Source organism: Clostridium sp. UBA7791 (assembly GCF_002480755.1).
Classification (GTDB): Bacteria; Bacillota; Clostridia; order Clostridiales; family Clostridiaceae; genus Clostridium_J; species Clostridium_J sulfidigenes.
The window spans coordinates 130,819-188,489 of record NZ_DLCT01000001.1 but is presented as its reverse complement, the minus strand read 5'-3'; the positions used below and the strand labels follow the sequence as shown (position 1 = coordinate 188,489).

The following is a 57,671-nucleotide window of genomic DNA, read 5'->3' as shown; positions in this document are numbered from 1 at the left end:
TTATTTAAAACTTATATATTTTATACTACTATTTTAATTTGAATCTAATCTGAATTGTAAAGACTTCATCCTCTAAACTAGCAGAAACCTCATGTCCCATACTTTCTGTAAGTTTCTTTACAATAGTTAATCCAAGACCTGTATTTTGTCCTGTCCTCATTCTGTCTGTAGTAAAAAATCTATCAAAAACATGTTCTAAGTCTTCCTGTGTAAAGTTTTCTACCCTATTACTAAAAGTAGAAATAATTACTCCATCTACTTGCCTTTGACATATAGACATAGTTTTACTCCCATGCTTTAAGGCATTTTGAAATATATTTGTAAAAATTCTAATTACAGCATTTTCATCAGCAATTATAGCTGGTAATTTTTCTTGTAGATCAACTTCTACTTCAAAGCCTTTATCAACAAAATCATTATAAAAAGCTGCTACAATTTCACGTAATAAACTTTCAACATTAACCTTTTTAAATTCTAGGTCATATTCATTGGCTTCTAATCTAGATAAATCATAAAAGCTAGTAATAAGATTTTGCAACACCTTAGAGCGTTTTTCTATAATATCTAAGTACTCCTGTTTTTCTTCTTCACTAGTAGATTCATCCCTAATTAGCTGTACATAGCCTAGAATAGATGTAAGAGGAGTTCTTAAATCATGAGATATATTAGCAATTTGCTTTCTTAATTCACTTTCACTCTTTTCATGGGCAATTCTATCATTTTGACTTTTTTCTAATATAAAATTAATTTCACCTATCATCTCTTCAATATTTTTATTAGGGGCTGCTAATTTTAATTGTTCATTGGTTTTTATATTTTTAAGCTTCTTCAATTCCTTATTTATATTGTTTATATTATAGCGATTTAGTAGAAAGAGCACTATAAATAATGCTGCTATACCACCAAATAAAATAGTTATATATATCATTTAATGCTCCTCCCAAGACTTACGCCCTAAATATATTTCTTCAAATAACGAAACCCTCTTAACCCCCATAAACAGAACAAATAGTTAACTATTTTAATATTTAACTATATTCCTATTTTACTATTTAACTAGGTTTATATTTATATAGTTTCATATTTAAATAGGTATGAATTTATATATGTGTGAATTTAAATAATTAATTCTATTTTATCTCTCTTCTTCTAAAGGAAATAATTCCTATAACCGTTATTAAAGTGATGTATACTATACCTAGTACATAAAATTTTGTAATATCCTCAGAAAGAACCCTGTCTTGACCTACTATAAATTTAATGTTGTAAGAAACTAAATATAATTGTATTTTTGCAAATATAGGTTTATAGTAACCTAGGAGCTTAATTATTCCTGGAAATATAGCTACTACCCCTAGATAAGCAAAGGCAAATATATTATTATTCTTAATATTAAAAGCAAGTAAGTTTGCAATAGCAATTCCTGTTAACCAAAGTGGGAATACAGCAATGAGTTTATTCCCAAAATTACCAAGTGTTTCTGCCATAGTTGCTCCACCTAAACCAAGACATATATAAGAACTTAATATTAACACAGTGGCAACTATAATTAAAGATACTGTGGCTACAATCACTTCTACAATAAATTTCCCTAAATATATTTTTGTTCTATTAATCCCAAAGGATACTGTATTTTTTAAAGTTTGATGCTTATGTTCATCTGAAAATACAATATCTACAATCATAATTACAGAATAATAAATCAATGTAAAAAGACCTGTTGAAATCATTAGCATATCTGGCATTGTTATTCTGTTAATTGCTTCTTGGTCTTTCATAAACCATAATGCTAATACATTAACTAGAATACATATCAATGAAGAAGTTCCAACTAAAACATAAGGATATTTACGATGAGTAGTTCTATATAATTCACTTTTTATATAATTAAGCATTGATAACACCTCCAACTAATGAAACAAAGTATTCTTCTAAATTGGTTCCCTTTATATTCATAGAATTTAACTCTACCCCATTTTTAACAATTGTACTGCTTACCATGGAAGGTGTATCTTTAAATTTATAAATTCGAATTATGTTATTAGGTAATACCTCATATTCATGACAATTTAGTTTATCCTCTAACAGTACTGCTGCCTTCTCAGCATTATCTACTGATATCTCTAAACATTCCTTACACTTCTCCTTAAGTTCTTCTGCAGAAATCTGTTCTACCATCTGTCCTCTCTCAATAAAGCCATATTCCGTTGCTATACTAGCTAATTCACTTAGTATATGACTAGAAATTATTATGGTAATATTCTTCTCTTCATTTAGTTTTAAAAGAAGATTACGAATTTCAACAATCCCCATTGGATCAAGTCCATTTATTGGTTCATCTAAAACTAAAAAGTCCGGATTATTCATCATTGCAAGAGCTAACCCTAATCTCTGTTTCATACCTAAAGAAAAACTCTTAAATTTTTTCTTTTTAGTATCTTCAAGTCCTACATCTTTAAGTAATTGTTTTATGCATTCTGAACCAGCTATTCCTCTTTGAACTCTATAATACTCAAGATTTTCCTCCGCCGTTAAATATGGAAAAAAACTTGGAGTTTCAATCATTGCGCCTATTCTTTTTCTTGAAATCTCTAAACCTTTTTCTGTAGTTTCTGAGAATAATTGTATCTCACCACTAGTTATCATAGTTTGGCCTGCAATCATCCTTAATAAAGTAGTTTTACCAGCACCATTTTTTCCTACCAATCCATATATTGAGCCTTTTTTTATATTTATATTAGTATCCTTTACTGCCTCAAATTTTCCGTAGGATTTACTTAAATTTCGCGTAATTAATATACTTTCTTCCATAAATCTCACCCTTCCCTTTTCTTATTGTCTTTATTATAAAATTCAAAACTCAATAAACACTTAAGAAAAGTTAAAGAAATCATAAAGTTTATTCAGCCATAGTAAACCCTATACCCCAAATAGTTTTTATATACTCTGTATCCTTATCTAATTTTGATATCTTAGATCTAATATTACTAATATGCACATTTACAGTATTATCTTCTCCATAGAACTCTTCATTCCATATATTCTTATACAAGTTTTCTCTAGTAAATACTTTTTTAGGATGAGTTAGTAAAAGCTCTAGTATAGAAAACTCTCTTACCGTTAGTGTAAGGTCATTTCCATTCACTGTGACCTTCATAGCTTCCTTATCCAGCTCTAAATTCTTATAAGCTAAGACCTGCCCCTTATCCTCTGAAGTACTAAATCTTTTATATCTTCTCAGTTGGGCTTCTACTCTTGCAGCAACTTCACTTATCTCAAAGGGTTTAGTAATATAGTCATCTGCACCTAATTTCAGCAGCTTTACCTTATCTGAAATCTCAGTTTTCGCAGAGATAATAATAATTGGCATAGTTTTTGATTTTCTGATTTCTCCTATCAACTCTTCTCCAGTTAATCCTGGTAACATTAAATCTAAAAGAATCAAATCATAATTATACATGTTAATGCACATTCTAGCTTCACTACCTGAATATGCACTACTCACCTCATAATTTTGCTTTTTAAGAATTTTGCATAGTAATCCATTTATATCTACATCATCTTCTACTACTAAAATAGATATTCTTTCTTCCATATATAACACCCCTCTTTATTAGTATCGTAATGGAACTTACATATATATTCTCTATATACTTTATATCACATAATTAACTATAGATAAACAAAGTAAAAAAGAACCTATCCTGTTACAGATAGATTCTTTCTATTTATTCACATTCATATACAAGAATGCTTTCATTACCCTCAATTTTAAATATCTTTTCAATATCTTCAGTTATCATATTGTTTATATCTCTGTCTGTAATAAATTTAACCCCAATTCCACAGTTAGAGCTAAGTCTTCTTGGAACTGGCATAGTTTCATTAGCAATTTCAATACTATCTAAATATCTGTGATATTTTATAGCCCCTGAATGGGTGAAAAAAACTCCAATATACTGCATTTTATTTAACTGCCTTTATTAGAAAATCTTCTTCTACTTCTGTAACTACAGCATTTAAACCTGCATTTTTAATAAACCTTGAAACATTTTCCTTAGCCACATTATTATCAACTAATATTTCAAATCCATCTTTGTTTGCACTTAATGCTTTTTTAGCCATTAAAACTGGTTGAGGACAGCTCATTCCCCTTGCATCTACCTTAACCAATAGAAACACCACCTTTGCTATCAGCCTTACTCTTACTTATGTTAAATGATTTATTCATACAGAAATAAGAAATCCCTAATAATATTGCTATTCCTATAAATATTGCAATCTTTCCATTGCCAGTAGGACCTTCTCCTGAAGATGCTAATTTGAAGTTATGTGCAAAAGCTGCTCCAACAATCATCCCCATTACTGTGATTGCAGAATCTGCATTTCCTTCCCCAGCAAGTATTAATTGTCTTAATGGGCATCCTCCTAAAAGTACTGAACCCCAACCTGCAACTAACATACCCATAAAGTTCCATAGTGCATCATTATGAGCTATAGGTTGTTCAACAAAGCCTAGTTTGAAATCTCCTAGAACTAAGTTTCCTATTAATGTTACTACAAATATTGATATAAATCCCCACATTAAATAACTATCTTTAAACATGATTAAATCCCTAATTCCACCTACCATGCAAAGTCTTGTTCTTTGTGCTACAATTCCTATAATAAGTCCTGCTGCTAAAGCAAACCATATAGGTGCATGCATAGAACCTGGACCCTTTGCACTAAAGAATATAAATGCTGGAGCAGATATTAATAATACTAATAACATTATTGCTATTACTGGCATTGCATATCCTTCAGCTGTAGTTAAATTATAATTTCTCTTTAAAGTAAAGCCTCTGTTTAAAAATTGAATTCCAACAAATATCCCTGCTGCAAATCCAAGTAAGCCTACTACAGCATTTAAGTCTCCACCAGCAATTCTAAGAACCATTCTAAGTGGACATCCTAAGAATACTAGAGCACCAATCATCACTATAGCACCAAGAATAAATCTTAAGAATGGTGAAGAACCACCCTTTACTTTGAATTCCTTTGTAAATAGTGCAATTATAAATGCCCCTAAAACTATACCAATTACTTCTGGTCTTATATACTGTACAACTTCAGCTCTATGTAGTCCTACCGCACCTGCTATGTCTCTTAAGAAACATGCTATACAAGCACCCATGTTTTTAGGATTTCCTAAATACACCAAAGCTACAGATAATAGACCAATGATTCCACCAGCAAAAATTATGCCTCTTTTTTCTTTCATGGTTTACTCCCCCCATATATTTGATAAATATAATAAATTTTGATAATAACTCATCCAAAGTAAATTTTAACATATATTTATATTTTTATTAAATTTTTATTACGAATAGACGAAGAACAATCTATTTGTTTTTTTAATACTTATGTAACCCTAATATATAAAACCTTTATATTTAATTCTCTATGATATAATAATGTAGGAAAAAATGTTTATTTTTAAAGCTTTAATTAGATATAGGATATATAGATTTCAGGAGGTAATTATGAGAAAAGTATATTTAGATAATGGTGCTACATCCTTTCCTAAGCCTAATTCTGTAGCTGAAGCTATGACAAATTATATTGTTAATGTAGGTGGAAATGTAAATAGGGGTAGTTATGATAGTTCCTTTAATGCAGAAAACATAGTCTATGAAACTAGAGAACTACTCTGTGAACTATTTAATTTTTCAAAACCTGAAAATGTAATTTTTACTAGCAATATAACTCATAGTCTTAATGTTATTTTAAAAGGATTTTTAAAGGCTGGTGACCATGTGATTACTTCTTCTATGGAACATAATGCAGTACTTCGCCCTTTAAACGCCTTACAAAGCAAAGGTATAGAGCACTCTGTAGTACCTTGTAATTCCCTAGGACAGTTAAATCCATCTGATTTACATAAATACCTTAAGCCTAATACTAAAGCTGTAGTAATGACCCATAGCTCTAATGTATGTGGAACTATTATGCCCTTTGAGGAAATAGGACAGTTCTGCAAGGCAAATAATATTTACTTCATTGCAGACACAGCACAAACAGCTGGATCAATTCCAATAGATATGGAGAAAATGAATATAGATGTTTTATGTTTTACTGGTCATAAGGGACTTCTTGGACCTCAAGGTATAGGTGGGTTTTTGATAAAAGATGAATTAGCTAAAATAACTACTCCTCTTATAGAAGGTGGTACTGGTAGCTTCTCTGAATATGAAATTCAACCTGATTACATGCCTGATAAATTTGAAGGTGGTACTCCAAATATACCTGGAATATTTGGCTTAAATGCAGCCTTAAAATATCTAAAGGAAAAAGGATTTAGTAGTATAAAAGATCATGAAATGAAATTAACTAAACTATTTTTAGATAACATTAAGGATATAAAAGAAATTAAAGTTCTGGGACTACCTTCTGCTGAAAATAGGATTTCTGTAGTATCCATTGATTTTCCTAAGGGTGATAATGGTCAAATATCCCATATGCTATCCAAAAACCACGGCATATCTGTGAGATGTGGGCTTCATTGTGCACCATCAGCTCATAAGACCCTAGGCTCTTTCCCTAACGGAACAGTAAGATTCGCCTTTGGCTCCTTTAACACTGAAGATGATGTATTATATGCTGTTAATGCTATTAAAGAAGTAATTGCTTCATCAGATAATAACACTCTATGGTTTTAGCAATATAATAATTAAAGGCTCAAAGATGCAATATCTTCAAACCTTTAATTATTATATATAAATTTTTTATAGGGCAATAATTACTAGGGATTTAAAGTTATATATTTACTCAACAACAAAACCCCTTAACTCTTCAGTTAAGGGGTATAAAAATCACAGAAAATTACATTAAAGTATATGCTATGCTTTAATATATCCATTCTTTTATAACACCCCTCCATCTACCGTAGAGTATCTAGTGTATTAATATAGGCAGGTCTTCTGACTTTGGTTCACAGTTGCTTCAGCCTTCCCAACATTCGTCAGTGGCGCTTTAAGAAGCTTCTCCCCATTACAGCGGCGGGACCGTATAAGATTTTCACTTACTTCCCTTTTAAACAAAGTATTAAACTTTGTACCTCTATTATTTTTATATTAAATTTTCTCTTTATTAATCAGCTTATGTAAGCTAATGCTATATATTGTTTTTTAATATAATATAGTGTATCAACTACAATATCATTATACTACTTTTACCCATGTAATTCAAGGATTTTCCTTGATTTTCATTTAGTATCTTATACAATACACTTATTATTCTTATTAATTTCCTTCAATATAAAAGTATAAGTAATCTATACATAAAAGTTATATCCTTAAGCCTTTAATAATATATTACAATATATTGTATTTAACATAAACTTAACTTAATTAAACTTTAAGTTTATACACTTTAAGTTTATAATACACTTGTTTAAATATATCTTAAAATATAAATTTGAGGTGCTTATATGAATTTTGTAAATGATTTTTTAAATACAATAATAACTACTATACAAGGATTTGGATATCCTGGTGTATTCTTAGCGGTATTTTTAGAATATTCCTGTTTTCCATTGCCTAGTGAAGTACTGTTACCTTTTATAGGTCTTTTAGCTTCTTATGGTAACTTTAGCTTTATTGGAGTTATTCTTCTTAGTACTGGAGCAGGATTAATTGGTTCAACTCTTTGCTATACCATTGGATACTTTGGAGGCTCTCCTATAATAAATTGGCTTTGTAGTAAATCATCTGGTGCAAAAAAAAGTTTCAATAAGTTAGATTTATTTCTTGATAAGTATGGAAAACCTGCTGTGTTTCTAAGTAGATTATTCCCTTTAACTAGAACTTACATATCACTAGCTGTAGGGGCTGTAAAAATGAGTTATTCTCAATTTATATTATACTCCCTTGGGGGTATAACTATTTGGAACATAATTCTTATATCTTTAGGATATTTTTTAGGTGAAAATACTGACCTAATTCAAAGGATTTTGAAAGATTATTCTATTGTAGCTATAGCTATTCTAGTAATTTGTTTTGGATTCATAGCTTATAAATTCATGAAAAAAAGAAAGAATTCCTTGGAGTAATTAAAAAATAAGAAAGTACCTTCAGTGATAATAGGTACTTTCTTATTTTATATATTTAACTAATGTTGGCATTGATAAAAATTAATTATTAACTCCATCCTCCCAATATTTCCATATCACAGTATCACCTTTATTATAAATCCAACTTCCGGTTCCCACATTAGGTTTAACAAATCCATTACTCCCACTTTTCTTTACATAGTAGCACCATCCACTTAAAGGACCAGCAGCTTTCTCTCTAATCCCTGCAATAGATGCAAAGTATGTTGTATCGTTAAAGCCTGTAGTTCTATATTTTATCCCTAACTCATCTAAAACCTTGAATGTTAATTGAGCAACAGTAATATTATCATAATCTACATATTTAGAAGCTAGTGTTTTATTACTTATTGTATCAATTACTATAAAGTTTGGAGTTTCATCTTTTACCGCTGGAGTTGGCTCCTCCTTTTTAGGTTCTACAGTTGCTTTAGAACTATTGGATGAATTTGATGATTCTTCCTTTTTACTTGCAGTTTTTTTCTTTTCAGTAGATGAATTTTTCGAATTATAGCTATTAGCATTAGATTTCTTTTCAGTGTTAGAATCAGAATTATCTTTAACTTTAGATAAATCATTAACTACAACATTTTCTTTATCATCAGTCTCTTTATTGCTTTCATTAACCTTACTATCTTCTTTATTATCAGTCTTATCCGTACTAGTTTCCTTATCACTTACTTCCTTATTAATTTTATCATTTTTGCTGTCTTCTTTATTTTCTTGCTCAGCTGTGATTGTAGCTTTTTCAGCAATTGTATTATTGAATGACTTTTGAAGTTTTTGTGCAAAAACAAACATTCCCGCAAAAATAATAAGAGCGGAAATTATAAGTAATATCTTATTTTTCCCCTTCAACATAGCACCTTCTCTCTAAATTCTAATAAATACACAAGGAAGCCTACAGCTTCCTTATGTATTTACTATTTTAGTTATTACTAATTCTTTTTCTTTTTATTAAAACAATCCCTGATACTATACAAATCAATGATCCAACTACTAATAAATTCAAATTCATAGGTTTTCCTGTTTTAGGAAGATCGTCTGCTTTATTACCATTAACGGTATTGGACTCACTCTTACCACCATTGTTTGTTTTGTTATTTGTATCATTATTTGTTTTATTATTTGTATCATTATTTGTATCATTATTTATTTCATTATCTGTTTTATTATTTGATTCCTCATCTGTTTTATCACTATTATCCTTAGATTCATCATCTTTAACCATCAAGCTATAAATACTAAAATGTGTAGTTTCAAAGGTAAATGTTAAATTATTATTATCAAATTTACCACCATCTATTTTTTCCCACTTAGTACCATTGTAATAATATGCTGCTAATTTTGAAACATCTATTCCCTTTATATCATCTTTTGATAATTTTATTACGACCTTTACTTTATTGCTACCAAAATCTTTTATTTCAGTTATCTTTCCTTTATTATCTTTTACTGACATAGTATAATCAAAAACCTTACCTATGATCTTAGTTCCATTTTCTATATTTAATATATTAGAATTTTTATCTAAAACTTCTCTTTTTAAGATAACCTGATAATCTTCTAAAATTCCTGTATATGAATCAAAAATCTTAGATGGTATATTCAAAGATGTATCATTCCAATTTACTACTACTTCATTTGACTCTGGACTCTTAATTATACCTATAGGTATTTTGATATCATCTGTATCTTCTGGAACATTAACTACAGGAGTATTATTACCTTCAACATATACAGGTAATAATTTTGCATCAATATTACTCTTATAATAATTGTATTTACCATTTCCTCTAAATTGCTCTAAGGCAATTAAAGCTCTTAATGCCTGCTCACTTGACATGTAATTATTATTAGTATCTGTTGTATGCTTAAATTGACCATCAGTGCCCTTAAATGTAAGCAGGGCAGAAACTAAATTATTTAGGTCTTCTCCATTTGATTTAGTGAATAACTCACCAGCTGGGTCAACACCTATTGATGTAAGTCCTAAAATTGTAAAACTAATACTTTCACTAGCTTCACTTCCCCAAGCTTCATAACATCCATTTTCTTTTTGCATTAATGCTAATGTTTTAACTGCTTTATCAATAGTATCTTTAATTTCTTTATTATTATCATAATAGCTTGATAACGCATTTATTGCAGCAGCAGTTGTATCAACATCTACATCAGCACCCCATATATTCCATCCACAATATTCATCTCCATCTACATCATAAACTACTTTACTATTAACTAACTCCTTAGCTAGTATATCTTTTGTAATTTTATATTCTCCACTTACATTACAGTAATCGTAAACCATCAGTCCAAATATCTGTGCATATCTATTAAATTCTTTTACATCTCTGTTAAATAACTCCTTAACCAAGTCATGACCTAAGAAATTATAAGGATTATAACCTTGGCTAGTAACATATATTATCATTTTTTCAAGATCTGTATCTTTATAAAAATACTCAGATAACCCATCTTCCTCTACTCCACTCTTAAATTGCTTAACTATATTGTTAAAGCTTTCTTTATTACCTTTGATTCCAAATTTACTTAAACTTAAAGCTGCCCACTCATCACCATTATTAGCAATCATATAGTTTTTAGTTTTTTCTAATTCACTCTTAACATCATATGAATCAATAGATGATAATTCTTTATAGTTAACTACTATAGTCTTCTTTCCTTCATTTCCAGCCTTATCTACTGCTTTAACAGATATTCTATTTTCGCCCTTAGAAAGATTAACAACATATTGTCCATCTTCATTAGGTTCAATAACATTTTCCCCTAATTTAACTTCACTATTAACCTTACCATCAACATCATCAATGGCAGATACTATAAATGTAAACTCACTTTTTGTCACTGTTGTTTTACTTATATTTGTTGTTATTTGTGGAGCAACTTTATCCTTTTGTTCAACAACAATTTTACAGTATGGTCTTGCTAGCATTCTATTGTCAAGAACTTTATCTTTAAAGGGCCTGCCAGTTTTACTGTAGTCAAAGGGATCACAATCCTTTACCCTTTTATCTGCAGTAACAATGTAGGTTCCTGGTTTATCGAAGTTTAGTTTTACTTGTCCATTTTCATCAGTAATATATTGGGTTTCTTTATCATTAATAATTATTTTTGCCTTATCTACTAAAGCCACATCATTTGGTATTCCACCCGGGAAAAAATATTTACCAGTTAAATCTAGTGAAATATCTTCCCCAGTTTTTGCGCTAACTGCTTTCTTATTAAAGTAACCATAACGTGCGTACACATAATTTTCCATGTGGAATAGTACTATACTGTCCCCATCTACTAAATCATGACCACCAACTAACTTATCTGTATAATTATCATTAACATAATATCCCCAACCATCAAATGACCCAAATGATCCCTGAGATACTCCATCAATATTGGATATATAGCTTCCACGTCCAAAGTTAAATTTGCTTTGATCTTTTGGATTAAGACCATTGGCTTCTAAAGCTTTGATTATAGCATGTATTGCCTTAGGCTCACCGCTAACTTCATTACAGTTATAAGGTTCTAACTCAAAATTTGTTACATCCACTTCTGTTTCTGGAACGATAGTATGGTCACTAGCTTCAATCCTAACCTTCACCTTTACAGATTTATCAGCAGCTTCAACTTTTTGTGTAAAAATTGTAGAAAACTGAGTAAATCCAATTAGTAATGCAACTAATAAACATAATAGATTCTTTTTAAATGTCTTCTTCATAAAATCCCCTCCATTAATTTTTTATATAAGTTATATCAAGCCTTCTTTTGTATCTTAAAAGTACATCAATAAAGCTATCATAGAATATAATTGAAAAAATAAAGCTACCTCCTCCATGTAAAATATCAAATGTTAATCCTGACAGATAAGCCATGATAACACTTTGTATTGTAATTGGTTTTACAAAACCCAAAACATACCAAAAATTCATGATCCAATCAAACATAAATCCATAGATAAAACATATAATTGAAAATTTTAGAGCCCTTACTCTTTTTCCCTTTCTACCCCAAATACCAGATATAATTCCCACAAGTCCCCAGGAAAACATCTGCCACGGTGTCCATGGTCCCTGACCAAAAAATATATTAGATAAAAATGCTGATGTACTCCCAATAAGAAATCCTTCATAGGGCCCAAATACAAAACCTGATAATGCCACAAGGAATGTTACAGGCTTCACATTTGGTATAGGAGCAAAGGCAATTCTCGATAGTGCAGTAAATGCACTTAAAGTTGCAATTACTGCAATCTCCTTTGTACCCAGCATACTTTTCTCAAAGTAAAAATAACTTAAAAACAGTATTCCCAAAACCCCCAATGTAGAAAGTAGGGCAAAACTATTTTGGATATCCTTTTGCAGTGTAAGTATCATAAGAACTAAAATAATAAGGGAGGTTATTATTAAACTAATTTTTTTCATTTGCTTGTCCCTCTTTTAGTAAATATTTTTTTCCTTCATCAAGTGTAAAAATCTTCTCATTTACATTCTTAAAAAGTTTATTTATGGAAGTTGTATAGTAAATTCCATGGCTTAGTACCTCATCTCTACTTCCCTTTGATACTATTTCTCCATTAAACATAAGAGCAAAACTTTTGCAAAAATCACAGGCAAAATCCACATCATGGGTGACCATAACTATTGTAGTTCCATTATTATTTAAATTTTTAAGAACCCTACCTAATTTATTTTTAACTTCAAGGTCAAGGCCTCTTGTTGGCTCATCAATGAGAAGTATTTTAGGCTTCATCACTAATATAGAACCTATGGCTACCCTCTGTTTTTGACCTCCACTTAAATCCCTTGGATTTTTATCCTTAAGTTCATAAATATCTAAATCTTTTAAAACCTTTTCTAATTCTTCCTTATCAAAGGAATTATAATTATCCATTGTAAACTTTAGTTCTTCATACACCGTTGATTTTGATATGTAATCATTCGGATTCTGTGATACATATCCAATGATACTTGCCATCTTATTAACAGTTAGTTTTTTCACTTCATTACCAAATACCTTAATACTACCCTTATACTCTTTAAGCCCAATAAGAGAATTTAAAAGTGTACTCTTACCAGCCCCATTTGCTCCCATAATACCTATGAAATCTCCATTTTCAATATTTAATGAAAGATCTTTTATGGCATGAATTGAATTGAAGTAACAATTTAATTTCTCTGTTTTTATTGCATTACTACCATATTCGCAAACTTGTTTCTTAACATGATTTTTATCTATTTTAAAATCTAAACAATCTATGCTAATATCAGAATATTTATCATCAATTCTACATCTAGTTTCTTTGAAATTATTAGGCATATTACCCCATGAAAGGTTTTTGCTAAGCTTCAAATAATCAGGTAAAAAATTAATAACTTCTTCTTTAGATTCTTTATAAAAATCATACCTACTATTATAAAAATTAACTTTACCCTCATTCATAAAGGCAATTTTATCAGCTATATCAAACCATTTATTTACTCGCTGCTCTATAATGATTATTGTTATTCCTAATTCTTCATTTATTTTTCTAATTAGATTCACAATGCTTTCTGCCGCAGAAACATCAAGCTGAGAGGAAGGTTCATCAAAAATAATACATTTTGGCAAATATGCCACTGCAGAGGCTATTGCAACTTTTTGCTTTTGACCACCTGATAAAGTTGTTATATCTCTTTCTGCCAGGTCAGTTATTCCTATAAACTCCATGACCTCCCATACACGTCTCTTAATAGTTGATTCACTTACCCCTATATTTTCAAGTCCAAAAGCAATCTCTCTATGAACCTTATTCATCATTAATTGTTTCTCTGGATCCTGAAAAACCATTGTAACTGTCTTTGCCCTTTCGCTATGGTTCATCCCTTCTAACGGTACTCCATCAATGATAATTCCTCCTGATATTGTGCCCCCATAAAAATGAGGAACAGCCCCAGTAATTGATTTAGCTAAAGTTGATTTCCCTGAACCCGATTTCCCAACTACTAATAAAACCTCTCCTCTACCTAATCCTAAATTTATGTTATTTAAAGATTTCTTTCCTTCTAGAGGATATGAATAACTTAAATTTTCAATCTCTATATATTCCATAGTCTTTCTCCCTACTATATTTTAAAATTAATAATGTAATAGCTAGAATAATCACAAATATTGATGTTGTTCCATAGTTAAATATATTTACTAGACTTACCCCATCATATATTTTGAAATCAACAGCTCCTTTATATTGAGCAAATATATATACTATTAATAAAACTCCGCTTAAAACCATAATAGAAATATCTTTTTTTCTAAACTTCTGTCTGTCATAGGTACTTCTTTCATTACTTAAAAATCCTCTAACAAAAGCTGCTTCCCCTATATCAAAAGAACTTTCCATAGAATTTTCAAGTAATATTGACAATACTGGAACATAGCTTTTAGTCTTTTCTCTTGAACTCTTTTTATTAAAATCAACTCCTCTAATTGTATAAATTTCTTTAAGTTTATTTAATCTATCTCTAAGACCAGGAACTAACTTAAAAGCAATAACCAGAGTTAAAGTTGATTTTGGCATCTTGCTTGAAAAATATGAAATTGCCCTATCTGAATCAATAATAAATTCAAAGGATATAAAGAGACTGGCCACTGCAAATAACTTAAGTGCCATTGTTAATGCATATATTAAAGCCTCCAAGGTAAATCTTTTACTTCCAATTTTAAATAAAATCATACTACCTTGTGTAACAAATATCATATTTAGAAGAATTATAAATATGGCAAAGGGTATAAAATAGACTAAAACTTTTTTTAATTTATATGTGTTTCCGCTATATATGAATAATGAAAATATATAAAAATATAGAGAGAAAACCACTGCCGGATTATCATTAGAAAAAATTATTATTATTAATGATAAAAATAGAATAATATATGTTAGAACATGAAAATCAAACTTTCTTTTGTTAAAACTCAATTTTTCGCCCCCTTTTAAAAATATTAATTTATTACTTATTTCAAATAAATTTGAACGTAAAAGAAGTCCATTTAACTCTAAGTTAAATGGACTTAAATAACATCATATTTACCAACCATATACATCATAAAAATATATAAATACAAAAAATATATTAAAAATATATTTATGTATACATATGTATATAAATATCTTGTGTTACACCACTCCATTCTCCGCAGAGTTTACGTGTTAAAACACAGGCAGGTCTTCTGACTCAGGTTTCATGGTTTTTGTACACCTTCCCAGTTTCCCAGTGGTATAAGTACAAAACTCCACCTTTACAGCGGCGGGACCGTGTAGGATTTACACCTACTTCCCTTTTAATTGATAAAATCAAACCTATATTTCATTATTTAGTTTTATTTATTTTTTCAAATTTTACAAATATGATTATACTACAACAAATATTTACATTCAAGGGTAAAAAGTCAATTGTGACTAAAATATATTATTTTTAATACTTAATCCCATCCCAATACATGGTTTCTTGAACAACAGTTTTATCAGAAAGCTTAACTCCCTCCATGGCCCACTTTTTAAATTCTGGGAAGCCTGTTCTATCTACAATATATCCTATATGCTCCTTACCACCTGGTGCATCCTTATCTATATATTCCTTAACATAGCTGTAGGTGTTACAGATTATTTTTATTATACTCTCTTCGTCTACCCAAGCTATAAAATCCTTAGCTAAACGTGGATTTTTCTTTCCTGTTCTACCTAAAAGAACAAGCTTGTAATATTTTTCTCTGCTTCTAGTCCATGCATCTGTTGGACATGCTATTACACACTCTCCACACCCTATACACTTCTTATGATCACGTTGAATTTTATAGTTATTCATAGTTAATGCTCCAGTGGACTTCTTTGTACATGCTCTTACACAAGCTCCACAGGATACACATTTATTCATATCATATTGAGGTTCTGTCATCCCTATTATTCCAAAATCATTTAGTCTAACTTTTCCACAATCATTAGAACATCCTGTTAAAGCTACTTTGAAGTGTAAATCATTGGGGAAGATGGCCTTTTCTATCTTCTTTGCAAATTCCGTTGTATTGTAATTAGCATATGGACAGATATTGTTTCCTACACAGGCAGATATATTTCTAGTTCCAGCTGCAGAGTAACCCTTTCCTTCATCTGTTTGATTAATTTCTAATCCTTCAATGATTGGTTGCAATAATTCATTTACTTTATCCATATGTTCAAAGCTAATACCTGGTACTTCAAAGCCTTGCCTCATAGTAATGTTTACAGTTCCATCACCGTATTTTTCTGCAATCTCTTGAATCATGGCTAAATATTTAGCATCCATCTTTCCCCCTGGAACACGAATTCTTGATGCTGTATATCCTCTTCTTTTTGTAACCCTAAATGCATTCTTTTTTAGGTTTTTAGTGTTTATATCCATGTAATTCACCTCCAATTAATCTATTAACTCTTTGCCCTTTGTATAGTTAAACACAGGTCCATCTAGGCATATATACGTATCATCTATCTTGCAATGTCCACATTTTCCAATACCACAGCACATTTTTCTCTCTTGAGAAATCCAAATATTTTTTTCTGGAATTCCTCTTTTTAAGAATTCAGCCACAGTAAACTTCATCATAATTGGTGGTCCTACTACAACTACTTGTACATCATTAATATCATCTATCTTCATATCTGGAATGTACTTAGTCACCATTCCAACATTTCCTCCATAGCTCTCCTCTGCCTTATCTACAGTAAGAATTAATTCCATGGTGTTATTCCATCTCTTAATATCTTCTTTAAATAAAACATCTTCAGGAGATTTAAATCCACAAATTAGAGAAAACTTTTTAGCATCCTGTGGATTATTACCAAAATAATCCACAATTCCCCTTACTGGAGAAAGTCCTGTACCTCCAGCTACTACTATAACTTCATGATCTTTATAATTATCTATATCGAAACCATTTCCATAGGGTCCTCTTAAAAATAATTTGTCACCTACATAGTTACTAAATATTTCATCAGTAACCTTTCCTACCTTACGTATTGTTAAATCAACAGTTCCTTCTCCAATACCACTTACTGATATAGGTGCTTCTCCATATTTAGGTATTGATACTTCAAAGAACTGCCCTGGTTTCACATCACCAATATAGCTCATTCTAAAGGTATACTCAATTTCTGTATGCTTTATTACTTCCTTTATTTCTGAAATAAAAGGTATATATTCATTCTTATTCACCTATCTCACCTCATCACATGCTGATTGCAATTTATTAATACAGTTACTAAATGAAATGTATTCCGGGCATATATCATCACATCTACCACAGCCTACACACATATGGTAACCCCATTTTTTCTTGTAATCATATACTTTGTGTAGCACCTTAAAACGCATTCTTTGACCCTTATTTTGTCTAAAACTATGTCCTCCAGCCATATCAGTAAATCCATCCACTTGACAGGAAGACCATACTCTTCTACGCTCTCCTACATTTTTATTATCTTGATAGAAAATATCTTGCATAGTGAAGCAAGTACATGTAGGACAGACAAAATTACAACGACCACAAGCAATGCATCTTTGATTATATTCCTCCCACATGGTAGATTTCATAACATCTAGACTAAGTTCTTCTGGAATGTTAACGGTAACATTGTTTTCAGAAATAAATTTAGGTTCTACCTCTATAGTATCAACCTCTTTTTTCTCTAATAAAATGTCAAAAGTTTCACATTTACTATCAAAGTAAACTTCATGATTTTCTACCCTAATGTATCCATCATAATTATTTGATTTATTAGTTCCCATATCTACACAGAAACAATTTTCAAAGGTTCTTTCACACCCCATCAATATGAATTTTGTATTCTCTCTAAGTCTTTTGTAATAGTAATCTTCAAAGCCATTTCTTAAGTATATATCATCCATTCTTTTTACAGCATGTAAGTCGCAACTTCTTAAAAATACTATTGACCCTTTAGATTTAGGGGCTGCTTCCTTTACTTCATCTTCAGTAAAATAAAGTAGAGTTTCAGATTGTGGTAATAACACTTCCTTAAAGGAAAAATGAGATTTTTCATCAAATACTATATCTTCAACCTTTGATATTTGCCCATATCTAACCCTGTCTGTATCGGAAAAGTTTGCACCACCTTTAATTAATATAGGAGCATATATTATATACTCTGATGAAAGCTCTTTTAAAATTTCATTGAATTTTTCTAAATATAATTTGTAACCCATAATTCACCTCTAATTTACTTTTTTTCTTGATATAATGTAGTATGGAAGAGCTACGAAGAAAATACCTCCAACCATATTACCAAGTGTTACAACTAAAATATTATATATATATCCACCTATGGTGACATAAGCATCAAAAGGTGATAATAAACCTATTGTTAATACTGTCATATTAGCGATACTGTGCTCAAATCCTACTGTAATAAAAATAAATAAGCACCAAAATATCATAATTAATTTTGCTACTTCTTCTTTGCATTTAAATCCACACCAAACTGCTAAACACACTAATATATTGCAAAATACTCCACGGAAAAATAGTGGTATAAGTGGTATTGTCATTTTTATTTCTGATGCCTTTGCAATGTATTCACCGACACTACCTGTAGCTAAACCTGATAATTTAAACATTACTCCTGCTATAATTGAACCTAGTAGATTTCCTAAAAAACATACTACCCATAACTTCATAGTACCTTCCCATGGTACATCCTTATTTAGGGATGCTGATGCTAGTACAAAGTTATTTCCTGTAAATAATTCCCCCCCTGCCATTATAACTAGACTCAATGCTCCACCAAAAGCTAATCCCATAACAATCTTTACAGCACCTGAACCTGCTGATGTCAGTTGACCTCCTATGGTAAAGATAAGAATAGAACCTAATCCTATAAATAATCCCGCCAACATAGAAGAAATAAAATATCCTATAGGGTTTTCATTTAACAATTGCATCTTTGTTTTACCAGCTGCACATACTTTGTTAAAATCTCCACAAACCATAATAAATCCCTTCCCTCTTTTATAATTATAGCTTCATTATAGGCTTATAAAATTTAAAGCACCGTGATAAAAATCACGGTGCTTTAAAATATTCTAAAAGTTTTTCTTTATTTTTTATTATAAATTTTTTATTATTGTATTCAATTAATCCCAATTCATTAAGTTCTTTACATGCCCTTGATATGGTCTCCCTTTGTGCTCCAAATAAGTCTGCTAGATAGGTTATACTAATCTCCATATCTATTAATATACCATTGTCATCAGCTACCCCATAATCCCTACCTAGTTTCCAAAGCTTTGATGCAACTCTCTTTCCCATATTTAAAACTCCAGTAGTATTTTTAAATTGTCTATACATTCTTCTTACTTTTAAAGATAAAGATGACAGTACCATTTTTGTAAACTCAAAGTCTGATTCCATGACTTGTAAAAGCTCCATAGTGTTACAATACATTATTTGAGAGTCCTCTATGGTTTCACAATTTATAGATGCAGTAGAACTTTGTAATATAACTTCATTTATAAGATCACCTAGCCCCAATATAAATATAACCTTTTTTTGACCCTTTTCATTGAACTTATATAGTGATACTTTTCCCTTTAATACTATGTAGATATTATCTACAATATCCTTATCTCTAAATAGTACCTTCCCCTTTTCATACCTAGTGACTCTAGTAATATTAGATAACTTTCTTAAAGTATTTTCATCTATGTTATTAAAACCTGGGAGCTCTTTCAATTCTTCTAAATTAACATATCTCATTTTCTAAATTACCCCAATCATTTTTTAATTAATTTATTATCCATATCCCACATGTTTTTCAAGATTTATTTATGTAAATGTATTACAAGTCTCCACTTAATTATATATTAACAAATATGTTTACTAAATACATTAACTTTTAATTGAAAATTATTTTCAATTATATTGACACATGTAAAATATTATAGTAATATGAATTTATTGATAATAGTTATCAATTATTATTAAATCCTTAATCTTTTATATTTATCTTATATAGGAAATTTCCTTCTATTTACTTTAGGAGGATTTTCCCTATTTTTTGTCCTTTTAAGTTCTATACTTTAATTTATATTTTTAACAGTCTGTATTATATAGTATATATCTTTAACCATATACACTACAAAATTCTATATTAAATTAAGAGAGTTATCTAAAAAAATAAAAAGTATACCCAGCTTCTAAAACCACTTAGGTATACTCACCAAAATAATAAGAAATGTAATATATCCTACTATTATAGCTACTCTTTTATATGACAAATGGAACTCTTCAAAGCCATAATAAATATTTCCTCTATAGCCTCTACTATTAATTCCATCCTTAATTTCTTTCCAACGTTTTAAAGTATTAATAAAAAGTAAAGCAGCAAGACTTCCTGAATCCTTAACTTTATTCTTAAAACCACCAAAGGCACCTCTACATAACATACTCTTTCGTAATGTTTGAAATTCATCATCTATAAGTATTAAAAATCTCTCCATAGATTTTCCTATATCACAAATATCTCTAAGCCAACTTATCTTAGAGAATATATAAAATACATGATCTGTAGGTGTAGTTAAAGTTAAAAAACTAACGGATATCCCCCCAGACACCGCCTTTAATATAAGTATTAAAGTACTATACCATCCATAATCAAATACAAAGGTTATAGAAGAAACTAAAGCAAATAAAAAAGTTGCCTCTATAAAGTGTTTTACTATATGCATAGGGTTCTTATAAACAATATGAAGTACAAGAAAAAAAATTATATTTATAACCAAAGGATAGCACCTAGTACTAAAACTAAGTGCTATTATTGGTAATATACATAAAATTATTTTCTCTATAGGATGAATATTTGCTAATTTACTTAGCTTTGAATATGAAAGTACTGTCCTTAACATTCTTTCACTTTTCCACCTACATTAGTCTTAGCTCCTTTGTTCTTTGAAGCTCCTTTTTTAACACCAATGTAGTATCCTATGAATCCAGCCCCAATTGCTGCTTGTAAACAGAAAAGGAAGCTTTCAATTTCTCCTGATGGTGGCTCCCACATAGGAGCTGCCCAAGGTTCATAATCTCCATTTAATTCTTGGATTTTAACTTCAATTTCTCCATCGGCACCATTAAATTCACCATTTCTACCTAAGAATAAAGATCCTACCACAATTGCTATACATAATAAAATTAATCCTATATTTTTTTTCATATTATCTTACACCTCCAACTTCTAATAACTCCTCAGAGGCATGTTTTTCTATAAAGTCAAATATCATAACAGTTATTATTCCTTCTACTACAGCAAGTGGAACTTGAGTTATAGCAAATATTGATACAAACTTTATAAATGCCGCTGCAAATCCACCTGTAGTAGCTGGGAATGCAAGTCCAAGTTGAATGGATGTAACTAGGTATGTTGCTAAGTCCCCTAAAGTTGCTCCAAGGAATATTGCTAATTTTCTATTTTTATTTTTAAATACCTTATAAATTGCAAAGGCTACTATTGGTCCTGCAATACCCATTGATAAAACGTTAGCTCCTAAAGTTGTTAATCCTCCATGAGCTAAGAAAAGTGCTTGGAATAAAAGAACTACTATGGAAACCACAGACATAGCAAATGGTCCAAATATCATTGCTCCAAGACCTGTACCTGTTGGATGTGATGAACTTCCTGTAACAGACGGTAGTTTCATTGCTGATAATACAAAAGCAAAAGCTCCAATCAATGCTAAAAGCATTTTTAAATCCTTGCTACTCATTGTTTTTTTTCTTATATCTCTAATTCCTAATGCTACAAATGGAATGCATGCTACAAAATAAAAAGCACACCAAGCCATTGGTAAAAACCCTTCTGCAATATGCATACCATAAGCTAATTTAGGCACTGTAAAGAATAGTGCTAATGCCCATATAAATACAAATGATTTTTTAGTAATACTTGATTTATTCATAATTTTTCCCCCTTATATTTAGTAAAATTGATTTAATTTAAATATAATACCGCTAGCATTGCTTATATTTAAATTTCTATATACTTAACTGTAGCTAATTAATGTGATTATAAGTAATATACTTAACGTGCACTTTAAATATATTAGTATACAATCTATAACATAACTTTTTGTTTTGTATAATAAAAGTTACTCCCACCGTCACCCGAGTCTTTCATTATACTTTGAAATGTTATTAATAGTTTTCTTTGTTGCTACAGATATAGTGACTTAATTTTTCTTCATCATTAAAGACAATGCCGTAATCCATGGTCTTTCTTTCTACTACAAAAACTTTAATTCCCATGTCTATGGCAGCCTTTATTTTTTCATAAGTTCCACCTTGTGGACCACTGTCCTTTGTTATTAAAGCCTTACCATCATATTCTTTTATAAAGGCTTTATTTAGTTCATAGCCTATAGGTCCTTTTATGAATATCAAATCCTCTACTCTAACACCTAACGCAAATACTTCCTCCATAACTTTTAAAGAAGGTAGCACTCTATGAACTATTCTATTCTTAAGTTTTAACTCTAGTATCTTATCTATATTTCTACTTCCTGTAGTATTTAAAATACATCCATCTATATCTTTTAGGGCTTCTCCTAATTCCTCATAGGTTGGCACCTCTATTATCAAATCATTTTTAGGTAACGTATCTAAAGTACTTTGTCTTTCATACCTTACATACTCAATTCCCATATCCTTTGCTATCTTCATAGCTGTTCCACTTATTAGAACTGCATAGGGATGAGATGCATCTACAATTACCCTTACACCACTTTTCATAAATAATGCTTTTAACTCTTCATAAACTAAAGGTTTATCATTTAATATTTTATATTTATAATCCACTAAAAGCTCTCCACCATAGGTTGTAGCTGTGGATACTAAAATGTTATCGGTATATTTATTTAGATGGGAAAGAATTACCTTTCCCTCTGATGTACCTACTATTAAAGCTATCATTGTAATTCTCCCCCTTAATGTCTACTTGTTTTCTAATTTATATCCTCTTGGAGTTATAAATAATCCATCTTTTATATAACTCTTAGTATTTCCTATAATAACCATAGTCATCATATCTACTATAGAATCATCAAAGGTTCCTATAGTGCAAACTGTAGCTTCTTGACCTTCTCTTAATGCATGCTTAACAATAGCAACTGGTGTATCTTCATTTCTATATTCCTTTATTATATCTATAGCTTCTCTTAAGTAATGAGGTCTTCCCTTACTCTTTGGATTATAAAGAGATATTATAAAATCTCCTTCTGCTGCAAGCTTAACTCTCTTCTTTATATCTTCATATGGAGTCATTAAATCACTTAAGCTTATGTTGCAGTTATCATGCATAAGTGGAGCTCCAACTATTGATCCTGCTGAAGATGATGCTGTAACCCCTGGGATTACCTCTACTTCTTCATCCTTTTTCATTTCAAGAATTAACCCAGCCATACCATAGATTCCAGCATCTCCTGTACTTACTACAGCTACCGTTCCTTCACTAGTTAATCTTAAAGCTTCCTGGCATCTTGCCTCTTCACCCATCATTCCTGTAGAATAAACTTTCTTACCATCTAAAAGTGGCTTTATCATTTCTATATACTTTGTGTATCCTACTACTATATCACTTTCTTCTATAGCCTTTACAGCTTTAATTGTCATGTAATCAAGTCCTCCTGGACCGATTCCTACTACATATAATTTTCCCATTATTTTTCCTCCATTATCAGTAGACTAACTTTCCAATACAAAGGGTTATACCTTCAAAACTAATTTTATCTGTAAGTAACTCTCCCCCTGCTAATTCAACACAAGGCTCACATACCGCTCTCACACCTATAGATTTCTTAACAAAATCACTACCATTATATTTATGTTCTATGCTTTCTATTTCTTTTAAAGAATGAATCTCCATGTGACAGTTTAAAAATTCACTTAAAGCAATTAATGCTCCTTCATTCTTTTTAACTTCCACTGTAGAAATAGTTTTTATGGCTCTTAAATCTATATTATATTTCTTTAAAGTATCCACAACAAAGTTTTTAACTTTGTCCTTATCCACATCTTTTCTACATCCCATACCTAATATGATGTTTCGCCTTATGAGCTTAAGGTGAATCAAGCCTTCAACAGGTGGCAAGTTATCCACATCTATTTTATTAGATACTGTAACCATACCCTTAATATCTCCTTCAGGAATTACATATCCCTTTGGCATTTTTATTTGGCCTTCATCATCTAAAAAACCAACCTTAGCTTTATCAACTAATTTGGCAGCTATATCTTTAGCTATTTTCATATCATCTATAATCAGGTTATTATTCTTAGCAATCATATCTGGAGCATCTATTCCCATGGTATCTGTGGCTGTAGTTATAACTGGTGTAGCCTTAAGAATTTCTGACACTTTTAAAGCAAGTTCATTAGCTCCTCCAAGATGTCCTCCTGCAAGACTTATGGCGAATCTACTTTCACAGTCTACTACTACCACTGCCGGGTCCTTATCCTTTCCCTTTAGAAAAGGTGCTATTCCTCTTACTGCAATGCCTGTAGATGAGATAAAAATTATTCCATCTACAGTATTCATAAGCTCTTCACATACAGATTTTAGTTTGAAGTTTTTGTTATTATAACTAGAGTAAAGCTTAAGCTCTAAAGTTTCACTTAGTTTTTTTGCAATATTATCTCCTTGTCTTGTTACAGACACCGCTGCTAACTTCATAACTCTCCTACTTTCTAGAATTGTACATTCTAAGAATTATTTTTGTCCTTCTCTAAACATATGAGTAAAGGATTTATCATATAGAAGACTCTTATCATAATCGCAATTTATAAAGTCCCCTACTAATATTTGAGCACATTTAGTGATTCCTGCTTCTTTAACCTTTTCTGCTATATCATCTAAAGTTCCAATTATAGCTCTTTCATCTTCCCAAGTAGCTCTTTCAACTACAGCTATATTAACATTCCTTCCATAACCTTTTCTTAGCTTTGCAACTACCTTATCTATCATGCTAATAGAAAGGAATATAGCCATAGATGCACCAATTGATGCAAGTTTTTCTAAGCTTTCAGTTTCTGGTACTGGAGTTCTTCCCTCAACTCTAGTTAATATTACAGTTTGAGTTACTGATGGAAGTGTAAATTCCTTTTTTATTACAGATGCTGCTGCTGTAAATGAACTAACTCCTGGAATTACCTTGTACTGAATATTTAATTTATCAAGTTCATCCATTTGTTCTTTGATAGCTCCATAGATAGCTGGATCACCTGTATGAAGTCTTACTACCATTTTGTTTTCTTTTTCAGCCCTATTCATAACTTCTATAACTTGTTCTAAAGTCATAGATGCTGAATTATGTATTTCACATCCAGCCTTACAATAATTCATATGCTCCTTGCTTACAAGAGAGCCTGCATATATAACTACATCTGCTTTTGTCAGTGTATCTCTTCCCTTTACTGTGATTAACTCTGCATCTCCTGGACCTGCTCCTATAAAATAAACCATTCTTCTTCCTCCTAATCTCTATTTGCTATTATAAGTGACATGTATTCTTTATTATCTAAAATATCTTCTCTCTTATGTAAAATCTCTTGCCCTTCTCTTCCAGCTTTTTTTATATATACATAGTTAAAGCCTTTTTCATCAAGAACGTCTAATACTTCTTCTTCTCTTTTATAGACCTTCATTATAACTACATACTTTTCATCCTTTATATCCGAAACTCTGCTAGCTGGGGTAATAAGTAATGGTTCATCACCTATAACTAATGGTTTTTGCGCAAGACTAGCACTAGCACAGAAGGAAGTTATCCCTGGAATTGTTTCAACTTCAAAGCCATGCTCTTCTATATACTTTAGTAAATATATATATGTACTATAAACAAAAGGATCTCCTAAAGTTAAGAAGGCTACATTCTTTCCTTCCTTAAGCTTCTCTTCTATAGCTTTAAAGGCTTCATAGATTTTTTCTTCTTGGTCTTCTCCACCCATTGGAAATTGCTTTATCATAATTTCTTTATCCTCTGATATAAAGTCCTCTGCAATGCCTAAAGCTATACTTTTCCCACCTTTCATAGCACTTGGTGAAACAATTACTTCACACATTTCTATAGTTTTAACCGCCTTTAAGGTTAATAGCTCTTTATCTCCTGGTCCTACTCCAACTCCATATAACTTTGCCATCTATTTCACTCCTCTATTTCTACTATAAAACAATATTTTCAATTCTTAACTATTTTCTATTGCTGTATTTCCTTGTACTACAAACCTACTACATTACAATATTTCTAATTCTTATAAGCCTCTACAATAAAAATTGGATTATATCCAAATAACATATAACTTTGGCCTCTTGTTTTACTTACGCCAACTTGAGTACAGCTAATTTTCATGTTTAATTCTTTTAAAGTACTCATTGCTTTATATACATTATCAATGGTTATAAAATTTAAAACCATTACTCCATCATCTTCAAGAAGGTTATGGCATTTCTCAATTATTTTTTCAAGATTTCCACCACTACCTCCAATAAAGATACTATTAAACTTTTCCTTAATAGAGTCTAAAGCTTCTAAAGCTTCACCTTCTATAATCTCTAAATTATCACAATTAAACTTATCTTTATTTTTATAGATTACCTCTAAGGCTTCTTCATCTCTCTCTATTGCAACAACACTACCAGAAGTGCAAATCTTACTTCCTTGAATTGATATGGAACCAGTTCCAGCTCCTACATCTAGAAGTTTAGAATTTTCCTCTAAATTAAGTTTTGCTACACTTAGAATTCTAACTTCTTCCTTTGTCATAGGACAGTTTCCTCTTATAAACTCTTCATCTTTTATATATTTCATTTAAACTTCCTCCACTACAAAGACACTTAATGAAGAAAATTCCTTCTCCATTATCTCTTCTGGTGTACCTACTGTTATTTTCTCATCTTCATAGGATAAATTTTCTCCTACCCATATATTACAACTTATATTTTCTATAAACAGTTTATTTGCTAAAACCTTAGGTGAATTTTTACTATCTGTTAAGAATATACACATGCTATTTTCTTTAACAACAGTTAAAAAATCTTCTTCTCTTCCATGGACACTGCCTAAAAATTTTCCATTCCAACTCTTCCCTATCTTGCTCATTAGATATTGAAAAGAGCTAAGTCCTGGTATTATCTCTATAGGCTCCTCTTTTATATTTCTCTTTATATAATCAGTAACTCCATAAAAACATGGGTCTCCCGATGCAATTATAGATATTTTCTTGCTCTTATTATCTTCTACTATCTTCAAAATATCTGATAAAGACTTAACTGCCACTCTTTCAGTATTTATAAAATTTACACTTTCCAAAGCTCTAGAAAATCCTACTAACATATCACTATTTTCTAAAGTTTCAACAGCCTTAGGAAGTATATACTCCTTACTTCCTGGACCAAGTCCTACTACATAAATCATCTTTCCACCTCTATAATGTTGTAGCTAATATCTTAGGATTAGTTGCACCCCAATACATAACTACATCACATTTAAGTTCACCATAGCTATAAAGCTCCATTCTTTTCTTCACTTTATCTACAATAGTTTTATATATCTCACTATATTCACCCTTTAAAGCTTTTATAGCACCCTCTGTAGTCTTTTCATTATATATACTTCTAACTAAGTCATGTGGAGCTCCTGCTAATGCTAATTCTAATGCTATTACTTCTAGTCTTACATCACATACTCTACTGTGAGTGTTAAAGCTACCAGCAGATATCTTACATATCTTACCTATATGACCTATTATAATTATCTCTTTAACTCCACAGCTAACACAACATTCTATAGCAAATCCAACAAAGTTTGATATTATAGCCACTTGATCTATAGAATATCCCATAGATTCTGCAACCTTTTCTCCCATGTTTCCAAAGGCTAATATAAGAACCTTATTTTTTAAAGCCTTTTGAGTTATCTCAATTTTTATTGATTCTTTAATTGATTCTTCAGACATAGGATAAACAATTCCTGTAGTTCCTAATATGGATATTCCTCCTACTATATTAAGTCTAGGATTAAAGGTTTTCTTTGCTACTTCTTCTCCCCTTGGTACAAATATAGTAATAGTAACTCCTTCATCCTCTGGAAGCACACTACTTACCTCTTGCTCTATCATAAGTCTAGGTACTGGATTAATAGCAGCTTCACCCTTTTCAATATAGAGGCCTTCACCATTAACTACTCCTACACCTTTTCCACCTTTTAAAATATATCTTTCTTCACCCTTTTCAGCTCTCGCCCATATAGGTAATCCGTGGGTAGCATCTATGTCATCTCCACCATCTTTTATAATGGAACATTCCACATAGTCATCACCAAAAACAACTTCATCTATTACTAAGTTTAAAATTATTCCCTTTGGTGTATTAATCTCTATCTCTTTAATTTTTTTACCAGTAAAAAGCATGTAAGTAGCTGCCTTAGCAGCAGCTGCTGCACAGGACCCTGTAGTATAACCACATCTTAACTTTTTACCATTACTGTTAACATATAAGTCTAACATTCTAATACCTTCTTTATTATCTCTCTACTAACATATACATAAGAGCATTGACTATAGCTGCTGCTACTGCACTTCCGCCCTTTCTTCCTCTAACTGTCATCATATCTATATCTTTTAATTTTTCTATTTCTTCTTTTGATTCAGCTGCTCCTACGAATCCTATTGGAGCTCCTATAATAAATTTACAATTAGACTTTCCTGATTCAATAAACTCTTTAAGTTTGAATAAAGCCGTTGGAGCATTTCCAAATACAAAGAACTCTACTCCATCTCCTACTGCCTTTTCTACTGCAGCCATAGAACGAGTTATGCCTCTTTCCTTTGCAATCTCTGCAACTTCTGGTTCTGATACATAACATACAACCCTGCAATTTAACTTTTCTAAGGCTCTTTTATTTATTCCTGAAAGTGCCATATTAGTATCTGTATATATAGTTGTTCCCTTTTTTAGAATCTCTAGGGCTGTATCTATAGCATCATCTGTCATATAAACTAAATCCTTATATTCAAAATCTGCTGTAGTATGAATAACTCTCTTAATTATAGAAAGCTCTCTATCATCGAAATTATGAGGTCCCATTTCTTCTCCTATAATTTCAAAACTTCTCTTTTCTATGTCCATTGGTATTTTTATATAATCCATTTCTCCTCCTACTTAAGGAAATAACCTTCCTTAATAAATCTCTATTTTAAAATTACATCTACTTAATTAAGCTATTAAAAAAATCAATATTAGAAAAGAAATGTATATGTCCATAAGCTGCTAAAACATTATTTTTTACATACCCACACTTCCACTTCTTTGTGGTTCCATCGTAGGCTTTCTTTTCTAATTCATATATTTCTTCTTCTTTTAAATCTACCAGTGATTTATGGAATTCATGACAATTAATCATCATATCCTTTGGCACTATAGAATTTTTCTCTGATATCTTTATAGTTGCGTATCCAAAATTATTAAGTTTTCCAGTCATATAAGATGTTCCATTAAAGAAACCTACTGTTTCAACTCCATCTATGCTCTCTGTAAGATACATGAGTCCACCACATTCTGCATAGCATTTTACTCCACTGTTTAAGGCTTTTCTAACACTATTTAACATAGATTTATTAGAAGATAACTCTTCCTTGAATACTTCTGGGTATCCTCCACCTATATATATAAAATCTACATCCTTTGGCACTTCTCTATCTTTTAGGGGGCTAAAATACTGAACTGTTCCAACCTCTTCCAAAAGCTCTATATTCTCTTTATAATAAAAACTAAAGGCTTTATCATAGGCTACTGCAATCTTTATATCTTTGTTTTCAGCGTGGAAATCTTCACTGTTAGTAGATTGAATATCTGAAGCTTTAAATTCTTCTATAAGGCTATCTACATCTACATACTCTTCCATAAGGCTACTGCATAACTCTATCTTCTTTGATAAATCTTCAACCTCGCTACTCTGCACAAGGCCTAAATGCCTACTTTTTAAAGCTAACCTCTCATCCTTAGGTATGTATCCGAAAACTCTAATCCCGCTGCAATTTACTTCAATAGCTTTTTTCAAAAGTTTATAGTAACTTTCACTAATATTATTAAGTATTATCCCTACTATGTTCACATTTTCATAATTTCGAAGTCCTTCTATTTCAGCACATAAAGTTGCTGATTGAGCTTTAGGAGATAATACTAATACCACAGGCAAATCTAAAGTTCTAGATACATGAGCTGTAGAAAAATTAGTATCTATACCTTTTCCATCATAAAGTCCCATAACTCCTTCAATGATTCCTAGATCACCCTGACCTCTTAGATAACTCTCCTTAACCCCTGGTTCTCCCATTAGAAATAAATCTAAGTTTCTTGTAGCTACTCCTGTTATTTCTCTATGAAAGGCTGGATCTATATAGTCAGGTCCAACTTTATATCCTTGAACCTTATATCCTCTATCTATAAGAGTTTTCATAAGTGCTAATGTAACAGTGGTCTTTCCACCGCCACTACTATTTGAAGAAACTATTATACTTTTCATAATTTACTCCTTTATGGTGTTTTCTTCGTATCTCCCAAATGAAGATATTTATTATCTATTACATCTTGTACATGATTCACATATATATGTCTAAACTTCTCAATCTCACCCAAACCATGAAGATATATGTCTACTTTAATTCCAGCTTCTTCTAAAATAGTCTTCCATGAATCTTCTTCATCAGAAGCCATATCATTAGTTGCATGGTCTCCAGCTACTAGCATAAGTGGTGCTAACTTAACGTGATCAATACCTTCTCTTTTAAGAATTTCTACTATCATATCTACGGTAGGATATCCTTCTACTGTTCCAACGTATACATTATTATAATTTAAGTAAGTAAATACGCTTTGAAGTGCTACAAAGGCTGAGTTAGCTGGATGATTACTTCCATGTCCCATAAATACCATGGTCTTATCTTTTGGTATAATTTCTTTTATAGCATCTATAAACACCTCATAATCATTAGGTGTTTCTTCCCCTCCTTGAAAGTGAAGGGCTGGTCTACCTACTTTTATTGATTTAAATTTATTACTCTCTCTAAACTTATCAACTACTAACCTAACATATTGGAACTCTTCACCTGGTATTATATGAAGCGGCTGAACTATAACTTCTTCATAGCCTTCTTTATATAGTTGCTCTAAAGCTTCCTCCGGAGTAGGTACAATTATTCCATCTCTATTTTTTATTTTCTTAATTATCATATGGGCTGTAAAAGCTCTCATAACATGATACTCTTTAAATCTTTCTCTTATTTCATCCTCAATTTTTTCTATAGTTAATTTTAATGTATCCTTATAAGTAGTACCAAAACTTACTACTAATATAGCCTTTTTCATTTTAGTTCCTCCAAATTTAATAAATTAGTGCAAAATAAAACCTCTACCCAAAAGGTAGAGGTTAAAATTCAATTTAACTCATAACAGAATTATAATTTGTAATAAATATACAAACTAAACTATTAACTCCCTTCCCTCCGAAGTGTCATATCTATGCTTTAGGCAGGTCTCCTGACTCACGTATCATCCTCCATCTCACCTTCCCAGAAATACACTCCAGTGGTTTTTCTATGAGATTTCGTCTTCGTACACAGTAGCGGGGGCTGTAGTGGACTTTAACCACTTTCCCTATTAAACATAATGTACCTAAAACTATACTTTATTCAATTTAAATCAACATATTATTTACTATTTCTCTTTAATCCAATTTAATTATACCCTATGATTTAATTTAATTCAATATGAATATACTAGTATTTATAAAATAGTATAATATATTCATGCTAAAATAATGATATACTATTTAAATAGTATTATACAACAGTAATAATTATTCTAATTTTTAATATATTTTATATGAGGTAAAGATATGTTTTTTGTTTATATATTAAGATGTAATGACAATACTTTATATACAGGATGGACAACTGATTTAAACAAAAGGCTTAAATGCCATAATAGTGGTAAAGGAGCTAAGTACACCAGATGCAGATTACCTGTAGAAATTGTTCACTATGAAAATTTACCTGACAAATCTTCAGCTTTAAAAAGAGAATGTGAAATAAAAAAACTTTCTAGAGCAGAAAAACTTATTCTTATAGAAAACATCATAAATAGCACGGAGGGAAATCAATGAAAAATACAAAGTCTTCTTTTGCTTTATTTTTCAAATGGATATTTAGATCAATTTTATTAATACTATTTGTTTATTACTCATTTGTAAAAACTGATAATAATTCAAATTACATCAGCAACATTCTATTAATTCTTATCACGTCCTTTATACCAGATATAATTTTATATATATTTAAAGTTAAATTATCTAGTTTATCTGACTTTTTATTGCAGTTTTTTATATTTTTAGCTCTACTCTTAGGTAGGATGTATAATATGTACTCAATACTACCTTGGTGGGATATATTTCTTCATTTTGCTTCAGGGGCTCTTTTAGGGTTTTTATCTTTAATAATTTTAAAACCTCTTATAGGTGAAAATAATATCAAAACCCTTCCACCATTATTCATAGGGATGTATATATTACTCTTTACTGTTTCTGGAGCTGCACTGTGGGAGTTCTGGGAATTTGCAGGAGATCAACTATTGGGGTTTGATTCTCAACTTAATAGTCTTACGGATACTATGACAGATATGATAAGTGGTTCTTTAAGTGGTGTTATATTATCTATAATGGGATTTTTACACATTAAAAATGGTTCATTTAAGTTTTTAGATAAATTTATTAATGCCATTAAAAAATCTCATAAATAAACCTAAAGACTCGTATTATAAAGTCAAATTCCAAATATTCCCATCATAAGATTAAAAGACCAAGGTCTTAAAAACCTTGGTCTTAATTATTTAAGTTTTATGCAATTTCTGAATTACATTCAGCTTCATTTTCTTTCATTAATCTTCTTATAAGTTCTAGTAACTCATTTGTTGAATTTGATTTATCAAAAGTCATACAGTTTTCTTTAATCTCTCTTAATTTGTTTTTGTCCTTAATCAAAGCCTCTATAGCTTCAGTACAATTATCACCTCTGCCTATAGATATGGACATGCCATGATCTAATAGAAACTTTGCATTTGCTTCTTCTTGTCCAGGTATTGCATCAAAGGTAATTAAAGGAAGATTTGCTGCTAATGCTTCTGATACTGTAAGCCCTCCTGGTTTAGTAATTAAGACGTCTGCTAAGTTCATATATCTATGAACTTCATTGGTAAACTTAATAAGCTTTGTCTGTTTTTTACTAAACTTAATCTGTTCCTTAATTTTATTATATAGTCTTTTATTATTACCCGTTAGAATTACAATTTGAAAATCCATAGGAATATTATTTATATTCTTATAGATTTTTTCTATATTATATACTCCGAAGCTTCCAGCCATGACTAACACGGTCATTTTACTTTCGCTTAATCCCAGCTCATCTAACAGTATTTTTTTATCATCTTCATCTTGATGAAAAAAACCATCATATACAGGGATTCCATAAGGATGAACTTTTTCTGGAGGAACTCCTCTATCTATCATACCTTCTACCATGTCTTCACATGCTACACAATATTCATCTACATTAGGTTTTATCCATGTTTTATGTGGCGCATAATCAGTCATTATACATATTGATGGCACCTTTATACTTCTATTTCCCTTTAATATAGAAATCATTTCTGTAGGAAAGGGATGAGTAGTTATGATTACATCTGGAGCAAATCCTTCTATTAAGGGTATTAATTTTTTCGAAAATAAATAAATTAACTTTGTTACTAAACATGTTAAAACCCCAGACTTGTCCGTTAAACTATATATATTTTTATATAAGGAATTTAAATACTTTGCCAGTACTATATATCCCTTAGTTACGATTTTATTTATAAATGGATTAACATACTCTAAGGTATCCACTACTTTTACTTTAGCACCTAACTCATTTTCTAAAATATATGATTCTAAAGCCTTTGATGCTTTTAAATGTCCTCCACCAGTAGATGCAGATAAAATAAGAATATTCATATTTACAATCCTCTCTCTATTTACTTCACATGGTCTTATGTAGTAAATTTAACTATTCTATTTTACCACACCTATTATGCTTTAGTCCAATTAATTAAATCTAACATAATCCATTTAAAATCATAAACATTTCATATACTTTTATTATCAAATACAAATTTGATAATACATTCATGGTAAGACTGTCTTAGAATAAAATATATTCACTATAAATATTTATATTACTTATACTTCTCTATAGATAGTTCTAACACTACAGATAAAATGTTCTTTTCTATTGTATTTAAAACTTCTATCAACGTATCTACACAGGTTTCTACTTTTTCAGAAGTAGTACCGTAGTTTTCTCTATCTTTTAATTCTACTACTATAATTTGTGATAACTTAAGTACATTTTGTGCATATTCATTTATCTTTTTGTCATTAATATAACCATTTACAAATTTATAATTATTTATAATCTCTTCAAATTCTATTATAAATTCGTCTCTATAATAGCTTTCTACGTTTATCCAATTAGGTATTGTGTTATTTTTAATTTTATCTCCAAAGACTTTAATTTTTTTATTTAGTTCAAATAGCTCCTTATAACTTTTTATTTTATCGTTATTAATATCTATAGCACGTTCTTTCTTAGATTTTTTTCTCTCTTCCATAATTAGTTTTCTCATAATTAATAGAGATATACCTCCACCAAATGCTGCAGATATTAATGGAACTATTATTCCTAACATCCAAGTTGCCTTGTCCATAAATAAATCACCTCAAATATAATATTCGTTGCAAATATTACATTTCTGAATGAAATTAGTCTTCATATCTTTTTCTATGTTTAATCATTATTTCATTTAATATATCACTAGTACTTTGTGGTGTATATGTTATAGCATTAGCCCCAGCAATTATAGTTTCACGTATGCTCTCATCTGTAGGACCTCCTGTTGCTATAATAGGTACATCTGGGTACTTACTTCTTATATGTCTAACAATATTCGCAGTTTCTTTAGCTCCTGATACATTAAGTATAGTTGTTCCTGCTGCTATTCTTCCATCTATATCATCTTTTTCTGAAACAACGGTAACTAATATTGGTAAATCTATAGTTTCTCTCATCCCTGCAATAACATCATTGCCTATAGATGAATTAACTACAACCCCCATAGCTCCCTTAAATTCAGCATCCAATGCTAGATTTATTACCCTTTTACCTGTAGTAATAGATCCACCTACCCCACAAAATACTGGGATATCTGATGCTAGTAATAGTGCTTCAGTTATTCTGGGTTGAGGCGTAAATGGATATACTGCAATAACAGCATCTGCATTAGTATTTCTTATAACTGCTACATCAGTTGAAAACACTAAAGATTTAATTCTTTTCCCAAATATAACAATTCCAGTAGCGTCCCTAATAACCTTAGGTAACTCAATCATATGACTTCTTAGTAAACCTTTAAATTCTGGCACACGTTTTTCCATAAAATTTCTCCCTTCACCATATAAAGCTATGTCCTTTCTAAAAACATAGCTTAAATCACGCCTCACATAGATAACTTTAACTTACATATATAAACTTAAAATGTGATTAATAACTTATTTTATTTTCTTAACTTACAGATTATATCACAGGTTTATTACTTCCTCAATAAATTTATTTAATTATTTTTATGGAATTATACGGTACATTTTTACTCTCTTTATCTATGTAAAAATAAGATAAAAGAAAACAATAAAAAAACCTAGCGATTACTAAAATCACTAGGTTTCTATGGCAGGGGCACGAGGACTTGAACCCGGAACCAACGGTTTTGGAGACCGCTACTCTACCAATTGAGCTATACCCCTTCGTTACTCGTTTATTATATTATATAATAAACATAAATGCAAGAGGTTTTATATAAATTATTCAACATATTCTTAAGTCAATACTAGTATAAATAAGTGGAAGTATTCTCACATATTGAAATATTTAGCATCTTATTATTCATTACCTTTTTATAGGAACATAAAAATTCATTTAACTCATTATCAGTTAAATCTATTTTCCCAAAACTTTTTAATATAACATTCTCATCTTGAAGCATTATCTCTAAATCATTCTTGTCATTCTTAATGCTATATGAAGTTACACTTTTTACTTTAAGCTTCCCTTTATACTTTTCTTGAAACCCAACCATTTTTCTTGCATCTTCATACTCAATACCTAATCCACTTAGAGGATTTTCTACACCCATAGACTTCATTTGGCTTTCTACATCTTCAGTAGAAATTCCATACCTCTCCATGACCTTATTCTGGATATTCATAAATTTCTCTTGAGATATATTATTTTCCTTCATATACTTAAATATTTCTCTGCTCATTTCCGCCATAGATAGCTTCCCTTGAGCCATTGAATAATACATAGAATATATGTAATCCTCAAATTTGTCTACATCTTTATCTGTAGCCTTATTTTTCAGTTCATTAAAATCTATTACATCACTAATTTTAACCAGCTCCTTGAATACAATATTTCTTCTATCACATTATTTATTTTATCCCATTAATTTGTATTTTAGTATCTTATTATTTATTAAATATAATTTATAATCACTTTTATTCCCCATAATCATAGAATATGGGAAATAAATTTAAGAAATATGTTTGTAAATTAGTATATTATAAAAGTATTCAAATTACTACTGTATTAATTATGTATTTAAAATATATTAATCTTTTCTTAATATATAGTTATGTACTGTTGAGTATGTAGTTCACCTACATACTCAACGATATGCTACTGTATCTTGAATCCAGCTTCTTTCACCTTCTCAAGAATTTCATCCATATTGTCTGTGCTTAATCTTATTACTATCTCTTTAACTTCTGTTATGCTCTTAGGATCAACAACTACAAAGCTTATAATTTGCCCTTTGTTTTCAGTAATTATTTTTGATAGTTTAGATATTTGTCCAGGTATGTCATAAGCAATTACAGCTAATCGTTTACCTTTATTTAATCCAAACAATTCTGTAAATTGATGAAAAATACCGTGATGTGTTACTATTCCTTGCATTTCTCCATTTTTATTTATTACTGGTACAAAGGAAACACTTTTAGTTTCTAGGAAATGTGCAGCCTCTTCAATTTCATTAAAAGGAGTTATTGATGGTACATCAGTTCTCATTACATTTTCAACTAGAAAATCTGATAGTAAACACTGTCTCTCTATAGATTTTTCATAGTAGTATGTGTATATTTGCTCTTTTGAAATTACTCCACAGAATTTATCTCCTTCTACTACTGGTATGGATAAAAACTTATTTTCTTCCATTACCTTAAGAGCTTCTCCTATGGTTACCTTTGGTGTTACAGTTATTAACTTTTCTCTAGATAACATCAAATTATTTACAAACATAATTTATCCTCCTCTACTTATTTGTTATTCTATATTATACCTTATTTTAGTATACTATGTTAGTATTTTAATATATTTCATTATTAATATATTAAATATATTTTGATTATTGCATCAATTATTACTATTTTACGTATCCAAAATATAATACGTAAAATATATAGATTTGTTTACTTAAATATAAATTTACTTTTACAATATTTAGTACCATTCCACTGCCAAATATGCTAAAATTTTTATATAGATAAATGGTATGCTTTGGAGGACAAAATGAATATTAGTATAAAGAATATAGTTTCTGCTCTATCATTATCCTTGGATCTTACAGACAATGATTGGGGTAAATTTGAGGATGTTATAAACCCAACACATGCTAAAGATATTTCAAATAAGCAATTTTCTAATCATTCTAGATGCACCTCATATATAGCCTTAGAAATTGCTCAAACTATGAAACTAGATGAAAATTCTTACTACAATTTATATATTGCTTGTATGATTCATGATATTGGAACTCAAAATATATTTGATGAGTCTCACACTTCAAAATGGTATATAAAAAAGCATTGCATTGCTGGCTCTGAAATGATTCAACGTATTCCATCCTTAATACAAGTATATGATATAATACGTTATCATCATGAAAATTATGATGGTAGTGGATGCTTAAAATTAAAAAGTTCACTAATTCCTATAGAAGCTCAAATTCTCAGAATAGCTGATTTAATTGAAATCCAGGTAGATTATTCTAAACCTTACCACATCCAAAAGGATATTCTTATTGATTGGGTAAAACTACACAATGAAACTTTATTTTCACCACAGGTTGTAAAAGCTTTTCTCATGGTAGCTGACAAAGAAGAGTTTTGGTTAAACCTTATAAATTTACCTAATATGAATTTCATACTTGATAATATAATACCGGAGAAAGATATTTTTATCTCTCTATCGGAATTTGAAGCAATTGCTGATGTATTTGCAAGCATTATTGATAATAAGAGTTCTTTTACTGCAGAACATTCTAAAGAAATTGCTACTTTAGCTTATAATGTTTCTAAGCATTTAGGCTACACTGAAGAAAAGTGTCTTAAAATGAAAATTGCAGGATTACTTCACGATATTGGAAAATTAGCTATTCCCATCAGTATATTGGACAAAGATGGTCCTTTAACAGAAGAAGAATATTCTATTATCAAATCTCATACCTACTATACTAAATTAATTCTAGATAAAATAGACCACATATCTGATATTAGTTTATGGGCTTCTAGTCATCATGAAAAATTAAATGGTAAAGGCTATCCACGAAGACTTAAGGCTGAGGACCTTAGTGAAGAATGCCGCATTATTGGAGTATGTGATATATATCAATCTTTAACTGCTGATAGGCCCTATAGAAAAGGTATGTATATGTACGAAGCATTTAATATATTAGATGATATGGTAAATAGGAACTTAATTTGTGGTAATGCAGTAAGACATTTTAAAAATACTTTAGTATCTCGGGTAGAAAAGAAACCTTAATTTAATTATTATACAGTTATTTAATGAAAAGTAATTTTACTATTTGCTTTTCATTTTTTTTCTTTTAGGCTAAAATATTAATGAGGTGAATCATATGGAATTTATAGTTAGTAATGTTGATGAATTAGATTCCCTAGGTATACAGCTAGGAAAAATGTGTAAAGAAAATGATGTTTTATGCCTTATAGGTGATCTTGGTACTGGTAAGACTCATCTTACCAAAGGAATTGCAAAAGGTCTTGGCATAGATGAATGTATAACTAGTCCTACCTTTACAATTGTTAATGAATATGAAGGTAGATTAAAATTGTATCATTTTGATGTGTATAGAGTAAATGATCCCGATGAGATTGCTGCCATCGGCTTTGATGAATATATATTTGGAAATGGAGTTAGCGTCATTGAATGGGCTAACTATATCGAAGATTTAATACCAGAAGAAAGTTTAACTATAAACATAGCTAAACTTTCAGACTTAGGTGAAACCTATAGAAAGATTACTCTTTCCTATACTAATGATAGATATAATTATATAAAGGAGTTGAAGCTATGAAGATTTTATCCTTAGATTCTGCAACTGAATGTGCAACTGTGGCTATTATTGATAGCGATAAGATATTAGGGGAAACTATTATAAATTATAAAAAGCAACACTCTGTAATTATGATGCCTATGATAGATAACCTTTTAAAAAATTGTGGTTTATCCATATCAGATATAGAAGGCTTTGTAGTTTCTAGCGGCCCTGGTTCTTTTACTGGTCTTAGAATCGGTATGTCCACTATAAAAGGTCTTGTGCAAGCAACTAATAAACCCTTTGTGTCTATAAATTCTTTAGATGGACTTGCAAATAATCTCTTTAATATCCAAGGTATTATTTGTCCTATAATTGATGCGTTGAGGGGTAATGTATATACTAATTTCTATAAATTTGAAAATAATAATTTAGTAGTCTTAGGTGAGCCTGAATTATTATCAATGGAAGACGTAATAAATAAATGCTCAGGATTTAATGAGCCTATTACTTTTATAGGTGATGGTACATCAAAATTTAAGGATGCCATATTAACTTCTCTACCTAATGCTTCCATAGCACCTAGTCATATCAATGTGACAAAGGCATCTTCTATAGGCTACTTAGGCTATCTTAGATTAATAAACAATGAAGGTGATAATGTACTTAGTAGTTCACCTGTATATCTTAGACTTTGCCAAGCCGAGCGTGAATATGAAGAAAAGGTAAAAAATCATGACTGATGTAACCGTTGAAAGAATGAGTTCCCTTAATATATTAGGAGTTAAAGAAATTTCAGACCTAAGCTTCTCAAGCCCTTGGTCTCTCCTATCTATGGAAAAAGAACTAATTAATAAAAACGCTGTCTATATAGTTGTAAAGTTAGGTAATAAAGTTGTAGCCTTCGGTGGAATGTGGGTTGTCTTTGATGAAGGTCATATAACCAATATAGCAGTTCATCCCGACTATAGAAGAAATAATTTTGGAGATGTGGTAGTAGAAAACCTCATTACAATTGCTAAGGATATAAATATTGTTTCTATGACTCTAGAGGTTAGAGCCTCTAATATAGCTGCAATAAATCTTTATAAAAAACACCATTTTTCTGTAGAAGGTATAAGGAAAAACTATTATCAACATCCAAAAGAAGATGGATACATTATGTGGAACCACAACATATAGGTGGTATATATTAAAATTTTAAAGACGATAAAAGAATTTTTCTTTTATCGTCTTTTTGTAAATTATCTTTATATATTTTAATTTTAACTTCAACTTATTTTTTAAATTGTTAAAGATATGATTTAGTACATTTTTATTAGGCACCCTTTTTCATAGCTTGTTCAGCTAAAACATTCTCTCTATTTAGTAGTGGTGATATTCTCTTATAAGATACGAAGGTTATAAGAGATACTATGGCCCCTTTTATAATATTAAAAGGAGTTATTCCTAGAACAATTATTCCTGTTAAGCTAGAAATATTAGAGTTTCCTGCTGCTGATGCTCCTATAACATTAGCCATGCCACCCATTATTGTAGCATATAATGGAATTAATATAAAGTAATTAAATACTGCTCCTACTATAGTCATTATTATAGTTCCTAAAATTAATCCTATAATTGCACTCTTTTTAGTTTTATTTTTATGATAAACATATGATGCTACAAACACAAAAGACCCACCAATTAAAAAGTTAGCAAATTCTCCAACTCCACCGGTGTAAGTGCCATGAAAAACTAGATTTAATATTACTTTTCCACCTTCTATAATTACTCCTGCCACTGGTCCCAATGCAAATCCACCTATAAGTGCTGGTAAATCACTAAGATCAAGTTTTAAAAATGGTGGAAATCCTGGTATTGGAAATTCAAATAACATTAATATAAATGCTATTGCTACTAATAAAGAGATTTTTACTAACCTGTTTACATTTTTAGATGTGTTCATTATTAATACCCCCTAAGTTTACTGCATACTTCATAGGGTGAATTTATCCGATGACTATCCACTCTAATATTCTCATCTTCTTCGAAGTGGGTATTAAGAGTGTCTACGTCTCTGGATAACGATTCCTAACCTTCAAAGAAGCTAAGAATTCTGTTTATAGTACCCTAATGCCTTCAGATTTGTTATTTCTCTAATGACTGTCTCATTAATACTGTTCATTAGAACTTGATTGTTAAATATAATACTTATAACAAATCTAAAAAAGCCCTGATTAAAAATCAGGGCTAAAACAAGCATCACTAAAATACTATATACCTACTTCTTTCATCCAGACTATACTGTCGGCTTCGGAGTTTCACCGAATCAGCCTTTCGGCTCGCGGGCTTTACCGCCGGTGGGGAATTACGCCCCGCCCTGAAGTGCATTATTAACTTTTATTACACTTTAATCTTACCATTAAAATCATTACACTTCAATATATTTTTTAAAATTCATAGATAAAATAGATATTTTTTTAACGATATTTTTAAACTTATATCTTACTTTTTAAGTGTTATTCCACATAAACAGAGTTTATTTTAACTCTACATCTTTTTTCATTGATAAAGATATCCTATTTCTCTTCTCATCAATATCTATTACTGTAACCTCTACTACATCTCCTAGCTTAACCACATCTAGTGGATGCTTAACAAATCTATCACTTAATTGACTTTTATGAACAAGACCATCTTGGTGTACTCCAATATCTACAAAGGCACCAAAATCCGATACATTTCTAACGGTTCCTAATAATTTCATTCCTTTTTTAAGCTGAGATAATTCCATAACCCCAGTTTTAAATATTGGTTTTGGCATTTCTTCTCTAGGATCTCTTCCTGGTTTTTTAAGTTCTTTTATGATATCTAAAAGAGTTGGTTCTCCTATACCTACTTCTTTAGCTAAATTAAATACTCCTACCTCTTTAACCTTTTCATCTATACCCTCTATATTTTTACTACTTAAATCTTTACCATCATATCCTAGGATAGTCATAAGTTTTTTGCAAGCCTCATAGCTTTCCGGATGGACAGATGTACCGTCTAAAGGTTCCTTGCTACTATCAACTCTCAAGAATCCTGCACATTGCTCATAGGCCTTAGCTCCTAACCTCTTTACCTTTAAAAGCTCTTTTCTTGATTTAAACTTGCCTGTTTCATCCCTATAGGCAACTATATTCTGAGCTATACCAGAATTTATTCCAGAAATATAAGATAAAAGTGCTGGTGTTGCTGTATTTAAATCTACTCCTACATTGTTAACACAATCTTCAACTATATTTTTTAGAGATTCATCTAATCTTTTTACAGTAACATCATGCTGATATTGACCTACTCCTATAGATTTAGGATCTATCTTTACTAACTCAGCAAGAGGATCTTGAAGCCTTCTTCCTATGGATATAGCTCCTCTTACCGTAACATCTAAATTTGGATATTCTTTTGTTGCAAGCTCTGATGCAGAATAAACTGAGGCCCCTGCTTCAGATACTATTACATAATATATATCTTTACCTGTTTCTTTCTTTATCTGTGCTATAACTTCCCCTAATATCTCTTCTGACTCTCTACAGGCAGTACCATTTCCAAGAGAAACTACATCTACATTGTGTTTTATCATCATCTTCTTTAATATTTCTTTAGCCTCTTTAACCTTAGCTTCACTTGCAGCTGTAGCATGAACTGTAACATACTCTAAAAACTTACCTGTATCATCAAGAATTGCTACTTTACATCCAGTTCTAAAACCTGGATCAAAGCCCATTACAGTTTTTCCCTTTATAGGTGGAGACATAAGAAGCGCCTTAAGGTTTTCTTTAAATATTTTTATAGCCCCATCTTCTCCTTTTTCTGTAAGCATATTACGTACTTCTCTTTCAATAGATGGATATATTAATCTCTTTATAGAGTCATCAATACTGGTATTAATACACTCATTGCACTTCATATTATCAGTGACCATAAATTTGCTTATATAGCTTTTTATTTTTTCTACATCACAGGTAATCTTGACTGAAAGAACTTTTTCATTTTCTCCTCTATTTATAGCAAGAATTCTATGAGAAGGTATGAATTTTACCTTTTCACTATACTCATAATACATTTCATATTGAGTTCTCTCTTCACTGCTTCCTTTAGTTTCTATAACTCCATTGTTTACCACATAATCTCTTATCCACTTTCTAAACTTAGCATTATCACTAATCTTTTCACTGATAATATCCATAGCTCCTTGTAATGCTTCATCTATAGAAGTTACGCCTTTATCTTCATCTATAAACTCTGCAGCATACTCCTCAGGAGATTTTTCTCCCCCTCCAGATAAGATATACTCACTTAATGGCACTAATCCCTTCTCTGTAGCTATTATAGCTCTTGTTCTCTTTTTAGGCTTAAATGGTCTATAAATATCTTCTACTTCTGTTAAAGTTTCAGCTTTATCTAAAGAAATTTTAATTTCATCTGTTAGTTTTTCTTGCTCATCAATTAATCTAATAACATCTTCCTTTCTATTTTGAAGATTTCTTAGATATGTAAGTCTTTCTGAAAATTTTCTTAAGATTACATCATCAAGACCACCGGTTTTTTCTTTTCTATATCTGGCTATAAAAGGCACTGTATTACCCTCATCTAATAATTCTATTACATCCTCCACTTGAGACTTGCTCATAGGAAACTCTTTAATTAACTTCTCGTTTATAATTGACATCTTTACTCCTCCTGATTGTTCTAAGCATAGTATTCTTTAATTTTATCACATTATTAGCAAATTTATCATAATCAAAATAACTTTTTCATACATATACTAATATAGTAATGTTTAAGGTGATGCCATGAAAAAATTTATAGTTTCTTCTCTTTTAACCTTTTCCCTAATCCTTTCTTCCATCAGTTATAATAGCCTAATGCTAACTAAAAACTTCGATGCTAAGGAAGTAAAAGAAACTATCCATTATCTATCTTCTGATGAGTTTAAAGGTCGATTAAGTGGAACCTTAGAAAATGCTTTAGTTGGCGCCTATATAAAGGATGAGTTTGAACACATAGGATTAGAACCCCTAAGTAATGGCTATTACCAAAGCTTTCAAGTAAATTACCCTAAGAGTTTGTCAGATGAACCTATGATTGCAGTTATTGATAAAGATAAGAAAATACATAAGATTTTAGAATACGGTGTTAATTACAAAGAAGATTTGCTTAACTTTAGGAATACAGAGATAGAGTTTGATAACTTAGATGTCTCTTCTAGAAACAATGATGCAATAGCAGTTTCTAATGACATGGGAACTGCAATATTTTATACTTCTTCTAATAATACTCTTGGGTTTAGAAGTTCTTTTTACGAAGAGAGTAACAAAGGGCTGTTTATTACAGTGACAAAGGAAACTCTTACCGAAATAGAAAGTTATTTAAATGAAGGTTTTTCAATCTACACCTATATCCCTTATTCTATAGAAGAAGCAAGTATCAATAATATAGTAGGTGTAATTAAAGGTAAAGATTCATCTCTTCCACCTTTAATCCTAGGTGCCCACTTCGATCATATAGGTACTGATCTAGGTGGAACTGTTTATAATGGAGCTTTGGATAATGCTTCTGGAGTATCATTTCTCTTAGAGCTTGCTAAGTACATTAAAACCTTAGGCATTCCTGATAGAGATATAATCTTTGTTTCCTTTAATGCTGAAGAATTTGGACTTAAAGGCTCTAAAGCCTTTGTAGAAGAATATAGGGACTTAATATCTGGAAGTAGGGTTTATAACTTTGATATGATTGGAAGCTATGACGGTACCCCTCTTTGCATTATGGCTGGTAAAACTAATACGGCTAAAACTCCTATAGTAGAAGAATTAACTAAGGCATTCCAAGATAAAAAAATATATTTTAATTACATCTTTGAGAATTCTAGTGACCATGGTTCCTTTGTAGATGCAGGGATTGAGGCTGTAACCCTTTGTGACTATGATTTATCTAGAATTCATACCCCAAATGATAAAATAGAATATATTAGTGAAGAAGCAATTGATAGATGCTTTAGTGTTATGAAAACTCAAATATTTAAAGATAGTTATTCTAGTAATATATTATATACTCATTTAGAATTAATTCTATTTCTATCCTTAGGTGCTTCTCTAATTCTAAGTGCTATCTATTACAATACAAAAAAGAGTAGTTAATTGAAACTACTCTTTTATTTGTTTTAGATATTCATTTATAAACATATCTATATTTCCATCCATTACTGAACCTACATTAGAAGTTTCAGCTCCAGTTCTATGATCCTTAACTAAATTATAAGGGTGGAATACATAGGATCTTATCTGACTTCCCCATGCATTATCCTTTATTTCCCCTGTTATATCCTCAATTTTATCCTTATGCTCACGAATTTTAATGTCTATAAGCTTAGCTTTCAGCATCTTTAAAGCATACTCCTTATTAGTGTGCTGACTTCTTTCATTTTGACATTGCACTATGATATTAGTAGGTATATGGGTTATTCTTACTGCAGAATCTGTAGTATTTACATGCTGTCCACCTGACCCACTAGATCTATAGGTATCTATTTTTAAATCCTCTGACCTAATTTCTATATCTTGATTTTCAGTAAGCTCTGGTAAAACTTCACATCCAGCAAAGGATGTCTGTCTTTTTCCACTAGAGTTATAGGGTGATATCCTAACCAACCTATGAACACCCTTTTCTGATTTTAAATATCCATAGGCAAAATCTCCAGTAACCTTAATAGTAACTGCTTTAATTCCAGCTTCATCATCTGCCACATAGTTTAAAACTGTAACCTTAAAACTATGGGCCTCGCACCATCTAGTATACATTCTGTATAGCATATTAGTCCAGTCCTGGGCATCGTTACCTCCAGCACCTGTATGAAGCTCCAGTATAGCATTGTTTCTATCATATTCTCCACTTAAAAGAGTTTCTATATTAAGATTTTCTATCTCTTCTCCTATGGACTTTAATTCACTTTTTATATCCTTGTAAGAGGAGGAATCCTCCTCCTCCAAACTCATCTCTATCAAAATTTGAACATCCTCTGTTCTAATATCCAAATTATTAAAATTATCTAACTTATCCTTTATCGATTTAGCATTCTGAGTAATTTCTTGTGCCTTATTTATATCACTCCAAAAATCCACTTCCTGCATTTTAAACTCAAGTTCAGATAATTTCTTTTCTTCTGCTGCTATGTCAAAGAGACACCTTCAATTCTTGTAATTTTCCACTGATGACATTTACTTCATTTAAGCATTCTTCTAATTGTAATATCACTTTTATTCTCCTCTTCCACAACAGTTCTTATATTTATATCCTGATCCACATGGACATGGGTCATTCCTATTTGGTTTAGCTTGTTTTTTTACTGGCTCTTTCTTTAAAGAATTATCCTCATTAGTTGAAGTTATTTCAGCTACTCTTTCTCTTTCTGGAGCCTTCTCAACTTTAACATGGAATAGATACTTAACTGTTTCATGCTTAATATTTTCTATCATTTCCGCAAACATTTCGCTACCTTCCATTTGATATGCTTGAGCTGGATCTTGTTGCTTATATGCTCTAAGTCCTATACCTTGTTTTAAGTGATCCATACTATCAATATGATCCATCCACTTAGAATCAACTATCTTAAGTAGGATAACTCTTTCAATTTCTCTCATTTGCTCTTCGCCAAATTCTACTTCTTTTTCAGCATATAATTCTATTGCTTTATCTAGTAATAATTCTACAATCTCATTATTAGATAACTTAGCAATTTCATCTACTGTAACAGTATCTTTAGGTAGATATATATCTTCCATGTATTTTACTAATTTATTTAATTCATCTTCAAAAGTATCATCTACACCACTAATATGAGTATTAACTGAACTTTCTATAACATCCTGTATCATTGTTTGTATTTGATCTTTTATATTAGCTCCCATAAGAACTTCTTGTCTTTGTTTATAAATAATTTCTCTTTGTTTATTCATTACGTCGTCATATTTAACAACATTCTTTCTAACATCAAAGTTATTTCCTTCAACTTTTCTTTGTGCACTTTCTATAGCCCCACTAACCATTTTACTCTCAATGGCATCTTCTTCTTGAAGCCCTAATTTATCAATCATACCTCCAAGTCTCTCAGAACCAAATATTCTCATTAAATCATCTTCAAGACAAATATAGAATCTAGATTCACCTGGGTCACCTTGACGACCAGAACGTCCTCTTAATTGGTTATCTATACGTCTTGATTCATGTCTTTCTGTACCTAATATCTTTAAGCCTCCAAGTTCTACTACTCCTTCTCCAAGCTTAATATCAGTACCTCTACCAGCCATGTTAGTAGCAATAGTTACAGCACCCTTTTGTCCAGCTAATGCTACAATTTCTGCTTCTCTTTCATGGTACTTGGCATTTAATACTTGGTGTGGTATTCCTTTTTTCTTAAGCATAGCAGAAATTACTTCAGACTTATCTATACTTACTGTACCAACTAAAACTGGCTGACCTTTTTTATGAGTTTCAGTTATCTCATCTACTAAACACTTATATTTTCCTTTAATAGTCTTATAAACAACATCTGGATGGTCTACTCTTGCTATCGGCATATGAGTTGGTATTACTATTACATCAAGACCATAAATATCTCTAAATTCAGCTTCTTCAGTCTCAGCAGTACCAGTCATACCTGCAAGCTTAGTATACATTCTAAAGTAGTTTTGGAACGTTATAGTTGCAAGAGTTTTAGACTCTTTTTCAACCTTAACCCCCTCTTTTGCTTCAATAGCTTGATGTAATCCATCACTATATCTTCTACCTTCCATAAGTCTTCCTGTAAAGTCATCAACAATAACTACTTCTCCATCTTTTACTATATAGTCCTTTTCATTCTTCATTATGTGATTTGCCTTTAACGCTTGAACTAAATGGTGTTGAATATCCATATTTTCAGGATCTGCATAATTTTCTAAGTGGAAGTACTTTTCTGCCTTTGCTATACCTTCATCAGTAAGAATAACGGAATTTCTCTTTTCATCTATTAAATAATCTTCTTCTAATAATCCCTTAACGAAGAAGTCTGCAATTCTATAAAAATCAGTAGACTTATCTCCTTGACCTGATATTATAAGTGGAGTTCTAGCCTCATCTATAAGTATTGAGTCAACCTCATCCACAATAACATAGTTTAATTCTCTTTGAACTTTTTCTTCTTTATAAACTACCATGTTATCCCTTAGGTAGTCGAATCCAAATTCATTATTAGTACCATAAGTGATATCACAATTATACATTTGTTGTTTTTCTATCTGAGTTTGACCATGAACTATAACTCCTACTGTAAGACCTAGAAATTCATGAACTCTTCCCATTTCATCTCTATCTCTCTTAGCAAGATAGTCATTAACTGTGATTATGTGCACACCCTTACCAGCTAAGGCATTTAAATAAGATGGTAGAGTGGCAACTAAAGTTTTACCTTCTCCTGTTCTCATCTCTGAAACTCTACCTTGGTGTAAGACAACTCCACCTATAATCTGAACATCATAATGTCTAAGACCAAGAACTCTTTTAGATGCTTCTCTAACTACCGCAAAAGCTTCTGGAAGAATATCATCTAAAGTCTCACCCTTTTTTAATCTACCTTTAAATTCTTCTGTTTTTTGTTTCAATTCTTCATCACTTAATTTTTCTATAATCTCCTCAAGAGAATTAACCTTTTTAACTATTGGCATAATTCTTTTAATTTCTCTTTCACTGTAGGTACCAAATATCTTATTAAATATTTTCATCTAAAATCATCCTCACTCTTTCTATCTAAGGTTTGTTAGCTATAATCATCACATAAATACTAATTAAGATTATATCAGTTATTCTTTCTCACTTCAACTTTATACCTATAATTTTCATCCAAAATAAGTAAATTAAAGCTCTATTTTAACATAGAATTAATAATTTCTGTTACTATAAAAAACTCTATAGCTAATGCCATAGAGTTTTTATTAATATAATAAGTATATTTTTAACTTTTCTTTAAAATTAAATTTAGAAATCTTGTTCAATTAAACCATAATTTCCATCTTTTCTTTTATAAACAACATTTACTTCCTCTGTATCGCCATTCATAAATACGTAGAAATCATGTCCTAAAAGTTCCATTTGTAACACTGCTTCTTCTTGGCTCATAGGTTTTATGGCAAATCTTTTAGTCTTTACTATCCTTGGCTCTTTTTCTTCATCATAGTCAGCATAGCGTTCTATATTATTAAATCTTAAAGAATTGTCATAATTTCTTCTTTCAAGCTTAGTTTTTTGTTTTCTTATTTGACCTTCAAGCTTGTCAATTACAGTATCTATTGCATTATACATATCTCCATTTCTTACTTCTGCTCTTAATAATGCACTGTTAAACGGAATTATTACTTCAATTTTGTGTATATTCTTCTCCACACTTAGTGTAGCTGTAGCATTCTCATTATTTACAAAGAATTTATCCAATTTTGATAACTTCTTTTCTACTGCAGCTCTAAGCCCTTCAGTAACCTCGATATTTCTTCCTATAACTCTAACTTTCATAATTCCAGCTCCCCTCATATTAAAAAGGATTATTGTGGTTCCTTTTAATATTTCTATTTTGTAATTATATTTTAAGCTTTACTATAAATACTTGCAAGAAGACTTTACTTAATATTCTGAAAAGTTTTCTTTCTAGCCTTTTCTAGCTTACTTTTCCTTCACTCTACGACTTATATCGCCTTTACATAGTATATGATTTTTTTCATATTTTATGTTATAATAAAATTACATGTGCTGGATATAACATATCAAATAACTAATTGTTACATAATTTATTAATAACATCTAGAATCACATCTTATAATTAACCGTAAATAAATTTTCAATTTTAAATAAATAAAAGGCAGTCTAAAAGATTGCTCATTAGTATCACAAAATATAAAGTAATATTCAAAAATAACTTTTTACCACAAAAACTAGAATTTAATTTCCCGTATTTTATAATGATAATTTTATTCTAACCTTTTCTATTTCTACTTATATACTTAAATGTTTAAAATTATATATTATAATAAAATATTTATTATATGTAATGGAGGCTAATATGAAAAAGATTAATGAAATAATAAAAAATATATCTCTTACTCTTTTGTTTGTTATGCCAATTATAATTATAGTTATAAAAAGTAATGGAATTACACTTATGAATAACTTATATATATATATGCATATCTAACAGTCTATATATGTATAGCAACTATGTATGTAAAAATAAAAAGAGATAAAAATGTATTAAAATTTACGCTTATACTAGTAACTATTTATTCAATATCTGTTCTTCATAATTATATCGGCACATATGAAATAAATAGATTACAAAATAAGAATACAATAATAGTTAATCGTTTTTATGATAGCTTTCTTAGTGGCGATCCTGATGAAATAAGTTCTAAATTTTATAAAAGAGTATATTTTTTCTTTAAAAAGTATTTAAATGCACCTACATTCCATGGTAATTACTCTATATATCAAGAAGATGAATATATAATAATAGCAGGTAATGCTGCTAAAAATTTTATTGAATCATATAAAACTTCTAAAGAGAACAGTTATTTTAAAAATACATTTAAAAATAGCAATTTCGAAATTCTTCCAAATAACCTTATAAAAATAAATTTAATTTATTGATGGTGTTCTAGAACCTATTATATATTATATAAGATATAGTTGGTCATAAAAAAGGTTCTGAGATTACTCATAAGATTTACACCCATATAAATAAAGAAAACACTAAGAAAGATCTTCAAAATTATAGGATAAGTGTACCTAAATAGAGGTGATTTATGATTTCTAGGTCAGGAATTTTTAAAAAATATAAAAAAAGTGCAGGTCCGTAAACCTGCAAACCCTTAAAAATAGGGCACTTTATGTCGTTTGACCTGGTCTTTGACCCCACACTCGCCTACTGGAGCTTTTGCTACCCAGAATTACCCTCTCACTACTAACCCTCTCGCATTATAATACGGTAGGACTTACTTCTAAGCCGCACCATGCTCATTAAACATTTTATTTAACTTACGTGGATCGTTTCGCCTGCGACTGGCATCGACTTTCAACCACAAACCCGACTCTTATATTATACTCTACTTTTTGCCACTGTCAATATAAAAACTTCATTGGCCTTTATTTCCTTAATAGCTTTTGCCGCATAAAAAGCTGTAGCTCCAGATGTGATTACATCATCGATAATGAGTACTCTCTTTCCTTCTATTTCTTTTTTATTTTTAACTATAAAAGAACCCTTTATATTTTCCCATCTTTTTATATTGTCTAATCCAATTTGATCTGCACTATCACTTGCTTTATAAATCAATTCCTTGTAAGGAATTTCACAATTTTTACTTATATATTTACAAAGTACTTCACATTGATTAAACCCTCTACTTTTTAAAGCAGATTTACTACTTGGAATAAAGGTTAATATATCTATCTTATCCTTTAAATTTTCTAATATAAAATCACTCATATAACCTGCTAATATTTTTCCTGCTAAAAAACTCTTATTGTATTTAAGTTTTAAAATCAATTTCTTTAATTCATAGCCGTAGAATCCTAAAGAATAGCTTATAAATTCATCATCTTGGTGAGTTATTGAGGACTCTAGATTAATTATATTAATGCTCTTTTTACATTTTTCACAAATATAATCCTTATCTTCATATTCATCACATATTATACATTTATCATCTATCCCATATATAGTGGACAATATATTATCTACTATCTGTTTTATAATTTCAAAACTCCCTCTTCCCAAGCTCTTTTATTTAACTCCCTTAAAATATTTTTACATCTATCCATATCCTCAGTTTCACTATTGCAAAGAAAAATAACCTCTTCTCGCTCTGTCATAGATCTTCTATTTATCTTACTAGATATATAAACCAAATCCTTATAATTAAAGTTATCATTATCTGCAAAAAAAATCATAATATTCAAAGGATGCACTTCATAATAGTTCTCATTATAATTATTAGTAACCAATATACCATACTCTGCTAGTAAAAATTTAGACAGTTCCTTCTTGTCACTATCTCCTGTTATATCTTTAAATATATTTTTTGTAAGCTTATGGTCTATATTAGAAAGATAATTATAAACCTTATGAGTTTTCTCATCATCTGGAGTATATATTAAAACCTTCTTATTAGTATTTATTGACCACTCTAGGTATTCATATACACTCATAGGTATTTCTTCTTCTATATTTACTCTAGTTACCATAACCCTAGGTTCAGCAATAGGAACTTGTTTATCTTTTCTTAAATTATATAATATTACCTCATTGTGAAAAATTGGTTCCATGGAATAACTAATCATAGTTCCATAGTTATTACATAGATACTCCATTAGCTTATTTATAGATTCATTGCTATATATAGGCCTAGAATTTATTTCATCATATATAATAAAGTCAAATTTCTCCTTTAAGTATAAGGCTCTACTGTGGGTACATATATTAACTTTACCTGTATATGCTATATCATTCTCACCTTCAATAGAATTTATAAAATTTTTATTAATGAATCCTAATATCTTTACCTCTTCTATATCTGTATTTATTATATATAATATCTTTTTACTTTCTTTAAAGCACCAGTTAAATACCTTATTAAAGATTTGTTTTTTATTATTTAATGCAGAAATTATATTTATTTTATGCATCTTCTTTTTAGCGCCATCTAATATGGTATCTTCTATAGATTTCTTTGATGCCTCCACTATCTCTCTATTGGTTTTTATAAATGACATAAAATCGCTCCTACCTACATATGAATTATCTCTCTTATTCTCCATTTAAGTCCTGAATATCTCTCAAAACTTCTATTGTTATCTTTCATAAATTCAACCACTTTAGAATTACCTACCAATACAACTAACTTCTTAGCCCTAGTTATTCCAGTGTAAAGTAAATTTCTATTCATCAGTAGCGGTGGTCCCATAAACATAGGCATAATAACTACAGGAAATTCACTTCCTTGGCTCTTATGGATAGTAACTGCATAAGCTAAAGTTATTTCATCTAAGTCGCTTTCCTCATATTCTACGATTTTATCATCTTCAAAGCATACAGTAATCTTATCCTCATCCTCACTAATTTCTGTTATATACCCCACATCTCCATTAAATACACCCTTACCTTCTTCACTGGAATTATTTTTGCTCCACTTTAGAGTATAGTTATTTTTAATTTGCATAACCTTATCTCCTACTCTAAAAATCATATCTTTAATCTCAACTTCATCCTTATCTTCACTTTTAGGATTTAACACTTGCTGAAGTTGTATATTTAAATTATCTATTCCCATAATCCCCTTACGCATAGGTGATAATACTTGTATATCTCTAACACTATCCCATTCCACATTAAACTTAGGAAGTCTCGTTTTCACTAATCCAATGATTTTTTCTAACATCACTTCACTATCTGCAGCTCTTTCAAGATAGAAATCACTATTTTTGGTATTTAAAATAGGCATCTTTCCTTCATTTATTAAGTGGGCATTTTGTACTATCATACTTTCTTGTCCTTGTCTAAATATCTCATTAAGTCTTACAACTTTTACTGCATCGCTTTCTATGATATCCCTAAGAACATTTCCTGGTCCCACTGATGGTAGCTGATCCACATCTCCTACTATTATTAGTCTAGTTCCCACTTGCATTGCTTTTAAAAGAGCATTCATAAGACTTATATCTACCATAGAGGCTTCATCCACTATTAAAACATCACACTCTATGGCAGATGTTTCATTTTCTATTTCATCTACCTCTTCTTCACTATAACTTCCTATTTCCAAAAGTCTATGGATAGTTTTTGCTTCTCTACCTGTAGCTTCAGCCATCCTTTTCGCTGCCCTTCCTGTAGGTGCAGCCATAAATACCTTAAGTCCTAAACTCTCAAAAATACTTACAATGCAATTTATAATTGTTGTCTTTCCTGTTCCAGGTCCCCCTGTTATAACCTCTATCCCATTAAAAAAAGCACCCTCTATAGCTTCTTTTTGAGAATTGGCTAATTTAATATTTACTTTACTTTCAAAGTCATTAATTTTCTCATTTACATTTAAACTTAATTTATCATAATTAGTAGTGGCTAGTTCTACTATTTTACGTGTTACAGACATCTCTAGATAAAGATAGGACATATTATATACCGCATCTATATTATCTACTACCTCTACCTTAATCTTTCCATCAATTATCAGTTCATAAACTCCTTCATCAAATTTCTCACTGTCTATCTCCAGAAGTTTCATTCCCTTATCCCTTAATCTATCCATAGGTATAAAGGTATTTCCTATAGCACAAAATTCATTAATTATATATATGACTCCACTTTTTATTCTAAATAGAGAATCCTTCTCTATGCCCAAGCTCTTAGCTATGGAATCCGCTGTTCTAAACCCAATTCCACTTATGTATTCTGTTAATATATATGGATTATCCTTAACTATATTTATGCAGTTAACTCCAAACTTCTTATAAATCTTCATGGCCATATTAACAGTTATGCCATAACTTTGAAAGAAAATAATAATATCCTTAGTAACCCTCTGCTCTAAATAAGATTTCATAATGGTATTTATCCTCTTTTTACCTATGCCAGGAATCTCTTCAAGCTTTTCTATATTACTATCTAATATTTTTATTGTATCTTCTCCAAAAAATTCTACTATTTTTTTTGCTGTAACCTTTCCTATACCTTCAATGACTCCACTGGCTAAATATTTTTCGATGCCACTAGTAGTTGTAGGTATTATTTCATGTATGCTTTCTATTTTAAACTGCTTACCAAACTTAGGATGAACAGTCCACTCTCCTTGAACACTATATTCTTGGGATTCATTTATAAATGGTATTGTTCCAACAATGGTGACAACTTCCTTATCACACCTTAGTTTACATATTGTATACCCATTATCATCATTTCTAAATACAATTGTTTCAACTATCCCTTCAATGGTTATCATAAAATCTCTCCTAATACCTATTATTATCTATCTATAACTATTATTATACCAAATTATATCTCATATATATTAATAATATAATAAGATTTAGTAATATGACTCAGTTTAAAGTAAAAATAATTATCCTTGTTAAATTTCATAATCTATGCAAATTTAATTATAGTCTTTTTAATGAAACTCGACTCAGTACCTTCGCTGAGTAAGTGATTCACACCAAATCGTAGATTTGGGTTCTCTACTTAAAAAATCCACACTAACAAATCATATTGTTAATGTGGATTCTTATTGGTAAATATATATCTTTAATTACTTATATATATTTCTTTATTTCTTCAACCTTATTTAATTGCTCCCATGGTAGGTTTAAGTCATTTCTTCCAAAGTGACCATAAGCAGCAGTTTGTTTATATATAGGTCTTCTTAAATCTAATTCTTTTATAATAGATGATGGTCTTAAGTCAAAAACTTTATTAACTATATCTACTATTTTATCTTCTGAAAGTTTTCCAGTTCCAAAAGTATCAATTTGTATAGATACTGGTCTAGCAACACCAATAGCATATGCAAGTTGTATTTCTAGCTTATCAGCAACACCAGCAGCTACTAGGTTTTTAGCTACCCATCTTGATGCATAAGCAGCAGATCTATCTACCTTTGTTGGGTCTTTTCCTGAGAAAGCTCCACCGCCATGTCTACCAGATCCACCATAGGTATCTACTATTATTTTTCTACCTGTAAGACCTGAGTCTCCTTGAGGTCCTCCAATAACAAATCTACCTGTAGGATTTATATAGTATTTTGTGCTTGCATCCAATAAATCAGCAGGTACTATCGGAGCTATAACATGCTCTTTTAAATCCTTCTCAATTTGTTCTCTTGTAACATCTGGACAATGCTGAGTTGAAATTACTATAGTATCTATTCTAACTGGCTTATTGTCTTCATACTCTACAGTTACTTGAGTTTTTCCATCTGGTCTTAAGTAAGATAAAGTTCCATTTTTTCTTACTTCTGCTAGTCTTCTTGATAATTTATGAGCCATAGCAATTGGAAGAGGCATATATTCTTCAGTTTCATTTGTAGCAAATCCGAACATCATACCTTGATCTCCAGCACCTGTAGCTTCATCATTGTTCATTTGACCTGCTTTACTTTCTAAAGCTTCATCAACTCCCATAGCAATATCACCTGATTGCTCATCTATAGATGTTAATACTGAGCATGTATTGCAATCAAATCCATATTTTGCTCTATTGTATCCAATCTCTTCAACTGTATTTCTAACAACCTTTTGGAAGTCTACATAGCAGTTTGTACTTATTTCTCCCATTACAAGAACCATTCCTGTAGTAGTTGCAGTTTCACAAGCTACCCTAGCATTGGGATCTTTTTCCAATATGGCATCTAGTATTGAATCAGATATCTGATCACACATTTTATCTGGATGTCCTTCAGTTACTGATTCTGACGTAAATAATCTTCTCATTGAATTTTCCTCCTTAAATATTTAGATATTACCGACACTTAAAATTAAAACCTCTTCTTATCAGACAAGAAGAGGTTAGTATATTTCAAACTAAACTTTCTTATCTTGCAGAAAATACTGCAGGAATTGGCACCATTGCTTTTAATAGCCGGTTGCTGGGTTTCATTGGGCCTTTGTCCCTCCACCACTCTTGATAAGAGTTATATTATTAATTTATACATAGATAATAGCATAGGGAAATTTAACTGTCAACACACTTATCTATTAATATAAATAATTAATATTTACCATTATAACAACTTTATATATGCCATTAAATATATTCTAAACTTAATAAACAGATTTATTCAATTAATATAAAACACTTATTCAATTCTTATTTTATCTTTTATTAGAAATAAAATAAGACACTAAGTAAACTTAGTGTCTTATATGGTGGAGGAGGAC

56 protein-coding genes, 1 tRNA gene and 5 riboswitches are annotated in these 57,671 nt (G+C 30.4%); of the genes, 11 read left to right on the top strand and 46 right to left on the bottom strand.

Features of this window, described 5'->3' with window-relative positions; translation table 11 throughout:
• Positions 1 to 28 precede the first annotated feature (28 nt).
• The 7 genes from B3Z56_RS00940 to yedE all read right to left on the bottom strand — a co-directional run bounded on the left by B3Z56_RS00940 (position 29) and on the right by yedE (position 5,263).
• Positions 29 to 928, bottom strand: coding sequence for a HAMP domain-containing sensor histidine kinase (locus tag B3Z56_RS00940; RefSeq protein WP_346878059.1), 900 nt, complete (start codon positions 926 to 928; stop codon positions 29 to 31).
• A gap of 202 nt (positions 929 to 1,130) precedes the next feature.
• On the bottom strand, positions 1,131 to 1,895 hold the full coding sequence (locus tag B3Z56_RS00935) for an ABC transporter permease (RefSeq protein WP_346847054.1): 765 nt from the start codon (positions 1,893 to 1,895) through the stop codon (positions 1,131 to 1,133).
• Positions 1,888 to 2,811 (bottom strand): ABC transporter ATP-binding protein, encoded by a 924-nt coding sequence (locus B3Z56_RS00930; RefSeq protein ID WP_346847053.1) that lies wholly within the window; start codon positions 2,809 to 2,811, stop codon positions 1,888 to 1,890. The genes B3Z56_RS00935 and B3Z56_RS00930 overlap by 8 nt, the downstream gene beginning before the upstream one ends.
• An 88-nt stretch (positions 2,812 to 2,899) precedes the next feature.
• A complete protein-coding gene (locus B3Z56_RS00925; RefSeq protein WP_035129662.1) occupies positions 2,900 to 3,595 on the bottom strand; it encodes a response regulator transcription factor in 696 nt (231 codons plus the stop codon).
• A 133-nt stretch (positions 3,596 to 3,728) separates the two neighbouring features.
• Complete coding sequence (locus tag B3Z56_RS00920; protein ID WP_346847052.1) at positions 3,729 to 3,965, bottom strand: putative Se/S carrier-like protein; 237 nt, start codon at positions 3,963 to 3,965, stop codon at positions 3,729 to 3,731.
• Position 3,966: 1 nt separating this feature from the next.
• Positions 3,967 to 4,182: a sulfurtransferase TusA family protein gene (locus B3Z56_RS00915; RefSeq protein ID WP_341349071.1), complete on the bottom strand. Its 216-nt coding sequence runs from the start codon at positions 4,180 to 4,182 to the stop codon at positions 3,967 to 3,969.
• Positions 4,166 to 5,263: a YedE family putative selenium transporter gene (yedE, locus tag B3Z56_RS00910; RefSeq protein ID WP_035129665.1), complete on the bottom strand. Its 1,098-nt coding sequence runs from the start codon at positions 5,261 to 5,263 to the stop codon at positions 4,166 to 4,168. Before yedE ends, B3Z56_RS00915 begins: the two co-directional genes overlap by 17 nt.
• Before the next feature lie 262 nt (positions 5,264 to 5,525).
• On the opposite strand from yedE, the gene B3Z56_RS00905 reads away from it, so the two are divergent.
• Both B3Z56_RS00905 and B3Z56_RS00900 read left to right on the top strand, forming a co-directional pair.
• Positions 5,526 to 6,701: an aminotransferase class V-fold PLP-dependent enzyme gene (locus B3Z56_RS00905; RefSeq protein WP_346878058.1), complete on the top strand. Its 1,176-nt coding sequence runs from the start codon at positions 5,526 to 5,528 to the stop codon at positions 6,699 to 6,701.
• Positions 6,702 to 6,935: 234 nt separating this feature from the next.
• Positions 6,936 to 7,118, bottom strand: a riboswitch (cobalamin riboswitch).
• Between the two features lie 353 nt (positions 7,119 to 7,471).
• Complete coding sequence (locus B3Z56_RS00900) at positions 7,472 to 8,092, top strand: DedA family protein (RefSeq protein ID WP_346847050.1); 621 nt, start codon at positions 7,472 to 7,474, stop codon at positions 8,090 to 8,092.
• A gap of 81 nt (positions 8,093 to 8,173) precedes the next feature.
• Here the strand turns inward: B3Z56_RS00900 and B3Z56_RS00895 are convergent, their stop codons facing one another.
• From B3Z56_RS00895 to B3Z56_RS00780, 24 genes are all read right to left on the bottom strand, one after another.
• Entirely contained in the window at positions 8,174 to 8,992 is an 819-nt protein-coding gene (locus B3Z56_RS00895; RefSeq protein ID WP_346878057.1) for a DUF4430 domain-containing protein, read from the bottom strand.
• A gap of 67 nt (positions 8,993 to 9,059) precedes the next feature.
• Positions 9,060 to 11,870 carry a DUF4430 domain-containing protein gene (locus tag B3Z56_RS00890; RefSeq protein WP_346877609.1) on the bottom strand — a complete coding sequence of 937 codons (2,811 nt, stop codon included), beginning with the start codon at positions 11,868 to 11,870 and terminating at the stop codon, positions 9,060 to 9,062.
• Positions 11,871 to 11,883: 13 nt separating this feature from the next.
• A complete protein-coding gene (locus tag B3Z56_RS00885; protein ID WP_346847047.1) occupies positions 11,884 to 12,573 on the bottom strand; it encodes an ECF transporter S component in 690 nt (229 codons plus the stop codon).
• The gene (locus B3Z56_RS00880; protein ID WP_346847046.1) at positions 12,560 to 14,239 is read right to left on the bottom strand and encodes an energy-coupling factor transporter ATPase; all 1,680 of its coding nucleotides are present in this window, start codon (positions 14,237 to 14,239) and stop codon (positions 12,560 to 12,562) included. Before B3Z56_RS00880 ends, B3Z56_RS00885 begins: the two co-directional genes overlap by 14 nt.
• Entirely contained in the window at positions 14,220 to 15,104 is an 885-nt protein-coding gene (locus B3Z56_RS00875) for an energy-coupling factor transporter transmembrane component T (protein WP_346878056.1), read from the bottom strand. The genes B3Z56_RS00880 and B3Z56_RS00875 overlap by 20 nt, the downstream gene beginning before the upstream one ends.
• A 224-nt stretch (positions 15,105 to 15,328) precedes the next feature.
• Positions 15,329 to 15,504: riboswitch (cobalamin riboswitch) on the bottom strand.
• Positions 15,505 to 15,600: 96 nt separating this feature from the next.
• The gene (asrC, locus tag B3Z56_RS00870) at positions 15,601 to 16,563 is read right to left on the bottom strand and encodes a sulfite reductase subunit C (protein WP_346847044.1); all 963 of its coding nucleotides are present in this window, start codon (positions 16,561 to 16,563) and stop codon (positions 15,601 to 15,603) included.
• Positions 16,564 to 16,578: 15 nt separating this feature from the next.
• Positions 16,579 to 17,373 carry an anaerobic sulfite reductase subunit AsrB gene (asrB, locus tag B3Z56_RS00865; protein ID WP_150844103.1) on the bottom strand — a complete coding sequence of 265 codons (795 nt, stop codon included), beginning with the start codon at positions 17,371 to 17,373 and terminating at the stop codon, positions 16,579 to 16,581.
• A complete protein-coding gene (gene asrA / locus B3Z56_RS00860; RefSeq protein WP_346878055.1) occupies positions 17,374 to 18,381 on the bottom strand; it encodes an anaerobic sulfite reductase subunit AsrA in 1,008 nt (335 codons plus the stop codon). It abuts the gene before it with no gap.
• Between the two features lie 9 nt (positions 18,382 to 18,390).
• Positions 18,391 to 19,164, bottom strand: coding sequence for a formate/nitrite transporter family protein (locus B3Z56_RS00855; protein WP_346878054.1), 774 nt, complete (start codon positions 19,162 to 19,164; stop codon positions 18,391 to 18,393).
• 73 nt (positions 19,165 to 19,237) lie between these two features.
• Complete coding sequence (locus tag B3Z56_RS00850) at positions 19,238 to 19,930, bottom strand: Crp/Fnr family transcriptional regulator (protein WP_346878053.1); 693 nt, start codon at positions 19,928 to 19,930, stop codon at positions 19,238 to 19,240.
• A gap of 440 nt (positions 19,931 to 20,370) precedes the next feature.
• Complete coding sequence (locus tag B3Z56_RS00845) at positions 20,371 to 21,078, bottom strand: CbiQ family ECF transporter T component (protein ID WP_346878052.1); 708 nt, start codon at positions 21,076 to 21,078, stop codon at positions 20,371 to 20,373.
• Positions 21,072 to 21,383: an energy-coupling factor ABC transporter substrate-binding protein gene (locus B3Z56_RS00840; RefSeq protein ID WP_051823852.1), complete on the bottom strand. Its 312-nt coding sequence runs from the start codon at positions 21,381 to 21,383 to the stop codon at positions 21,072 to 21,074. The genes B3Z56_RS00845 and B3Z56_RS00840 overlap by 7 nt, the downstream gene beginning before the upstream one ends.
• Position 21,384: 1 nt before the next feature.
• Positions 21,385 to 22,125 (bottom strand): energy-coupling factor ABC transporter permease, encoded by a 741-nt coding sequence (locus tag B3Z56_RS00835; protein ID WP_346878051.1) that lies wholly within the window; start codon positions 22,123 to 22,125, stop codon positions 21,385 to 21,387.
• 235 nt (positions 22,126 to 22,360) lie between these two features.
• Complete coding sequence (locus B3Z56_RS00830) at positions 22,361 to 23,134, bottom strand: cobalt-precorrin-6A reductase (RefSeq protein WP_346878050.1); 774 nt, start codon at positions 23,132 to 23,134, stop codon at positions 22,361 to 22,363.
• Between the two features lie 21 nt (positions 23,135 to 23,155).
• Positions 23,156 to 23,881, bottom strand: coding sequence for a precorrin-3B C(17)-methyltransferase (gene cobJ, locus B3Z56_RS00825; RefSeq protein WP_035129681.1), 726 nt, complete (start codon positions 23,879 to 23,881; stop codon positions 23,156 to 23,158).
• A 16-nt stretch (positions 23,882 to 23,897) separates the two neighbouring features.
• Entirely contained in the window at positions 23,898 to 24,893 is a 996-nt protein-coding gene (cbiG, locus tag B3Z56_RS00820; RefSeq protein WP_346847036.1) for a cobalt-precorrin 5A hydrolase, read from the bottom strand.
• Between the two features lie 36 nt (positions 24,894 to 24,929).
• Entirely contained in the window at positions 24,930 to 25,682 is a 753-nt protein-coding gene (gene cobM, locus B3Z56_RS00815; protein ID WP_346847035.1) for a precorrin-4 C(11)-methyltransferase, read from the bottom strand.
• Positions 25,683 to 25,693: 11 nt separating this feature from the next.
• Positions 25,694 to 26,359, bottom strand: coding sequence for a cobalt-factor II C(20)-methyltransferase (locus B3Z56_RS00810; RefSeq protein WP_346847034.1), 666 nt, complete (start codon positions 26,357 to 26,359; stop codon positions 25,694 to 25,696).
• 104 nt (positions 26,360 to 26,463) lie between these two features.
• Positions 26,464 to 27,027, bottom strand: a complete 564-nt coding sequence (gene cbiT, locus B3Z56_RS00805; protein WP_346847033.1) for a precorrin-6Y C5,15-methyltransferase (decarboxylating) subunit CbiT — start codon at positions 27,025 to 27,027, stop codon at positions 26,464 to 26,466.
• A complete protein-coding gene (gene cbiE / locus B3Z56_RS00800) occupies positions 27,028 to 27,633 on the bottom strand; it encodes a precorrin-6y C5,15-methyltransferase (decarboxylating) subunit CbiE (RefSeq protein ID WP_346847032.1) in 606 nt (201 codons plus the stop codon).
• A gap of 10 nt (positions 27,634 to 27,643) precedes the next feature.
• Positions 27,644 to 28,723: a cobalt-precorrin-5B (C(1))-methyltransferase CbiD gene (gene cbiD, locus B3Z56_RS00795; RefSeq protein WP_346847031.1), complete on the bottom strand. Its 1,080-nt coding sequence runs from the start codon at positions 28,721 to 28,723 to the stop codon at positions 27,644 to 27,646.
• A gap of 16 nt (positions 28,724 to 28,739) precedes the next feature.
• Positions 28,740 to 29,366 carry a precorrin-8X methylmutase gene (locus tag B3Z56_RS00790; RefSeq protein ID WP_035129691.1) on the bottom strand — a complete coding sequence of 209 codons (627 nt, stop codon included), beginning with the start codon at positions 29,364 to 29,366 and terminating at the stop codon, positions 28,740 to 28,742.
• 58 nt (positions 29,367 to 29,424) lie between these two features.
• Complete coding sequence (locus B3Z56_RS00785) at positions 29,425 to 30,741, bottom strand: cobyrinate a,c-diamide synthase (RefSeq protein WP_346847030.1); 1,317 nt, start codon at positions 30,739 to 30,741, stop codon at positions 29,425 to 29,427.
• Between the two features lie 11 nt (positions 30,742 to 30,752).
• Positions 30,753 to 31,583, bottom strand: a complete 831-nt coding sequence (locus tag B3Z56_RS00780; protein ID WP_346847029.1) for a sirohydrochlorin cobaltochelatase — start codon at positions 31,581 to 31,583, stop codon at positions 30,753 to 30,755.
• Positions 31,584 to 31,727: 144 nt separating this feature from the next.
• Positions 31,728 to 31,908, bottom strand: a riboswitch (cobalamin riboswitch).
• A 204-nt stretch (positions 31,909 to 32,112) separates the two neighbouring features.
• On the opposite strand from B3Z56_RS00780, the gene B3Z56_RS00775 reads away from it, so the two are divergent.
• Entirely contained in the window at positions 32,113 to 32,379 is a 267-nt protein-coding gene (locus tag B3Z56_RS00775) for a GIY-YIG nuclease family protein (protein WP_346847028.1), read from the top strand.
• 254 nt (positions 32,380 to 32,633) lie between these two features.
• Positions 32,634 to 33,011: a hypothetical protein gene (locus B3Z56_RS00770; RefSeq protein ID WP_346877601.1), complete on the top strand. Its 378-nt coding sequence runs from the start codon at positions 32,634 to 32,636 to the stop codon at positions 33,009 to 33,011.
• A gap of 97 nt (positions 33,012 to 33,108) precedes the next feature.
• Here B3Z56_RS00770 and B3Z56_RS00765 read toward each other — a convergent pair whose 3' ends face one another.
• The 6 genes from B3Z56_RS00765 to B3Z56_RS00740 all read right to left on the bottom strand — a co-directional run bounded on the left by B3Z56_RS00765 (position 33,109) and on the right by B3Z56_RS00740 (position 37,660).
• A complete protein-coding gene (locus tag B3Z56_RS00765) occupies positions 33,109 to 34,260 on the bottom strand; it encodes an MGDG synthase family glycosyltransferase (RefSeq protein ID WP_346878049.1) in 1,152 nt (383 codons plus the stop codon).
• 221 nt (positions 34,261 to 34,481) lie between these two features.
• Positions 34,482 to 35,012: a hypothetical protein gene (locus B3Z56_RS00760; RefSeq protein ID WP_035129701.1), complete on the bottom strand. Its 531-nt coding sequence runs from the start codon at positions 35,010 to 35,012 to the stop codon at positions 34,482 to 34,484.
• 55 nt (positions 35,013 to 35,067) lie between these two features.
• A complete protein-coding gene (locus B3Z56_RS00755) occupies positions 35,068 to 35,739 on the bottom strand; it encodes a hydrolase (RefSeq protein WP_346847025.1) in 672 nt (223 codons plus the stop codon).
• A 290-nt stretch (positions 35,740 to 36,029) separates the two neighbouring features.
• Positions 36,030 to 36,105, bottom strand: a tRNA-Trp gene (locus B3Z56_RS00750).
• A gap of 83 nt (positions 36,106 to 36,188) precedes the next feature.
• Positions 36,189 to 36,749, bottom strand: coding sequence for a DUF3867 domain-containing protein (locus tag B3Z56_RS00745; protein WP_346847427.1), 561 nt, complete (start codon positions 36,747 to 36,749; stop codon positions 36,189 to 36,191).
• Between the two features lie 290 nt (positions 36,750 to 37,039).
• Complete coding sequence (locus B3Z56_RS00740) at positions 37,040 to 37,660, bottom strand: CBS domain-containing protein (RefSeq protein WP_035129736.1); 621 nt, start codon at positions 37,658 to 37,660, stop codon at positions 37,040 to 37,042.
• A 270-nt stretch (positions 37,661 to 37,930) separates the two neighbouring features.
• Here B3Z56_RS00740 and B3Z56_RS00735 point away from each other — a divergent pair, with 270 nt between their 5' ends.
• From B3Z56_RS00735 to rimI, 4 genes are all read left to right on the top strand, one after another.
• Positions 37,931 to 39,184, top strand: coding sequence for an HD-GYP domain-containing protein (locus B3Z56_RS00735; RefSeq protein WP_346847024.1), 1,254 nt, complete (start codon positions 37,931 to 37,933; stop codon positions 39,182 to 39,184).
• A gap of 94 nt (positions 39,185 to 39,278) precedes the next feature.
• Positions 39,279 to 39,737, top strand: a complete 459-nt coding sequence (gene tsaE, locus B3Z56_RS00730) for a tRNA (adenosine(37)-N6)-threonylcarbamoyltransferase complex ATPase subunit type 1 TsaE (RefSeq protein WP_346847023.1) — start codon at positions 39,279 to 39,281, stop codon at positions 39,735 to 39,737.
• Positions 39,734 to 40,441 carry a tRNA (adenosine(37)-N6)-threonylcarbamoyltransferase complex dimerization subunit type 1 TsaB gene (gene tsaB / locus B3Z56_RS00725; protein WP_346847022.1) on the top strand — a complete coding sequence of 236 codons (708 nt, stop codon included), beginning with the start codon at positions 39,734 to 39,736 and terminating at the stop codon, positions 40,439 to 40,441. The genes tsaE and tsaB overlap by 4 nt, the downstream gene beginning before the upstream one ends.
• On the top strand, positions 40,434 to 40,880 hold the full coding sequence (rimI, locus tag B3Z56_RS00720) for a ribosomal protein S18-alanine N-acetyltransferase (RefSeq protein ID WP_346847021.1): 447 nt from the start codon (positions 40,434 to 40,436) through the stop codon (positions 40,878 to 40,880). Before tsaB ends, rimI begins: the two co-directional genes overlap by 8 nt.
• 136 nt (positions 40,881 to 41,016) lie before the next feature.
• Here rimI and B3Z56_RS00715 read toward each other — a convergent pair whose 3' ends face one another.
• Together B3Z56_RS00715 and B3Z56_RS00710 are read right to left on the bottom strand one after the other, a co-directional pair.
• Positions 41,017 to 41,646: an ECF transporter S component gene (locus tag B3Z56_RS00715; protein WP_035129749.1), complete on the bottom strand. Its 630-nt coding sequence runs from the start codon at positions 41,644 to 41,646 to the stop codon at positions 41,017 to 41,019.
• A 312-nt stretch (positions 41,647 to 41,958) separates the two neighbouring features.
• A riboswitch (FMN riboswitch) is annotated at positions 41,959 to 42,072 on the bottom strand.
• A gap of 147 nt (positions 42,073 to 42,219) precedes the next feature.
• Positions 42,220 to 44,394, bottom strand: a complete 2,175-nt coding sequence (locus B3Z56_RS00710; RefSeq protein ID WP_346847020.1) for a Tex family protein — start codon at positions 44,392 to 44,394, stop codon at positions 42,220 to 42,222.
• 124 nt (positions 44,395 to 44,518) lie between these two features.
• Here B3Z56_RS00710 and B3Z56_RS00705 point away from each other — a divergent pair, with 124 nt between their 5' ends.
• Entirely contained in the window at positions 44,519 to 45,862 is a 1,344-nt protein-coding gene (locus tag B3Z56_RS00705; RefSeq protein ID WP_346878048.1) for a M28 family metallopeptidase, read from the top strand.
• A 6-nt stretch (positions 45,863 to 45,868) separates the two neighbouring features.
• Here the strand turns inward: B3Z56_RS00705 and prfB are convergent.
• The 3 genes from prfB to hpf all read right to left on the bottom strand — a co-directional run bounded on the left by prfB (position 45,869) and on the right by hpf (position 50,264).
• Positions 45,869 to 46,976, bottom strand: a protein-coding gene (gene prfB, locus B3Z56_RS00700) for a peptide chain release factor 2 (RefSeq protein WP_346847018.1) whose coding sequence is annotated in 2 segments (ribosomal slippage) — positions 45,869 to 46,897 and positions 46,899 to 46,976 — 1,107 coding nt in all. Because the reading frame shifts where the segments join, the coding sequence is not laid out codon by codon here.
• Positions 46,977 to 46,978: 2 nt separating this feature from the next.
• Positions 46,979 to 49,480, bottom strand: coding sequence for a preprotein translocase subunit SecA (gene secA, locus B3Z56_RS00695; RefSeq protein WP_346847017.1), 2,502 nt, complete (start codon positions 49,478 to 49,480; stop codon positions 46,979 to 46,981).
• A gap of 253 nt (positions 49,481 to 49,733) precedes the next feature.
• Positions 49,734 to 50,264 carry a ribosome hibernation-promoting factor, HPF/YfiA family gene (hpf, locus tag B3Z56_RS00690; RefSeq protein ID WP_150844074.1) on the bottom strand — a complete coding sequence of 177 codons (531 nt, stop codon included), beginning with the start codon at positions 50,262 to 50,264 and terminating at the stop codon, positions 49,734 to 49,736.
• A 544-nt stretch (positions 50,265 to 50,808) separates the two neighbouring features.
• On the opposite strand from hpf, the gene B3Z56_RS00685 reads away from it, so the two are divergent.
• Entirely contained in the window at positions 50,809 to 50,940 is a 132-nt protein-coding gene (locus B3Z56_RS00685) for a hypothetical protein (RefSeq protein WP_346878047.1), read from the top strand.
• 23 nt (positions 50,941 to 50,963) lie between these two features.
• On the top strand, positions 50,964 to 51,392 hold the full coding sequence (locus tag B3Z56_RS00680; RefSeq protein ID WP_346878046.1) for a hypothetical protein: 429 nt from the start codon (positions 50,964 to 50,966) through the stop codon (positions 51,390 to 51,392).
• A gap of 448 nt (positions 51,393 to 51,840) precedes the next feature.
• Here B3Z56_RS00680 and B3Z56_RS00675 read toward each other — a convergent pair whose 3' ends face one another.
• From B3Z56_RS00675 to metK, 4 genes are all read right to left on the bottom strand, one after another.
• Complete coding sequence (locus B3Z56_RS00675) at positions 51,841 to 52,521, bottom strand: ComF family protein (protein ID WP_346877572.1); 681 nt, start codon at positions 52,519 to 52,521, stop codon at positions 51,841 to 51,843.
• Positions 52,494 to 53,516 (bottom strand): hypothetical protein, encoded by a 1,023-nt coding sequence (locus B3Z56_RS00670; protein ID WP_346847014.1) that lies wholly within the window; start codon positions 53,514 to 53,516, stop codon positions 52,494 to 52,496. The genes B3Z56_RS00675 and B3Z56_RS00670 overlap by 28 nt, the downstream gene beginning before the upstream one ends.
• A 14-nt stretch (positions 53,517 to 53,530) precedes the next feature.
• Positions 53,531 to 55,738 carry an ATP-dependent RecD-like DNA helicase gene (locus B3Z56_RS00665; RefSeq protein WP_346878045.1) on the bottom strand — a complete coding sequence of 736 codons (2,208 nt, stop codon included), beginning with the start codon at positions 55,736 to 55,738 and terminating at the stop codon, positions 53,531 to 53,533.
• A gap of 310 nt (positions 55,739 to 56,048) precedes the next feature.
• The gene (gene metK, locus B3Z56_RS00660; RefSeq protein WP_346847012.1) at positions 56,049 to 57,224 is read right to left on the bottom strand and encodes a methionine adenosyltransferase; all 1,176 of its coding nucleotides are present in this window, start codon (positions 57,222 to 57,224) and stop codon (positions 56,049 to 56,051) included.
• Positions 57,225 to 57,321: 97 nt separating this feature from the next.
• Positions 57,322 to 57,424, bottom strand: a riboswitch (SAM riboswitch).
• Positions 57,425 to 57,671: the final 247 nt, after the last annotated feature.

What these genes read in the sequence shown, in the direction of transcription:
- metK (WP_346847012.1), bottom strand. Translation starts at nt 57,224, where the DNA reads ATGAGAAGATTATTTACGTCAGAATCAGTAACTGAAGGACATCCAGAT.
- cobM (WP_346847035.1), bottom strand. Translation starts at nt 25,682, where the DNA reads ATGGTTTATTTTATAGGAGCAGGTCCAGGAGATGCAGAGTTAATCACA.
- B3Z56_RS00715 (WP_035129749.1), bottom strand. Translation starts at nt 41,646, where the DNA reads ATGAACACATCTAAAAATGTAAACAGGTTAGTAAAAATCTCTTTATTA.
- B3Z56_RS00850 (WP_346878053.1), bottom strand. Translation starts at nt 19,930, where the DNA reads ATGAGATATGTTAATTTAGAAGAATTGAAAGAGCTCCCAGGTTTTAAT.
- B3Z56_RS00935 (WP_346847054.1), bottom strand. Translation starts at nt 1,895, where the DNA reads ATGCTTAATTATATAAAAAGTGAATTATATAGAACTACTCATCGTAAA.
- B3Z56_RS00760 (WP_035129701.1), bottom strand. Translation starts at nt 35,012, where the DNA reads ATGGACAAGGCAACTTGGATGTTAGGAATAATAGTTCCATTAATATCT.
- B3Z56_RS00790 (WP_035129691.1), bottom strand. Translation starts at nt 29,366, where the DNA reads ATGGATTATATAAAAATACCAATGGACATAGAAAAGAGAAGTTTTGAA.
- B3Z56_RS00685 (WP_346878047.1), top strand. Translation starts at nt 50,809, where the DNA reads ATGAAAAAGATTAATGAAATAATAAAAAATATATCTCTTACTCTTTTG.
- B3Z56_RS00845 (WP_346878052.1), bottom strand. Translation starts at nt 21,078, where the DNA reads ATGTTAAGGACAGTACTTTCATATTCAAAGCTAAGTAAATTAGCAAAT.
- B3Z56_RS00920 (WP_346847052.1), bottom strand. Translation starts at nt 3,965, where the DNA reads ATGCAGTATATTGGAGTTTTTTTCACCCATTCAGGGGCTATAAAATAT.
- B3Z56_RS00930 (WP_346847053.1), bottom strand. Translation starts at nt 2,811, where the DNA reads ATGGAAGAAAGTATATTAATTACGCGAAATTTAAGTAAATCCTACGGA.
- asrA (WP_346878055.1), bottom strand. Translation starts at nt 18,381, where the DNA reads ATGGGTTACAAATTATATTTAGAAAAATTCAATGAAATTTTAAAAGAG.
- B3Z56_RS00895 (WP_346878057.1), bottom strand. Translation starts at nt 8,992, where the DNA reads ATGTTGAAGGGGAAAAATAAGATATTACTTATAATTTCCGCTCTTATT.
- B3Z56_RS00665 (WP_346878045.1), bottom strand. Translation starts at nt 55,738, where the DNA reads ATGATAACCATTGAAGGGATAGTTGAAACAATTGTATTTAGAAATGAT.
- B3Z56_RS00705 (WP_346878048.1), top strand. Translation starts at nt 44,519, where the DNA reads ATGAAAAAATTTATAGTTTCTTCTCTTTTAACCTTTTCCCTAATCCTT.
- B3Z56_RS00765 (WP_346878049.1), bottom strand. Translation starts at nt 34,260, where the DNA reads ATGAATATTCTTATTTTATCTGCATCTACTGGTGGAGGACATTTAAAA.
- B3Z56_RS00775 (WP_346847028.1), top strand. Translation starts at nt 32,113, where the DNA reads ATGTTTTTTGTTTATATATTAAGATGTAATGACAATACTTTATATACA.
- B3Z56_RS00680 (WP_346878046.1), top strand. Translation starts at nt 50,964, where the DNA reads ATGTATGTAAAAATAAAAAGAGATAAAAATGTATTAAAATTTACGCTT.
- B3Z56_RS00890 (WP_346877609.1), bottom strand. Translation starts at nt 11,870, where the DNA reads ATGAAGAAGACATTTAAAAAGAATCTATTATGTTTATTAGTTGCATTA.
- cbiE (WP_346847032.1), bottom strand. Translation starts at nt 27,633, where the DNA reads ATGATTTATGTAGTAGGACTTGGTCCAGGAAGTAAGGAGTATATACTT.
- secA (WP_346847017.1), bottom strand. Translation starts at nt 49,480, where the DNA reads ATGAAAATATTTAATAAGATATTTGGTACCTACAGTGAAAGAGAAATT.
- hpf (WP_150844074.1), bottom strand. Translation starts at nt 50,264, where the DNA reads ATGAAAGTTAGAGTTATAGGAAGAAATATCGAGGTTACTGAAGGGCTT.
- B3Z56_RS00940 (WP_346878059.1), bottom strand. Translation starts at nt 928, where the DNA reads ATGATATATATAACTATTTTATTTGGTGGTATAGCAGCATTATTTATA.
- B3Z56_RS00885 (WP_346847047.1), bottom strand. Translation starts at nt 12,573, where the DNA reads ATGAAAAAAATTAGTTTAATAATAACCTCCCTTATTATTTTAGTTCTT.
- B3Z56_RS00735 (WP_346847024.1), top strand. Translation starts at nt 37,931, where the DNA reads ATGAATATTAGTATAAAGAATATAGTTTCTGCTCTATCATTATCCTTG.
- yedE (WP_035129665.1), bottom strand. Translation starts at nt 5,263, where the DNA reads ATGAAAGAAAAAAGAGGCATAATTTTTGCTGGTGGAATCATTGGTCTA.
- B3Z56_RS00740 (WP_035129736.1), bottom strand. Translation starts at nt 37,660, where the DNA reads ATGTTTGTAAATAATTTGATGTTATCTAGAGAAAAGTTAATAACTGTA.
- tsaE (WP_346847023.1), top strand. Translation starts at nt 39,279, where the DNA reads ATGGAATTTATAGTTAGTAATGTTGATGAATTAGATTCCCTAGGTATA.
- B3Z56_RS00840 (WP_051823852.1), bottom strand. Translation starts at nt 21,383, where the DNA reads ATGAAAAAAAATATAGGATTAATTTTATTATGTATAGCAATTGTGGTA.
- B3Z56_RS00835 (WP_346878051.1), bottom strand. Translation starts at nt 22,125, where the DNA reads ATGAATAAATCAAGTATTACTAAAAAATCATTTGTATTTATATGGGCA.
- B3Z56_RS00670 (WP_346847014.1), bottom strand. Translation starts at nt 53,516, where the DNA reads ATGTCATTTATAAAAACCAATAGAGAGATAGTGGAGGCATCAAAGAAA.
- B3Z56_RS00880 (WP_346847046.1), bottom strand. Translation starts at nt 14,239, where the DNA reads ATGGAATATATAGAGATTGAAAATTTAAGTTATTCATATCCTCTAGAA.
- tsaB (WP_346847022.1), top strand. Translation starts at nt 39,734, where the DNA reads ATGAAGATTTTATCCTTAGATTCTGCAACTGAATGTGCAACTGTGGCT.
- B3Z56_RS00785 (WP_346847030.1), bottom strand. Translation starts at nt 30,741, where the DNA reads ATGAAAAGTATAATAGTTTCTTCAAATAGTAGTGGCGGTGGAAAGACC.
- B3Z56_RS00905 (WP_346878058.1), top strand. Translation starts at nt 5,526, where the DNA reads ATGAGAAAAGTATATTTAGATAATGGTGCTACATCCTTTCCTAAGCCT.
- B3Z56_RS00780 (WP_346847029.1), bottom strand. Translation starts at nt 31,583, where the DNA reads ATGAAAAAGGCTATATTAGTAGTAAGTTTTGGTACTACTTATAAGGAT.
- B3Z56_RS00830 (WP_346878050.1), bottom strand. Translation starts at nt 23,134, where the DNA reads ATGATAGCTTTAATAGTAGGTACATCAGAGGGAAAGGTAATTCTTTCC.
- B3Z56_RS00755 (WP_346847025.1), bottom strand. Translation starts at nt 35,739, where the DNA reads ATGGAAAAACGTGTGCCAGAATTTAAAGGTTTACTAAGAAGTCATATG.
- B3Z56_RS00855 (WP_346878054.1), bottom strand. Translation starts at nt 19,164, where the DNA reads ATGGTTTGTGGAGATTTTAACAAAGTATGTGCAGCTGGTAAAACAAAG.
- cobJ (WP_035129681.1), bottom strand. Translation starts at nt 23,881, where the DNA reads ATGGGAAAATTATATGTAGTAGGAATCGGTCCAGGAGGACTTGATTAC.
- B3Z56_RS00900 (WP_346847050.1), top strand. Translation starts at nt 7,472, where the DNA reads ATGAATTTTGTAAATGATTTTTTAAATACAATAATAACTACTATACAA.
- B3Z56_RS00925 (WP_035129662.1), bottom strand. Translation starts at nt 3,595, where the DNA reads ATGGAAGAAAGAATATCTATTTTAGTAGTAGAAGATGATGTAGATATA.
- cbiT (WP_346847033.1), bottom strand. Translation starts at nt 27,027, where the DNA reads ATGAAATATATAAAAGATGAAGAGTTTATAAGAGGAAACTGTCCTATG.
- cbiD (WP_346847031.1), bottom strand. Translation starts at nt 28,723, where the DNA reads ATGTTAGACTTATATGTTAACAGTAATGGTAAAAAGTTAAGATGTGGT.
- cbiG (WP_346847036.1), bottom strand. Translation starts at nt 24,893, where the DNA reads ATGAAGTTAGCAGCGGTGTCTGTAACAAGACAAGGAGATAATATTGCA.
- rimI (WP_346847021.1), top strand. Translation starts at nt 40,434, where the DNA reads ATGACTGATGTAACCGTTGAAAGAATGAGTTCCCTTAATATATTAGGA.
- B3Z56_RS00770 (WP_346877601.1), top strand. Translation starts at nt 32,634, where the DNA reads ATGTACTCAATACTACCTTGGTGGGATATATTTCTTCATTTTGCTTCA.
- B3Z56_RS00710 (WP_346847020.1), bottom strand. Translation starts at nt 44,394, where the DNA reads ATGTCAATTATAAACGAGAAGTTAATTAAAGAGTTTCCTATGAGCAAG.
- B3Z56_RS00810 (WP_346847034.1), bottom strand. Translation starts at nt 26,359, where the DNA reads ATGGCAAAGTTATATGGAGTTGGAGTAGGACCAGGAGATAAAGAGCTA.
- asrC (WP_346847044.1), bottom strand. Translation starts at nt 16,563, where the DNA reads ATGGATATAAACACTAAAAACCTAAAAAAGAATGCATTTAGGGTTACA.